Genomic DNA, 54,163 nt, shown 5'->3' with positions numbered 1-54,163 from the left:
CGTGCCCTGGCCGGTGAACTGCCTGGGGGAAAGGAGGAGGGCCAGGGCGAAGACGGCCAGGGTCAGGAGGAGGAGGAGCCTCCCCTGCCACAGGTCCATCCAATCCTCCTCGGGCAGGAGGCGGCGCAGGAGGCCAATCAGGGCCACCCCCACAAGGGCCAGCCCCGCCAGGAGGAGGAGGCCCACCTGGTAGGGGTAGAGGACCACCCCCTGGACCAAGGCGGCGTAGTTCTCCAGGGAGGGCCTGGGCAGGTAGGGGATGACCTTGGCGTCCAGGAGCAGGAACCCCGTTTCGGGGCGGCGGAAGCTGAAGAGGTTGTTGGTGGGGTCAAAGCTGGCGGCCACCACCTGGACCACGGGGTAGTAGACCAGAAGGATGAGCACCCAGAGGAAGAGGTGGGTGAGCCCCTGGAGGAAGAGGGGCCAGGGGCTCCGCCTCCGCCCCTGGAGGCGGTTGGCCACCGCGGTGTGTAGGAGGCTATAGAGTAGCAGGAGGAGCACAAGCCCCAGGAGGAAGCCCAGGGCGTAGGCCCAACCGTAGGGCACGAACACGCTGCCGAAGGCCACCTGCTTGCGGTAGGACCCCTCGTCAAAAAGCCGGTGGGCGGCGAACCAGTAGGCCCCGTAGAGGACCAGGCCGCCCAGGAGGAGGTAAAAAAGCCGCCGCATCTACCGCACCTCCCTCAGGGCCCCCGTGGCCCGGAAGTTCACCAGGCTGATGGCCACGGTGATGGCGAAGATGAGGAGGCTGATGGCCGCCCCCAGGCCGTAGGCCGACTGCCCCTCGGCGCTGAAGGCCGTCTTGTAGGCCCAGGAGATGAGGATGTCCGTGGCCTGGGCCGTGGCCAGCCGCCCCTCCTGGGCCGGGCCGCCCCCGGTGAGCAGGTAGATGATGTAGAAGTTGTTGAAGTTGAAGGCGAAGGAGGAGAGGAGGATGGGCACCATGGGCTTCTCCAAAAGGGGCAGGGTGATGCCCCAAAGGGCCTGCCAGGGGGTGGCCCCGTCCACCTTGGCCGCCTCGTAGAGCTCATCGGGGATGGTGGAAAGCGCCCCCAGGGTGGCGGTCATCATGTAGGGGAAGCCCAGCCACAGGTTCACCAGGAGGATGGCCACCTTGGCCCAGTCGGGGTCGTTGAGCCAGGGGATGGGGTAGACCCCCAGCACCCCCAAAAGGCGGTTGATGGCCCCGAAGTTGTAGTTGAGGAGGGCCACCCAGACCTGCACGGTGATGACCCCCGGCAGGGCCCAGGAGACGATGAGCACCGTGCGGTAGAAGTTCCTGAGCTTGAGGGCGCGGTTGTTCAGCACCAGGCCCAGCACCAGGCCCAAAAGGGCGTTGAGGAGCACGGTGCTACCGGCGAAGACCACGTTCCAGGCGAAGACGGGCAGAAGGGCCTGGCTGGCCTGGGAGAGGATGAAGGCGAAGTTCTTGAGCCCCACGAAGCGGAAGGCGTTCACCTTGGCCACAAACCCCGCGGCAAAGGGAGGGGTGCGGTCCAGGAGGAGGGTCTCCCCCTCCGCCTCCAGGATGCGGGCCCGCATCCGATGCCCCTCCGCGTAAACCTCCACCGGCTCCCCCACACAGGGGTCGCACCGCAGGGCCTCCTTGACCGGCTCTTCCAGGCGGAGCCTGGCCCCTTCCTGCCCCACCACCCGGGTTTCCGTGGAGCGGTCGGGGAAGCCGTTTCTGGCCCCCGAATAGTCGGTGAAGGCCAGGTAGACGGTGAGGCCGATGGGGTAGAGGGTGAAGACCAGGAGGAAGGCCAGGGCGGGGAGGAAGTAGTACCAGTCGGAAAGCCAGGGGAAAAGCCGCCCTACCGCCACCGCTCCCGGCACCAGGACCAAAAGGGCCAGGACCAGGATGGTCCACCCCGGAAGGGCCACGTAGGCCTCGAGGGTGAAAAACCCCAAGAGGCCCACCCCGGCGGCCAGGAGGACCAGGCCCAGGAGCAGGGCAAGGGCCAGGAGAAAGCCTTTGAGGCCAGGAGGGTGTCTCATGTCCTAAAGATAGACCCCCCACGGGGTAGGGAAGTCCCGTGGGGGGCAGGCATGGTCCCTAGCGGCCGATCCCCTTGCGGATCTCGGCCACCATGTCCTCCACGATCTTCTTGATGTTGGAGTCGGGCCGCTGGATGGCCAGGTTGATGGCGTTGGCCCAGGGGCCCCAGACCTTGCCCATCTCGGGGATGTTGGGCATGGGGGTGCCCAGGGCGAAGACCCGGGAGAAGCCGGCTACCACCGGGTCCTTCTCCAGGGTCTTGGCCGCGCTCTTGGACACGGGGATGCGGCCCCCCGCCTGGTTGAAGGAGACCAGGTTCTTGCCGGTGATGAGGGTCTTGGCGAAGTTCACCGCGGCGGTCTTGTTCTTGGAGTAGGCGTTCACCACCACCCCCTGCACCCCCAGGAAGGGACCCCAGGGCGCCCGGGCCCCCGGCGGGGTGGGGAAGGGGGCGATGCCGAAGTCAATCTTGGCCTTCTTGTAGTCCCCAAGGGCCCAGGGGCCGTTGATGATCATGGCCAGGGCCCCGTCCTTGAAGGCCCCGTCGGCCACCCCGTAGTCCACGCCCTCAGGCACCAAGTTGTAGCGGAAGCGCAGGTCGCGGATGAAGGTGAGGGCCCTTTCCGCCGCCTCGCCGCTCAGGAGGAGCCGGGAGGGGTCCAGGTTGCCCTTGGCGTCCTTGGGGAAGACGTTTTCCGCCCCGAAGGCCTTGAAGAAGCCGAAGTTGAAGTAGGGGTCGCCGATGTTGTAGAGGAAGCCGAAGGTGGAGCCGGTGGTGTGCTGCCGGGCCAGGGCCAGGAACTCCTCCCAGGTCTTGGGGGCCTCCTTCACGTACTTCTTGTTGTAGATGAGGGCCACGCTTTCCGCGAAGGCGGGGAGGCCGAAGAGCTTGCCCCCGAAGGTGAAGGCGTCAATGGCCACGTCCTGGAGGTCGGCCAGGTAGCCCTGGGTCACGTACTTGCCCATGGGCTCCAGCACCCCGGCTTGGGCCATCTCCCCCAGCCAGTCGTGGGGGATGCTCACCACCAGGTCCGCCGCCTGTCCCTGGGGAGCGCCCAGGATGAACTTCTGCTTGATGTCCCCGAAGGGGACCTCCACCACCTCCACCTTGGTGCCGGAGGTGCGCTCAAAGGCCTGGGCCTGCTTCTTGAGCCACTCCAGCTCCGGGCCGCCGAAGTGGGTCCAAACCGTGATCTTTCCCTGGGCCAAGGCCAGGGAAAGCCCGAGGGCCAGCACCGCCAACGCTTTTCTCATATCCCACCTCCGGGCGCATGGTAGCGTTTCCGCTATGGATTTTAACCCTGCGCCCTGCCCCTTGAGCATACCACGTTGGGCCGGGGCACAAGTCCCTGGGTCAGTGGAGGGCCCGCACCACCTCAAAGGCGATGAGGGCCAGGATGGCCACCTCCACCGCCTGGGTGCGCAGGTGGGCCACCTCCTCCGTGACCATCTCGTAGGTGGCCTCGAGGACCCTAAGCTTTTCCTCCACTCCCCGCTCCAGCTCGTGGGCCCCGTAAAGCTCCAGGGCCGCCCGGTAGATCTTGGCGTAGAAGAGGTCCTCGGTGATGCGCAAGGCCCCTTCCATGCGGGCCCGCACGTCGGCGATCTCCGCGTGGCGGGCCATGAGGCGGCGCCTTAAGCGCTGGAGCCGCCCATACCCCCAAAGCCCCCGGGGCTTCAGCACCTCGGGCACCGCCTCCAGTTCCTCCGTGAGGACCCGGTCGTAGTAGGAAAGCTCCAGGAGCTGGGCGTGGACGAACTCCACCAGGTCGGCCACGTCCCAGATGCCCTCGGAGTCCAGGATGAGCACCCGGTCAAAGCCCAGAAGGGCCAGGTCCTCGGTGGAATAGCTGTAGCGGTAGCGCTCCATCTCCCGCCGCACCTCGGGGGCGAAATCCTCCTTGGCCCCCATCCAGAGGGGGGTGAGGTCCACCGAGGGGGCGTGGGCCTTCTCCCCCTCCAGGCCCAGGGCGTGGTAGACGGTGAACTCCTCGGAGAGGCGCTTCTCCTCCGGGCGCAGGAGGGCGCCTTGCAAATAGGGTTCCAAGGCAGCCAGTTCCGCCAGGAAAAAGCCCTCCCAGAAGGGGAGCTCGGGAAGGCGGAGGGCCTTTTCCAGGAAGGCTTCCCAGGGGACCCGCTCCCCCAGGTGGATGCGCAAGGAGAGGGAGACCACGCCGAACTCGTAAAGGCGGGCGGTGAGGAGGCCGGATATCCCCTCCACGCTCCGCACCCCAAGCTCAATCTCCGCCGGGGGGTTTTGGAAGCGCACCGCCCCCAGCCGGGGGCGGGAGAGGCGCAGGCGGGGGGTGGCCAGGCGAGAGAGGTCAATCTCGTCCGCCAGGTCGTAGAGGCGGTAGAGGGCGATGTGGGGGGAGAGGAGGTTCATTCCAGCTTGGAGACCTCCCGGGGCGGGGGGCCTTCCCGGTAGGCCTCCAGGAGGGCCTTCAGGGCCCTGCCCCGGTGGGAGTACTGGGCCTTCTCCTCCAGGCTCATCTCGGCGAAGGTCTTGCCCGCCTCGGGGACGAAGAAGAGGGGGTCGTAGCCAAACCCCCCTTCCCCCCGGGGGGCCTCGAGGATGACCCCCTCCACGCTTCCCTCGTAGGCCTCGGCGTGCCCATCGGGATAGGCCAGGACCAGCACGGCCACGAAGCGCGCCTTCCGCTCCTCCCCTTTGAGGTGGCGCATCCTTTCCAGCAGGTAGACGTTCCGCTCCCGGTCGGTCTCCCGGCCCCCGTAGCGGGCGGAGTAGACCCCGGGCTCCCCCCCGAGGGCGGGCACCACCAGGCCCGAGTCGTCCGCCAGGGCGGGAAGCCCGGTGGCCCTGGCCACGTGGGCGGCCTTTAAGAGGGCGTTGTCCAGGAAGGTGGCCCCCTCCTCCTTGGGCATGCGCAAGGGGAAGTCCGCCAGGGAAAGGAGGGTCCAGCCCAAGGGGGCGAGGCCGGCTTGGAGCTCCCGCACCTTGCCGGGGTTAGAGGTGGCCAAGACCACGCGCATCTCCCTCATGATACCCTTTTTAGCCTTTCCACCACTTCCTCTGGCGCGTCCAGGGGGGTGAGGAGCTTAAGGTCCTCGGGGTCTATGGCCCCCCTCTCCACCAGGAACTCCAGCCAGGAGAGGAGCCCCCGCCAGTAGGCCCGGTCCAGGGCGAAGACGGGGAAGGGATGGACCTTGGCCGTCTGGATGAGGACCAGCACCTCCGAAAGCTCGTCCAGGGTGCCCAGACCCCCGGGGAGGAAGACGAAGCCCACGGCGTAGCGCACGAAGAGCACCTTGCGCACGAAGAAGTAGCGCAGGGAAAGGGCGTGGGTCTGGTAGGGGTTGGGCTTTTGCTCGTGGGGGAGCTCTATGTTGAGGCCCACGCTTACCCCTCCCGCCTCGTAGGCCCCGCGGTTCACCGCCTCCATCACCCCGCCCCCGCCCCCCGTTACCACCCCGAAGCCCGCTTCCGCCAGGGCCTTGCCTAGGCGGTAGCCCAGGGCGTAGGCCGGATGCTCCTCCCCAAAGCGGGCGGAGCCGAAGACGGAGACCAAGGGCACCCCTATTTCCCCTAAGGCCTCAAACCCCTCCACGAACTCCGCCAGGATGCGGAAAAGCCGCCAGGCGTCCTCGTGGTGGAGCTGGTCTATGAGGGGCTTTTTGACCATGCCCCGTTCTACCACGCCCGCTAGAGCTCTTCCAGGCTCACCCGCTTGAGGACCTCCACCCGCACCCCCAGGCGCTCGGCCAGGTTCTTGTAGCTTTCCGGGTCGCCGGTGACGTAGTGCACCACCTCCCCCCTGCCGTGGGGGTTCAGAAGCCCCTCCCGGGCCAGGGCCTCGGCCACCTCCTTGGCCGTGGCCTCGGCGGAGTCGATGAGCCGCACCCCGGGGAGCACCTTCCGCAGGGTGCCCTTCAGGAAGGGGTAGTGGGTGCATCCCAGGATGAGGGCCTCGAGGTCCTTGGGGGCTTCCTCCAGGTAGTGGCGGGCCACCAGGAGGGCCACGGGGTCGTCCCAAAGCCCCTCCTCCACCAGGGGGACGAAGAGGGGACAGGCCTTGGCCCAGGCCAGGGGCACGTAGCGCTCGTAGGCCCGGCTTTCCACCGTGGCCTGGGTGCCGATGAGCCCCACCTTGCCGTGGGCGCGGGCCACCCGGGCCGCGGGCTCCAGCACGCCAAACACGGGCACCGAGAGGTCCTCGGCCAGGTCGGGCAGGGCGGCGGAGCTGGCGGTGTTGCAGGCCACCACGATGGCCTTCACCCCCTGCCGCAGGAGAAAGCCCGAGATTTCCCAGGCGAAGCGCCGCACCATGGCCAGGGGCTTGCCCCCGTAGGGTACCCGGGCGGTGTCCCCGAAGTAGAGGAAGTCCTCCCGGGGCAGGGCCTCCTTGAGGGCTTGGAGCACGGTGAGCCCTCCCACCCCCGAGTCAAAGACGCCGATGGGCCTTCCAGGCTCCTTCACGGCCGGCCATCATACCTGGACGGCGGAGGGGGGGTGCTATACTATCAGGGTTGCCCCGGAGGGGGCGGGTCCTGAAGGAGGTGCGCAAGTTGCGGCTGGTCACGTCCGAATCGGTCACGGAAGGACACCCCGACAAGCTGGCGGACCGGATCTCCGACGCCATCCTGGACGCCCTCATCGCCCAGGACAAGAAGGCCCGGGTGGCGGCGGAGACCCTGGTCACCACCGGTCTGGTGTTTGTGGCGGGTGAGATCACCACCGAGGGGTATGTGGACATCCCGGGCCTGGTGCGCAAGACGGTGCGGGAGGTGGGCTACACCCGGGCCAAGTACGGCTTTGACGCCGACACCTGCGCCGTCCTCACCGCCATTGACGAGCAGTCCCCAGACATCGCCGGCGGGGTGAACCTGGCCTACGAGTGGCGGGTGCTGAAGTCCACCGACCCCCTGGACCGCACGGGCGCCGGGGACCAGGGCCTCATGTTCGGCTACGCCACCGACGAGACCCCCGAGCTCATGCCCCTCCCCATCACCCTGGCCCACCGCCTCACCATGCGCCTGGCGGAGGTGCGCAAGACCGGGCTCCTGCCCTACCTGCGCCCCGACGGCAAGGCCCAGGTCACCGTGGTCTACGAGGGGGATAAGCCCCTATACGTGAAGACCGTGGTGGTCTCCGCCCAGCACTCCCCCGAGGTGGAGCAGGAGCAGCTCCGGGAGGACCTGATCCGCGAGGTGGTGCGCCAGGCCATTCCCCCGGAGTACCTCAAGGAGGGGGAGACGGAGTACCTCATCAACCCCTCGGGCCGCTTCATCCTGGGCGGGCCCCATGCGGACACCGGGCTCACCGGCCGGAAGATCATCGTGGACACCTACGGGGGGGCGGTGCCCCACGGGGGTGGGGCCTTCAGCGGCAAGGACCCCACCAAGGTGGACCGCTCCGCCAGCTACTACGCCCGCTACATGGCCAAGAACCTGGTGGCGGCGGGCCTGGCCCGGCGGGCTATGGTGGAACTGGCCTACGCCATCGGCAAGGCCCGGCCGGTCTCCCTGCGGGTGGAGACCTTCGGCACCGGGATTCTGCCCGACGAGAAGCTCACCGAGATCGCCAAGCGGGTCTTTGACCCCAGGCCCCTGGCCATCATTGAGGAGCTGGACCTCCTGAGGCCCATCTACACCCCCACCAGCGCCTACGGCCACTTCGGCCGCCACGGCTTCCCCTGGGAGGAGACCGACCGGGTGGAGGCCCTGCGGCGGGAAGCAGGCCTCTGACCCCACCCCCTGCCCGGGCCTTGGCCCGGGCAGGGCCTTTTAGCCCACCTCCACCCGGTTTTTCCCCCGCCGCTTGGCCCGGTACATGGCCTCGTCCGCCCGTTTGAGGAGGGAAAGGGGGGAGTCGGTGGGGGTGGCCTGGACCAGGCCGAAGCTGGCGGAAAGGGCTTCCACGGGAGGGACCTTCAGGGCGGCCACTGCTTGGCGGAGCCTTTCCGCCAAGGCCAGGGCCTGGCCCAACTCGGTTTCCGGAAGCAGGATGGCGAACTCCTCTCCCCCGAGGCGCACCGCCCGGTCGCTTTGCCGGATGTGCCCCTCTAGGCAGGCGGCCAGGGCCTTCAGCACCCGGTCCCCCGCCTCGTGCCCGTGGGTGTCGTTGACGTGCTTGAACCCGTCCAGGTCCAGCACCATGAGGCAGAGGGGGCGGCCGTAGCGCCCCACGCGGAAGAGCTCCCGTTCCAGGACCAGCTCCAGGTAGCGCCGGTTTCTTAGGCCGGTGAGGAAGTCGGTGTAGGCGTCCAACTGGGCCTCGAGGTACCCCTCCTTGATCCGGACCAGCATGTAGAGGAGGCCCACGTAGGCCAGGTTGGCCCCGAAGAACTGGGCGAGGGCGTTCAGGTGAGCGGCCTGGAAGTGGCCGCGGAAGGCCCCCATGGCCGAGAGGAGGAAAAGGACAAGGAGGTAAAGGAGGGCCAGGCGCACCGCCTGCCGGGTCTGGAAGAAGAGGAAGCTGCTGAAGTAGACGAAGGGCACCCAGAAGGCCGCGGGGGAGAGGCCCTGAGGGTTGGGCCGGAGGAGGAGCTGGTAGGCCAGGGTGGCCAGGAGGTAGAGGCCGACCAGGCCGTGGGCGGCGGGGAGGACCCAGCGGGCGGATCGGGGAAGGCGCCAGAGGGCCAGGGCGAGCCCAAAGAACCCCAGGATGAGGAGGGGCAGGAAGACCCGGTCCACGGGGTCCAGCCCCACCTGGCGGGAGGTCCCGTAGGCCACCAGGGCCAGGAGGCCCCCTAGGGGCAGGAGCCAAAGGGCGGTCCGCCGCCTGAGGGGGTGGAGGGGGTCCAGGAGCTCCAGGGTGGGGCGCAACTCCCCCCCAGCGTACCCCACCTTGGGCCAGGCCATGGGGGTATTTTGTCCCCCGGTCCCTTAACGCCGGCTTAACGCCTCAGTCCTCCAAGTAGGTGTACCCCTGGAGCTCCCGGGCGTACCGCTCCAAAAAGGCCCCCTTCTCCGCGGGAGAGAGGCGGCTTTGCCGCACCAGGCGCTCCACCCCCAGGAAAAGCTCCCGGGCGGTGAAGCCCATCTTCTCAATGACCTTTTCCGCGGTCTCCCCGGGGACGAAGCGCTCAATGGCGAAGCCCTCCTCGTCCACCACCACGTGGGCCTCCCCCACCTGGCCGAAGAGGTTGTGGTTGCTCCCCAGCACGTCCTGGTAGGCCCCCACCAGGAAGACCCCCAGGTAGTAGGGCTCTCCCGGGCGGATGGGGTGGACGGGCAGGGTCTGGCGCACGTCGTGCAGGTCAATGAAGCGGTCTATCTTGCCGTCGGAGTCGCAGGAGATGTCCACTAGGGTGGCCTGGCGGGTGGGGGGCTCGTGGAGGCGGCTTAGGGGGACGATGGGGAAGAGCTGGTGGATGGCCCAGGCGTCGGGGAGGCTTTGGAAGATGGAAAAGTTGCACACCAGCTTGTCGGCCAGGAGCTTCTCCAGGTCCTCAAACTCGTCGGGGGCGTAGGGTAGCTCCCGGACGATGGCGTAGACCCGCCGGGCGATCTGGTAGAAGATCTCCTCCGCCAGGGCCCGGTCCTTTAGGGAGACCAGGCCCAGGTCGTAAAGGGTCTGCAGGGTCTCCTTGTCGGCGAAGGCGTCGTGGTAGACCTCGCGGAAGTTCTTGGGGGAAAGGCTCTTCCAGCTCTCCCAAAGTTCCTTCACCAGGGGGTGGGCCTCCTCAGGGGGGGGTTCCGGCCGGGCCTCCCCGGGGGGGGTGATGACGTCAATCACCTCCAGGACCAGCACCTGGTGGTAGGCGGTCACCGCCCGGCCCGACTCCGTGACCAGGATGGGGTGGGGCTCGTTCTGGGCCTCCACCACCTCCTTGGTCACGTAGACCAGGTCCTCGGCGTACTCGGAGAGGGTGTAGTTGGCGGAGGCGTAGAAGTTGGTCTTGGAGCCGTCGTAGTCCACCGCCAGTCCCCCGCCCAGGTTCAGGTAGGTGAGGGGCGCCCCCAGCTTCCTCAGCTGCACGTAGGTCTGGGCCGCTTCCCGCACCGCCGCCTTGATCTTGCGGATGTCCGTGACCTGGCTGCCGATGTGGGCGTGCACCATGACCAGGGTGTCCAGGAGGCCCTCCTCCTTGAGGATCTCCACCGCCCGCACGATCTCCGGGGTGGTGAGGCCAAACTTGGCGTTCTCCCCCCCCGAGGCCTCCCACTGCCCCGCTCCTTTGGCCTTCAGCTTGTAGCGGATGCCCAGCAGGGGCCGCACCCCAAGCTCCTTGGAAAGGCGCACCACCCGGGAGAGCTCGGCGAACTTTTCCAGGGTGATGATCACGTTGCGCCCCAGCTTCCTCCCCGTGAGGGCCAGGCGGATGAAGTCGTCATCCTTGAAGCCGTTGGTGGTGATGAGGGCTTCCGGGGAGAGGTTTTGCGCCAGGATGAGGGCCAGCTCCGCCTTGCTGCCGGCCTCGAGGCCATAGTGGTAGGGCCGGCCCGCCCGGGCCACCGTCTCCAGCACCAGGCGGCGCTGGTTCACCTTTGCCGGGTAGACCCCCCGGTACCCCCCCTGGTACCCGTACTTCTCCATGGCCCGGAGGAAGGCCTCGTTGAGCTCCCGCACCCGGGCCTCGAGGATCTGGGGAAAGCGCAACACCAGGGGCAAAGGCCGCCCCTCGTCCCGCAAGGCCTCCACGATCTCCAGGAGGGAAGCCGCCGGGCCCTCGGGGCCTAAGGGGGTGACCTCCAGCTCCCCGTCCCGCCCCACCCGGAAGAACCCTGCCCCCCAGTGGGGCACCAGGTAGATTTCCTCGGCTTCCTTGGGGGAAAAGCGCCTGGCCGTCTTCAATCTGGGTCAACCTCCGCCCTTGAGTGTAGGGCGGAAGGGGCGCCTTGTGAAGAGCTTGTGCCTGGGCTTGGGGCCAGGCCTTCCGGGGGCCTCCGGTAGAGGAAGCCCACCCCTTCCCCAGGGGGCGCCTCAGGGTCCACCAGGTAGAGGAAAGGCCCCCCGGGCTCGTTGACCAGGACGTGGCCCCGCTCCCGGAGGAGGGGGTGAAGGGGCTTGGGGGCCTGGAAGGCCAGGGGGACCGGGCCCACCTCGGCCAGCACCCCCTCCAGGAGGTCCAGCCAGGCCCTAAAGGCTTCGGGTTCCACTCCCTCGGGCACTAGGAGGCGCACCGCCCCCCGCTTGCTCCCAAAAAGGCGGAAGCGGCGGAGAAACCTCCTTAGGGTCCGCCTTTCCTCCCCGGAGGGGCGGAAGGTGAGGTGCTTGTGCCCGTAAACGCTAAAGCGGAAGCCCTCGGGGGCCAGGGCCCTCAGGCGGGCGATGGTCCTCGTGTCTGGCACCCGGTGCCACCAGGAGAGCTCCACCGTGGGAAAGGCCTTTCGGTAGGCCTTGAACCCCCCGGGGTAGCCCCGGTATCCCCTAAGCCCCTCGAGGACCAACCCCCTCCTCCAAAAAGCCCTCCAGGAAGGCCCGCCCCACCCGGGCCATCAGGGGGGTGATCAGGTGCCCGGCCCCCTCCTCCACGAAGCGGGCCAGCCGCCCTTCCCCGTAGTGGGGCCTCAAGGCCTCCACCGTCTTCTCCATGCGGGCCAGGGGCACGATCAGGTCCTTGGTGCCGTGGAGGTGCAAAAGGGGCACCTGGCCGTAGGCCTCCCCCTTGAGGGCCGGGGGGGTCTCGTAGAGGGCCAGGACCCGGGGGTCCTTCACCTCCTGCCCCTGGGGGAGCTTCATGGGAAAGCCGGCCCCGATGAAGGCCAGGGCCGCTTGGGGGCGAAAGCCCTGGGAGAGGAGGAGGTGGACCACGAAGGCCCCCAGGCTCCCCCCCGCCAGGAAGAGGGGAAGGCCAAAGCGCCTTTGGGCCGCCTCCGCCACCTCCAGGGCCTCCTCGGCAAAGCCCAGGGCCACCTGGTACACCCGTTCCACGTAGAAGGGGTCCTTGGAGGAGGGGGGAGGGCCTTCCCGTTCCCCGTGCCGGGGGGCGTCAAAGGCCACCAGGAGCCACCCTGCCTCCGCGTAGCCGGGGAGCAGGGAGAGGATGTGCTCCTTGGACCCCTGGAGGCCGTGGAGGACCAGGAGGAGGCCCTTGGGGTGGGGGGGTATCCGGACCCGGGCGGGCACTCCCGCCAGGACCAGCCGTTCCTCGCGCACCCCTTCCATGGCCTCAGGTGAAGAGGCTGGACACCGACTCCCCCCGGTGGATGCGCCAGATGGCCTCGGCGAAGAGGGGGGCCACGGTGAGGGTCTTGAGCTTGGGGCCGGCCTTGGGGAGGCAGGTGTCGGTGGCGGCCACCTCCTTGACCGGGCTCCTGGCGATGCGCTCCAGGGCCGGGCCCACGTAGACCCCGTGGGTAGCGGCGGCGTAGACCTCCTTGGCCCCCGCCTGGAGCAGGGCCTCCACCGCCTCCACCAGGCTCCCGGCGGTGGAGATCTCGTCGTCCACGATCAGGGCCGTCTTGCCCGCCACCTCCCCCACCAGCATGCGCACCCGCACCTCGGTGTCGGAGACCCGCTCTTTATCAATGAAGGCCAGGGGGAGGCGGAGCCTGCGGGCCAGGGCGCTGGCCCGCTTGATGTCCCCGGCGTCCGGGGCCACCACCACGGCGTTTTCCAGGTCCACCCGGGTGGCGAAGTGGTTGGCGATCACCGGTTCGGCGGAAAGGTGGTCCACGGGGATTTTGAAGAAGCCGTGCACCTGGGGGGAGTGGAGGGTCATGGTGAGGACCCGGTCGGCCCCCGCGGTCTGCAGGAGGTCAGCGATGAGCCGGGCGGCGATGGAGATGCGGGGGGCGTCCTTCTTGTCGCTCCGGGCGTAGGAGAAGTAGGGGATGACCGCGGTGACCCGGGCGGCGCTGGCCCCCTTGGCGGCGTCAATCATCATGAGGAGCTCCATCAGGTGGTCCTGCACCGGGGGGGTGAGGGACTGCACGATGAAGACATCGCCTTCCCGCAGGCTCTCCTCAAAGCGCACGAAGAGGTTGTCGTTGGCGAAGCGCACCGTGGAGCTTTTGCCCAGGGGGAGGCCCAGGGCCTCGGCGATGGCCTGGGCCAGGGGACGGTTGGACTGGCCGGAAAAGATCAAGAGGGGGCGGTCCATGCCGCTCCCCAGCATAGCACGCCCCCGGGGTATGGGCTTCTGGCCTAGAGGAGGGTGAGGCCCTCCTGGAGGGGAGTGGTCACCTCCGGGCCCTCCGGGTGCAGGTAGACGTCCACCTCGGTGCGCACGCCAAACTCCGGCAGGTAGACCCCGGGCTCCACGGTGAAGGCCAGCCCCGGTACCAGGGGGCGGAAGTCGTGGGTCTCCAGGTCGTCCAGATGGGGACCGGTCCCGTGCACCTCCTCCCCCAGGTTGTGCCCGGTGCGGTGGCGCACGTGGGCCCCGTAGCCCTGGGCCTCCAGCACGCCCCGGGCCACCCGGTCCACCTCGTACCCCTTGGGGTGGCGGCCTTCCCGATAGGCCTCGGCCACGAAGCGCAAGGCCTCGTCCCGGGCCTGGACCACCGCCAGGAAGGCCCGGTGGGCGGCCTCCGGGGGGTTTAGGCCGGCCATCCAGGTGAGGTCGGCGTAGACGCCCCCGGGCTCCTTGGCCCAGAGGTCCAGGAGGACCACCTCCCCCGCCTCCAGGGGCTTTTCCGTGGGCTGGTGGTGGGGGTTGGCGGCGTTTTTCCCAAAGGCCACCATGGGGGGGTGGTCAAAGACCAGCCCAAGCCCCTGGAGCACCCTGACCATCTCCCCCTGCACCTCCCCTTCCGTGGCCTTGGGGTTCTGGCGCAGGTAGGCGAGGGCCCGCTCCTTGGCAGCCACCAGGCCCTGGACGGCCCGCCGGTGGCTTGCCAGCCTCCCTTGGTCCCAGGTCTGGAAGAGGAGGAGGAGGGGCCAGGAGGAGACCAGTTCCAGGCCCAGGCCCCGCAGGAGGTCCACCGTGCCCCCGTCCACCCGGGAGAGGTAGGGGATCTGCCCCCCGGGCACGTACTCCAGGGCCAGGCGCCGCCTTCCTTCCAGGAGCGTGCCCAGCTCGGCCAAAAACCCCTGCCAGTGGTGGTAGGTGCGCCGCCTCCCGGGCAGGGGGGGGAAGAGGCTTTCCTCTATGGCGTGGCAGAGCAGGGTGGGCTCCCCCTCCTGGGGGATGAGGTAGGCGAAGCGGCGGGTGAGGTGGAGGTGGGCAAGCCCCAGGGCCTCGAGGGCCACGGGATTGCTCCGGCCAAAGGAGAGGAGGAGCCAGCCGTCCACCCTCTCCTCCCCCATAACCTTCTGCAGGCGCACCAGGTCCATGCCCCCATCCTAAGCCCCTGGAACCTGCTTCACCTTTTCCCGGCCTGCCCGTGCTAGGGTGGGGGGTAAGGAGGTCTGGGGCATGGTAGAAACCCAGGAAGCGGTCATCCGCATCACCCCGCTGGCGGCGGAAAAGGCCAAGGAGATCCTGGCCCGCTACGGCAAGGAACACGCAGCCATCCGCGTCTACATCAAGTCCGGGGGTTGCTCGGGCTTCCAGTACGGCATGGCGGTGGACGAAAGGGAACTGGAGGGGGACACCTTCGTGGAGATGCACGGGGTGCGCCTGGTGGTGGACCCCATGTCCTTGCCCTACCTGGTGGGTTCGGAGATTGACTGGGTGGAGAGCCTCATGGGGGGCGGCTTCACCGTGCACAACCCCAACGCCGCCAGCACCTGCGGGTGCGGCCACTCCTTCCGCACCAAGGACCAGGAGGGGGAGGCCCGCACCTGCGGCCACTGAGCTTTGCAGGGAGGAGGGGGCCTGGGTCAAGGCCCCCTTAACCTTCTTCCCATCCCCCTTAGCGTTTTCCCATTGACCTATGGGGAAGGGGCCTTATAATACCCTTGGCCACTAAGATAGTGCCGCAACCACGAAAGGAGGCCATATGAGAAAAGTAGGTAAGCTGGCTGTACTCGGTTTAACCGCCCTGGGCCTGGCCCTGGCGGGGCCTCAGGACAACAGCCTGGTGATCGGCTCTTCCCAGGAGCCCCGGGTGCTGGCGGGGGACTTCCTCAGCGTCATCTCCAACCAGTCCATCAAGAGCGAGATTGAGCAGTACCTCTTCGCCCCCCTGATCGGCTTCAACGCCGACAGCCAGAACTTCCCCGTTCTGGCCACCGAGGTGCCCACCCAGCAGAACGGGCGCCTGCGGGTCCGGGACATCGGCGGCGGCAAGAAGCGCCTGGAGATGGACCTCACCATCCGCCCAGACGCCCGCTGGTCCGACGGCCGCCCCATCACCACCGAGGACGTGGCCTTCTACTACGAGGTGGGCAAGGCCAAGGGCATGCCCGTCCTGAACCCCGACTACTGGGAGCGCGTGCAGCTCCAGGTGAAGGACGCCCGCAACTTCACCGTGATCTTTGAGCCCGCCTACTACTACGACACCTACGGCTCCCCCATCGGCTACGCTCCCAAGCACGTGATGGGCCCCGAGTGGGAGAAGGTGAAGGCCGCGGCCCGCAACCTGGACCCCGACAAGGACGCCCAGCGCCTCAACGAGCTCTACCGCAACTTCTTCCTCAAGTTCGCCACCCCGGCGGAGCTCAACAAGGGCACCATGGTCTACTCCGGGGCCTTCAAGCTCAAGCGCTGGGTGCCGGGGAACTCCATTGAGATGGAGCGGAACCCCAACTTCCCCATCAAGCCCGAGGGCGGGGAGAGCAAGTACGTGCAGAAGGTGGTCTACCGCTTCATCCAGAACACCAACTCCCTCCTGGTGGCGGTGATCGGCGGGGGGATTGACGCCACCTCCAGCGTTTCCCTCACCTTTGACCAGGCCCGCTCCAGGCAGCTCACTTCCCGCGCCCCCGGCCGCTTTGACATCTGGTTCGTGCCCGGGGCCATCTGGGAGCACATTGACATCAACAAGTTCTCTAACTGCCAGCAGGTGAAGGACCTAGGCCTGGACGATGTGCGCACCCGCCAGGCCATCCTGCACGCCCTGAACCGGGAAGGGCTGGTAAAGGCCTTCTTTGACGGCCTCCAGCCCGTGGCCCACACCTGGATCGCCCCCGTCAACCCCCTCTTCAACCCCAATGTGCGGAAGTACGAGTTTGACCTGAAGAAGGCGGAGGCGCTCTTGGCGGAGATGGGCTGGAGGAAGGGGCCGGACGGCATCCTTCAGCGCACCGTGGGTGGCCGCACCGTGCGCTTTGAGATTGAGTTCGTCACCACCGCGGGCAACGCCATCCGGGAGCGCACGCAGCAGTTCTTCGCCGAGGACCTGAAGAAGATCGGCATCGCGGTGAAGATCAACAACGCCCCCTCCGCCGTGGTCTTCGCCGACGAGTTCATCCAGAGGGCGAGCGAGTGCAAGTGGACGGGGCTGTTTGAGTTCGCCTGGGTGTCCAACCTGCGCGAGGACGGCTCCCTCTTCCAGTACAAGAACCTGAACACCGGCACCATCCAGGTCCCCACCAAGGAGAACAACTACCAGGGCCAGAACATCGGCGGCTGGCGCAACGACGAGTTTGACCGCCTGACGAGCCAGGGTGTCCTGGAGTTTGACGAGGCCAGGCGGAAGCAGCTCTTCTGGAGGGCCCAGGAGATCTGGGCCGAGGAGCTGCCCGCCCTGCCCCTCTACTTCCGGGCCAACCCCTACGTGGTGCGCAAGGGCCTGGTCAACTACGTGGCCAGCGCTTACGCGGGCGGCTACGGTCACCCCGGCTGGAACGCCTGGGAGATCGGCTGGGAAAGCCGCGGCGCCGTGAAGAAGTGGGACCAGGCGAAGTACGCGCTTTCCATCCGCTAGCCCGGGTGGTATAGTGGGGCCCGCTGGGGTTTCCCAGCGGGCTTTTTAATGGCATAAACGGGAGGTAAAAGGGTGTTTGCCTACACGGTGCGCAGGCTTTTGCAGATGGTCCCCCTGCTCCTGGCGGCCAGCGTGGTCATCTATGCGCTTCTGGCCCTGCAGCCGGGGGATCCCTTGGAGGAGCTCAAGCGGCAGAATCCCCGCATCACCGCCGAGCAGTTTGAGGCCTTGAAGCGGGCCTACGGCCTGGACCAGCCCATCCACATCCGCTACTTCAAGTGGCTTTCCCGGGCGGTGCGGGGGGACCTCGGTTATAGCCGTACCTACGGCATCCCTGCGGCGGAGTACATCTTCGTCCAGCGCCTGCCCAAGACCCTCCTCCTCTCGGGCTTGGCCCTGACCCTGGCCCTCCTGGTGGCCATCCCCGTGGGCATCTTCTCCGCCGTGCGCCAGTACTCCCTGGCGGATTACGTCATCACCTTTTTCTCCTTCGTGGGGTTTTCCATGCCTGTCTTCTTCCTGGGCATCCTGCTCCTTTACCTCTTCGCCATCTGGTTACCCGACCACATCCCGGGCTTCCCCCGTTTCCCCACCGGGGGGGTGCCCGGGGTGCTCTGGGAGGATGTGCGCTCGGGGGCGATAAGCTTTTGGTACTTCCTGGGGCAATGGGCCTGGCACCTCATCCTGCCGGTCATCGCCCTTTCCTCCTTGCAGATGGCGGAGTGGACCCGGTTCATGCGGGCTTCCTTGCTGGAGGTGCTTTCCCAGGACTACATCCGCACCGCCCGGGCCAAGGGCTTGGCCGAGCGGGTGGTGCTCTACAAGCACGCCCTCCGCAACGCCCTGATTCCCATCGTCACCCTGGTGGGCCTGGCCATCCCCGGGGTCCTGGGCGGGGCCACCATCACCGAGACCATCTTCAGCTACCCCGGCATGGGCCGGGCCATCTTTGACGCCCTGGTGGAGAAGGACTACAACGTGGCCATGGCCGCCCTGGCCTTTCTGGCCCTGATGACGGCGCTTTTCAACCTGCTGGCGGACCTGGCCTACGCGGTGGTGGACCCCCGCATCCGCTACAGCTAGAGGTGAACCATGGCGACCCTTGCTTCCGCTAAGTCCCGCACCCCCTTTGGCCTGTTCTGGCGCCGCCTCAAGCGGCACCGGCTGGCCATGGCCGGTCTGGTGATCATCGTCCTCCTCATCCTCATGGCCATCCTCGCCCCCTGGATCGCCCCCCACGACCCCACGGCCCAGCCCACGGGGGAGGACGTGGGCCAGTACTACTTCAACCCCCCTTCCCGGGAGCACCCCCTGGGCACGGACGACCTGGGGCGGGATGTGCTTTCCCGCATCATCTATGGCTCCCGCATCTCCTTGCTGGTGGGCTTTGCCGTGGCCTTCTCCAGCGTGATCCTGGGGACCATCATGGGGACGCTGGCGGGGTACTTCTCCGGGCGTCCCCTGCGCTTCTACCTGGGTCCCCTGCGCCGGGAGCGGGAGGGGTTTTACCCCTGGAGCTTTGCCCTTTGGCGGGTCTTCTCCTGGGTCCTCTACTACGGGGTGCTCTACCTGGCCCTTTCCATCGCCTGGGCCCTGGCTAAAGACGGGATCCAGGCGGGGAGCCTGGGGAGCTACCTGGGCTTTGGCCTGGCCCTGGCCCTGGGGCTCTGGGCCGCCTGGTACGGCCTCAAAGGCGAGATCCGCCTGGACCTGGACATCCTCATCAGCCGGCTCATTGACTTCATGCTCACCATCCCCACCCTGCCCCTCCTCTTGGTGCTTTCCGCCCTGCTCCGGGACCCCGGGGTTAAGGTGGGGCAGTGGGCCCAGGGGGTGTTTGGGGATGCCGCCAGCGTCTTCATCATCATCACCATCCTGGTCCTCTTCGGCTGGTTGGGCACCGCCCGGCTGGTGCGGGGGAGCATCCTCTCCCTGAGGGAGCAGGACTACGCCACCGCCGCCCGGGCCCTGGGGGCCACGGACGCCCGCATCATGTTCCGCCACCTGGTGCCCAACACCATGGCCCCCCTCATCGTGCAGGCCACCCTGCAGATCGGCGGGGCCATCCTCACCGAGGCTGCCCTTTCCTTCCTGGGCTTTGGCATCCAGCCCCCGGTGGCCACCTGGGGGAACATGCTCACCAACGCCCAGGAGTACATCTTCACCGCCCCATGGCTGGCCCTGCCGCCGGGCTTCATGATCTTCATCACGGTTCTGGCCTTCAACTACCTGGGGGACGGGCTTAGGGACGCCTTGGACCCAAGGAGCCGCCTTTAAGGCCACTCCTGTGCGGGCTTAAGCCCGCACAGGAGTTTTGGCTAGGGGCTTAGGGGCTGAGCTTCTCCTCCGGGTAGGCGGCCTCCACGAAGTAGAGGCCGTGGGCCGGGGCGGTGGGGCCCGCCAGGCGGCGGTCGGCGGTCTTCAGGATGGCCTCGAGGCTCTCCGGAGGGCGTTTTCCGAGCCCTACCTCCAGCAGGGTCCCCACCATGCCCCGGACCTGCCCCCGCAGAAAGCTCGTGCCCCGGAAGTAGAGGCGAACCTCGAGGCCCACCTCCCCCTCCACCGCCTCCACCTGGGCCTTGAGGAGGGTGCGCCGCCCCTGGCGCACCTCCTCCTTGGCAAACCCTAGGAAATTGTGCTCCCCCAGGAGGAGGGGCAGGGCCTCCCGCATGGCGGCCAGGTCCAGGGGCCCCCGCACCCAGTGGGCCCGGTGGCGCAGCAGGGGGGAGGGGTGGGGCCGCACCAGGACCCGGTAGAGGTAGGCCCGCCAGAGGGCATCCCGCCGGGCGTGGAAGTCGGGGGCCACCTCCTGGGCGGAAAGCACCTTGAGGTCCTCGGGAAGGAGGCGGTTTAGGGCCTGGGGGATCTTTTCCGCGGGGATCCTGCCGGGAAGGTCAAAGTGGAAGGGCATGGCCAGGGCGTGCACCCCGGCGTCGGTGCGGCCCGCGGCCACCGCCTTGGGGAGGGCCCCGATGCCGGCCAGGGCCCTTTCCAGCTCCCCCTGCACCGTGCGCAGGCCCTCCCCTTGCCGCTGGAGGCCGGCAAAGAGGGTCCCCTCGTACTCCGTGAGGATGAGGATGCGGCGCACGCCCTAAAGCTTAGTCCGTGCCCACGGGGGCCTTGGAGGGGTGGCCCTCGAGGGCCACCCCCACCCCGGCCACCGCCACCCGCACCCGGTCCCCCACGCGGAAGGGGCTTTCCGGCCCCTCCTGCACCAGGACCTCCCGCTCCGGGGCAAGAAGGCGCACCCGGTAGGTGAGGTCGTGCCCCTTGAACTCCCGGGCCACCACCACCCCCAAAGCGCCCGGGGGACCCTCTTCCGGGGGGAGGAGCCTCAGGGCCTCGGGGCGCAAGGAGAGGAGGAGGGGTCCCTGGGCGGCCTCCGCCAGGGGCACAGGGCCCAGGCAGGTCTCCGCCTGCCGCCCCCGCCCCTCCCCGGGGAGGAGGTTGGTGCGCCCCAGGAACTGGGCCACGAAGGGGGTCCTGGGCCGCAGGTAGACCTCCTCCGGCGTGCCCACCTGCTCCAGCCTCCCCCCGCGCATCACCCCCAGGCGGTCGGCGAAGGAGAGGGCCTCCTCCTGGTCGTGGGTGACCAGGAGGGCAGTGGTCCCCGTCTCCTTCAGGATGCGCCGCACCTCCTCCCGGGTGGCCGCCCGCAGGCTGGCGTCCAGGCTGGAGAAGGGCTCGTCCAGGAGGACCAGCCTGGGCCCCGGGGCCAGGGCCCGGGCCAGGGCGATGCGCTGTTGCTGGCCCCCCGAGAGCTCCCCCGGCTTGCGGTGCTGGAAGAGGGTCATGCCCACCCGCTCCAGGGCCTTCCTGGCCCGCTCCAGCCGGTCCTTTCCCTTCAGGCCAAAGGCCACGTTGCCCAAGGCGGTGAGGTGGGGGAAGAGGGCGTAGTCCTGGAAGACGAAGCCGATGCCCCGCCGCTCCGGGGGCAGGGCGGTGATTTCCTGCCCCTCCAGCAAGACCTGGCCGCGGTCCGGGTTTTCCAGCCCCGCCACCACCCGCAGGAGGGTGGTCTTACCGCAGCCCGAGGGGCCCAGGAGGGCCAGGATCTCCCCGGGGAAGACCTGGAGGTCAATCCCCTTGAGCACCTCGTGCTCCCCGAAGCGCTTGGCGATGCCCTTGAGTTCTAGAAGCGGCGCTCGCTCCAAAGCAACACCCCCACGAAGGCCGCCGAGAGGAGGGCGATGAGGAGGGCGAAGGGAGCGGCCTCGGCGAACATGGCCTCCTGAGTGTAGCCGAAAACCCGGGTGGCCAGGGTGGCGTAGCCCATGGGCGCCAGGAGCAGGGTGAGGGGTAGCTCCTTCACCGCGCCGATGAAGGCCAGGGCTCCCCCCGCTGCCGCCCCCCGCCAGAGGAGGGGAAAGGTGATGCGGAAAAAGGCCCGGGTGGGGGTTTCCCCCAGGGTTCTCGCCGCCTCCTCCAGCCGCTTGGGCACCTGGTAAAGCGCCCCCCGCACCGGCCCCAGGCTCTCCGCCAGGAAGTGGAAGGCCAGCACCAGGACCAAAAGGGGCAGGGTGCCGTAGAGGAAGGGGAAGGTGCGGAGGCTGAGGAAGATCCAGGCCAGGGCGAAGGCCAGGGGGGGGACGGCGTAGCCCAGGTAGGCCACCCGTTCCAGGAGCCGGGAGGCGGGGGAAGGGTAGCGCACCCCCAGGTAGGCCAGGGGCAGGGCCATGCCCACGGCCAGGAAGGCCGCGGGCACCGCCGCCAGGGCGGAGTGGCCCAGGGCCTCGAGGAGCCCCGAAAGGCTTTCCCGAGGAAAGCGGCTTGCCAGGTGGAAGAGGGCGTAGAAGGGGAGGGCGAGGGCCAGGAGGATGGGCACCAGGAGGAGGAGGTAGGCCAGGGGGGTCCAGGCCCCTAGGCGTATGGGCTTTGCCCGGCGGCCCGAGCCTTTACCGGTACGGGCCAGGGAGAGGGGGCGGAGCAGAAGCCCTTCCAGGAGGAGAAGCCCCCCGGTGAAGAGGAGGAGGAAGAGGGCCAGCCAGGCGGCGTACACCCGGTCAAAGGCGGCGTTGTACTGCAGGTAGATGGCGTAGGAGAAGGTCTCGTAGCGCAGGAGGCTTACCGTGCCGAAATCCCCCAGCACGTGGAGCCCCACCACCAGGTAGCCGGAAAGGAGGGCGGGCAGGAGCTGGGGGAAGGCCGCCTGGAAGAAGGCCCGCCAGGGGCCTGCCCCCAGGGTTCTTGCCGCTTCCTCCAGGGAGGGGTCCAGGCCCAAAAAGGCGGCGCGCAGGGAGAGGAAGAGGTAGGGGTAGGTGATGAGGGAGAGCACCAGAAGGGCTCCCCAGTACCCCTCGGGCCGGGGCAGGGGGAGAAGCCCCCCGGGGCCGGTGGCCGCCAGGAGCACGTAGGCTCCCACGTACCCGGGTATGGCCAGGGGCAGGGTGAGGAGGACGGCCAGGAAGCGCTTGCCCCTTAGGTCCGTGCGGGTGGTGAGGAAGGCCAGGGGCAGGGCGAGGAGGGTGGTGAGGGCCAGTACCCCCAGGAGGAAGGCCAGGGTGTTCCCCAGAAGCTCCAGGTTTTTGGGGCGGAGGAGGATCTCCTTGAGGGTCTCGGGGTCGGCCTCGAGGGCCCGCAGGACCAGGTAGAGGAGGGGCAGGGCCACCCCGCCCCCCGTGAGGAGGGCGGGCACCAGGAAGGGGAGGAGCCCCGTGAGGTGGTGTAGGCTTCGCGCCTTGGTCATGGGAAGTTTCCGCCCCGGCCAGGACAGCCCCTAGAGAATGCCCAGCTCCCTCAGAAGCCTGAGGGCCTGGTCCAGGGGGAGCTTTTCAAAGTCCAGCCTGGGGCTCTTCCTCAAGGCCTCCTCCAGGGGCAGGAGGTTGGGGTCGGCCACCACCCCCCTGACCAGGGGGTACTCCCCCACGTTGCCCACGAAGTACTGCTGGCCCTTGGCGGAGAGGAGGTAGGTGAGGAAGCGGTTGGCGGCCACCAGGTTCTTGGAGGTCTTCAGGATGCCCGCCCCGGTCACCAGGGCCAGGTTGCCCACATCCCCCTCCTTGAAGTGGTGCATGCCCAGGTTGTACCCCGCCCGGCGGAAGCGCACCACGTAGTAGTGGTTGGTGGAGCCTAGGTCTACCTCCCCGGCGCGGATGGCGTCCAGCATGGCCGGGTTGGAGGCGTAGGCCTTGGGGGAGAGGGCCTTCATGCTCATAAGCCACTCCCGGGCCTTGGCCTCCCCGTGGAGGGCGATGATCCCCGCCACCATGTCCTGGAAGCTGGAGTAGGTGGGGGTCCAGCCGATCCGCCCCGCCAGGCCCTTTTCCTGGACGAAGCGGGGAAGGTCCAGGAGGCTTTGGGGAAGCTCTTCCGGCTTGATCCTTTGGGGGTTGTAGGCCAGCACCCTAAGCCGCACCGTCACCGGCACCCAGGCCTTGGAGGCGGGGGCAAAGGCCACGGGCTGCTTGAGGAGGGTCTCCCCCAGGGGACGGAGAAGCCCCTTGGCCGCCGCCTGGCCTAAGGCGCCGGCGGTGTTGGCCCAGAAGATGTCCGCCGGGGAGCGGGCCCCTTCCTCCTGCAGGGCGGCCAGGATCTGGGCGTCGGTGCCGTAGCGCACCTGGACCCGGATCCCGGTCTCCTCCTGGAACTGTTTGACCAGGGGTTCCACCAGGCTCTGCCCCCGGCCGGAGTAGAGGGTCAGGGTTTGGGATTGGGCCAGGGCCAGGCTGAGGGCCGTTAGACCGATTAGGGCAAGGATGCTTCTTCGCATATGGCCTCCTGTGGGCGAGGGCGCCCTCTGCCTGGGCACTGTACCCCAGGGGGGAGGAAAAGTCAAGTATTCCGGTCGGATTTTATAAGATTAGAAGTGATAATCACTTGCAACCAGGGAAACACCCCCGTCAGGTCCTGGGGCCAGAAGGGGGCTGGACCGGTGTACACCAGGGGGACGGGGTTTCGGGTGTGCTGCCCATGCCAGGGCTCTTCCGCGTTGCCATGGTCGGAGGTGAGGAGGAGGGTGCCCCCTTCCTGCAAAAAGCCCTGGAGGAATAGGGCAAGTTCCCGAAAGCGCGCCCCTAGGGTCTCCGGGGCCCGGTGGGCCGCCAGGTCCAGGGCCCAGTACTCCAGGACCACCAGGTCAAAGGCCCGGGCCAGGGCCGCGGCCCCAGCCCCCACGGCGTAGGGGTCCTCCCAGAAGGCGGGAGGGAGGGCCAGGGGGTGGCCCAAAGGGTGGAGGGGAAGGCCGGCAAGAAGCGCCGCTTGGGCAAAGGCCGAGAGGAGGAGGCGCCTGCCCCCCGTGGCCTTTTGCAGGTACTCCGGCCGGTAGCCGTTGGCGTGGAGGACCCTGAGGCCCTGCGCCCGGGCCCAGGCGTAGAGGCTTTGCTGCAAGAGGGGGCGGAGCCTGGGGCTGGGGAAGGGGCCTTGGTGGTGGCCCAGCAGCCTGGCCGCGTTCACCCCGGTGAGGAGGGTGGTCTGGCCGGTGCCCGACTGGGGCAGGCCCTCCACCCCTAAGGTGGCGTCCAGGGGGTGGGGGGAGAGCTCCAGGAGCAGGGGGAAAAGCTCCTCCAGGGCCTCCCCCAGGCCCAGGCCGTCCACGAAGAGGAAGAGCACCCCCTTAGTCTGGACCAGGAGGCGGTAAGGCGCCAGGGCCATCCCTGGGATTGGGGCTTTGGCCGCAAATGGCCTTTGGGAGAAAAGGGTATCCTGGAACCGGAGGGAAAGTATGCCGGTACGCCAAGCCAGCGCGGTATGGGAGGGCGGGTTGCGGAGCGGTAAGGGCGTTATGCGCCTGGGGAGCCAGGCCTTTGAGGGGCCTTATTCCTTCCCCTCCCGCTTTGAGGAGGGGCCGGGCACCAACCCCGAGGAGCTCATCGCCGCGGCCCATGCGGGTTGCTTCTCCATGGCCCTTTCGGCCGCCTTGGAACGGGAAGGTTTCCCCCCCAAGCGGGTGGCCACCCAGGCCCGGGTGCACCTGGAGATGGTGGAGGGCAAGGCCACGATTACCCGGATTGAGCTTTTGACGGAAGCGGAAGTACCGGGGATCTCCCCCGAGAAGTTCCAGGAGATTGCCCAGGCGGCCAAGGAGGGCTGCCCCGTTTCCCGGGCCCTGGCGGGGGTGGGGGAGGTCCGCCTCGAGGCCCGCCTGGTCTAGGGCTCACTCCCCCTTCCACAGGAGCCGGCCACAGGAGGGGCAGCGCACCAGCTGCCCCTGCACCACCTTCTGGGCCACGTGGGTGGGTAGGACCACGTTGCACCCCTCGCAACGGAACACCTGGCCCTGGCGGTGCATGCGCACCACCCCCGTGCCCTTGCGGGCGCGGCGGATGGCCTCGTACTCCTTGAGGACCGTGGTGGGGATGCCCTGGGCCATGGCCGCCCGCTCCTCCAGGCGCTTGGCCATCTCCTGCTTCAGGGCTTCCACCCGCTCCCGGTTGGCCTCCAAAAGCGCCTCCAGCCTGGGCCGGAGGCCGGCCAGCTCGGCCTCCACCTGGGCAATCTCCTCCTCCAGGTTCTCCATGGCCTCCATCAGGGGGGTGGAGAGCTCCAGGAGTTCCTTGATGCGGTCCTTGATCTGCTGGATGCGGTTTTCGTACTGGGTCTGTTCCCGGGCGCTTTGCGCCTGGCGTTGCTCGGCCTCCGCCTGCTTTTCCTTGGCGGTGAGGTCCTCGATGTCCAGGCTGTGGCGGTTGTACTCCTTGCGCAGCTCCGCTTGGCGCTCCAGAAGGTCCTGCAGCTTGCCCTCCAGGGCCTCCACCTGGGCCCGGACGGAGAGGAGCTCCTCGGGGAGGCTCTCCACCTCCTTTTGCAGCCGGTCTATCTCCAGATCCTTCTCCTGGAGGCTGAAAAGCGCCCTGAGCGCGTCAAGCTGTCCCTTGTGGGGAGGGTCCGCCCCGTTCACGTTTCCCATTCTAACCCCGTGAGGAAGGGGTTCGTGCGGGCCTCGAGGCCCAGGGTGGTGGGCGGGCCGTGGCCGGGGTAGACCCGGGTTTCCGGGGGCAGGCGGAGGAGGCGCTTTAGGGAACGGAAAAGGGCCTCGGGATCGGCCCCGGGCAGGTCGTAGCGGCCGATGCTTCCCCGGAAGAGGAGGTCGCCGGAAAAGAGCTGGGGAGGATCCTCCTCCAGGGCCAAAAAGGCCACGTGGCCCGGGCTGTGGCCGGGGAGGTGCCAGACGCTGAGGCCGTAAAGGCGCATGCCCTCCTCCAGGGGCGCCACGGGAAGGGGCGGGGAGGGCAGGGAGAGGCCGAAGGCCGCGGCCACCTCCGCCGCCCGCTGGTAAAGGGGGAGGTCCAGGGGGTGGAGGTACACGGGAAGCCCCCAGGCGGCCACCAGGGGGGCCACGGCCCCCACGTGGTCAAAGTGGGCGTGGGTGAGGAGGATGGCCTGGGGCCTTAGGCCGGTCTCCTCCACCAGGGCCAGGATGCGCTCGGGCTCGTCCCCGGGGTCAATGAGCACCACCTCCTCATCGCCTGCCACCAGGTAGGCGTTTTCCCCCAGGGGGCCCAGGGTAAGGGAAAAGACCCTCATGGCTCCGTGGGCAGGCCCTCCTGGAGCCACTCGTGCATGGAGCCCAGGTAGTTCCTGGCCCTCACCCCCAGGCTCCGGAGCACGAAGAAGGCCACGGCGCTCCGGGCCCCGGAGTGGCAGTAAAGGCCCACCTCCTGCCCCGGGCTCAGCCCCAGGCGTTCCAGCACCTTCCCCGGCTCCAGGAAGAGCTCCAGGGGGGCGTTTTGGCTTCCGGGAATGCGCCCTCCCCGGGGGCAGCAGGGGGGATGGACCTTACCCTGGAACTCCTCCGGGCTGCGCACGTCCAGCAGGAGGGGATGGCGGGCAGCCTCGTCCGCGGTGAGAAGCCACTCCCGCCGCAGGCGGGCCTGGACTTCCGTGGGCTCGGGCTTGGGCTCCTCCCGCTCGGTGGCGTAGGCCTCCCACCCCTCGGTCCAAAGCTCCACCTCCAGCCCGCCTAAGCCCAGGAAAAAGGCCGTGCGGCAGAGGCGGCTGGTGAGCCCCTCGTCGTAGAGGACCACGGGGCTTTTGAGCCCCAGGGACCGGAAGAGCTCGGTAAGCCCCGCCTCCAGGGCCTTGAGCTCCCCCTCCTCCCGCAGGCGGAGCCTGGGGGCGGAAAGGTCCAGGTGGCGGGCCCCGGGCAGGTGGCCCGCCTCATAGGCCGGCCGGGGACGGGTGTCCACCAGGACGGCGCCTTCGGGTAGCTCCATGGGCTTGATTATAAGGGGCGCAAGGGTAGGTGGGTCCTCCTAAACATACTTGACAAAGGTGCGCGCATTTGATATAAGCGGAGGTGGAGGTGGTAGATATGGCCCTGGTGCGTAGGGAGATGCGGCCCACCGAGCTCACCCCCTTCCGGACCTGGGGGCCTCTTTCCCTCCTGGAGGAGGCCAACCGGCTCTTTGAGGAGGTTCTGGGCGACTTTGGCCGGCCCGCGGTGGCCTACGTGGCCCCTGCGGACCTCTACGAGACGGACGAGGCCCTGATCCTGGAGATGGCCGTGCCCGGCCTGGCCCCGGAGGACCTGGAGGTGAGCCTCGAGGGCACCAAGCTCACGGTGCGCGGCCAGGTGAAGCCGGTGGAGGAGCCCAAGGTGCGCCGCTACTACCTGCAGGAGATCCCCCACGGCTCCTTCCTCCGCACCTTCACCCTGCCGGTGGAGGTGGACACCGCCCAGGCCAAGGCCGAGTTCCGCCACGGCATCCTGAGGCTCACCCTGCCCAAGGTGGCCGAGGCCCGGGCCAAGCGCATCCCCATTGAGGTGGTCCAGTAGGGCCCAGGCGCTTAACCCCCGGGGTCTTCCCGGGGGTTAGGCCTTTTTTAGGGCCTCAGAAAGCCGCCTCAGGGCTTCTTCCAGCACCTCGGGGTAGGTGGCGAAGTTGAGGCGCACGTAGCGGTCGTACCCTTCGCCAAAGTTCTCCCCGGGGTTCAGGGCCACCCGGGCCTCCTTGAGGAAGAAGGCCGCCGCCTTGGGGATGGGGGTCTTGAGCCAGGCCAGGTAGGTGCCCTCCGGGGGAAAGTGGCCCAGGCCCGCCGCCTTGGCCCAGGCGGCCACCCGCTCCCGGTTGGCCTTAAGGCGCTCCAGGGTTTCCCTCAGCCAGCCCTCCCCTTCCTCCAGGGCGGCTTTCCAGGCGGCCATGGCCAGGACGTTGGGGAAGGTGTGGGGCAGGTGGCGCCTCAGGGCCTCCACCAGGGGCTTGGGGCCCACCGCCGCTCCCAGGGGTAGCCCGGCCAGGTTGTAGGCCTTGCCCGGCCCCAGGAGGGTGAGCGTGCGCTCGGGGAGGAGGCGGGCCAGGGGGGTGTGGGCCCGGTGGTAGGTGAGGGGGGCGTGGAGCTCATCGGAGACCACGATCAGGTCGTGCTTGCGGGCGATGGCCGCCAGGGCGGCCAATTCCTCCTCGGTGAAGACCCGGCCCGTGGGGTTGTGGGGGTGGCAGAAGAGGAGGAGCCGGGTGGCGTAGGCCAGGCGCTCCAGGCCCTCGAGGTCCAGCCGGTAGCCCCCCTCGGTCTCCCTCAGGGGGTTGGCCAGGACCGTGCGCTTCTGCTCCCGGATGGCGGCCAGGAAGGGGGGGTAGATGGGCACCTGGGTAAGGACCCCCTGCCCCGGGGCGGTGAAGGCGGCCACCGCCGCATAAAGCCCCACCACCACCCCGGGCATGAAGGCCACCTCCCCCTCCAGGCCGGCCTTCTCCCGCAGGAGGTCCTTGAGCTCCGGGTCCCCCTCACGGGGGGGGTAGCCCAAAAACCCCTCGGCCCGCTCGCGGATGGCCTTCCGTATGGGCTCGGCCACGGGGAAGTCCATGTCCGCCACCCAGAGGGGCAGCACGTCCTCGGGGTAGGCGCTCCACTTGAGGGAGTCCTTGCGGGGAGGCAACACCATGGGGCTATCTTACCGTGAGGGCCTCACCCCTTTTGCCCCTGCCCCAGACGCCTCAGCATGTAAAGGGAGAGCAGGATGAGGGGCAGGCTCACCACCTGGGTGGCGGTGAAGAGGCCGATGCCCAGCTCCTCGTTGCGGTAGACGGGAAGCCAGAGGGGGTTTAGGCGGAAGGGCTCCTCCAGCACCGAGCGGAAAACGCTGTACCAGAGCAGGAACTGCCAGAAGGCGTAGCCGTAGAAGGGCTTTTTCCGCAACCAGTAGTAGGAAAGGGGCAGGAGGAGGAGGCCCACCACGGCCCCGTAGACCTGGGTGAGGTGGACGGGGCCCCTCAGGAGTTCGGCGCAACGGTAGACCTGGGAGATGTCCTCAATCCCGGGGCAGACCCCGGGGAAGCCCTTGGCCCACTCCGGCCAGGTGAAGCCGATGGGCAAGGTGGTGAGGCGGCCCACGGTATCCGAGCCGTTCATCAGGTTGCCGATGCGGCCGGCGATGATGCCTAGGGCCACCCCCGGGGTGGCCGCGTCCAGGTAGGGCCAGAGGGGGTAGCCCTTCCTGCGGTGGTAGTAGAGGAAGACCAAAGCCCCCCCCAGGATGGCCCCGTGGAAGGAGAGGCCCCCACGCCAGATGTAGAGCACCTCCGCGGGGTTTTCCAGGAAGTACCCCGGGGAGGTGAGGACATAGCCCAACCGGGCCCCCACCACCCCAAAGACCACCGCCCAGAAGGCCACGGTCTCAAACTTTTCCGCGTCCAGGCCCCAGGCCCTAAGGCGGCGCTTGGCCAGCTCAAATCCCACGAAGATGGCCAGGGTGAGGAGGAAGCCGTACCACTGGATGCGCAGGGGGCCGATCTGGATCATGGTGGGGTTCATGCGTTACCTCCCAGTAAGCCCTCCATGAGGGCAAGAAGCTCCGCTTCGGCAAAGGCTCCTTCCAGGAGGACCTCCTCCCCCAGGAGGAGGACGGGTACCCGCCAGGCATAGGGGGCGAGCTCCGCTTCCCGGTCCACCTCCCGGCGCACGTAGGGCACTGCCAGGCTCCAAAGGGCCCTTTCCGCCCGCTCGCAGAGGCCGCACCCCTCACGGGTGACGAGGACGAGCTCCATGGGGATGAGCATACTTTAGAAGATGGCCTGCAGGACCAAAAGGCCCATGGCCACGTGGAGGATTACCTTGGCCACCACTCCCCCCATGAGGCCCACCAGGGTGCCCCAGGCCGCTCGCAGGGCCTCCTCGGGCCTGCGGCCGGAGAGGTACTCCAGGAGCCAGGCCAGGAGGAAGGGCAGGACCAGGACCCCCACCACCCCCAGGAAGAGGCCCAAAAGACCCCCTAGGAAGGCCCCCCAGAGGCCAGCCCGGCTGGCCCCGTAGCGCCGGGCCCCCAGGAGGGCGGCCACGTTGTCCAGGGTCATGGCTAGGAGGGCCAGGACCCCCAGGGCCAGCCAAAGCCCCACGGAGAGCTCCCGGAAGCCCAACAGGAGCTCGTGCAGGAAGGCCGCCAGGAGCACCACGAGGGTGGCGGGGACGAAGGGCACCAGGGTGAGGACCACCCCGGCCAGCCACAGGGCCACGAAGAGCCAGTCCGCCAAGGCTTCCATGCCCTCCAGCCTAGGGGAGGCGCGGGTGAGAAGGGAAAGGGACATCCGGCCCCTTAGGGGGCCTTAAGCTCAGAGGCGAGGAGGTGGGTATGGATTTCGGCCTACCCAAGGAGCAGGCCACGCTGAAAACCTCCCCTCCCTTTGGGGAGGAGGTGCGCGAGGGGCGGGTGGCCCTGACCCCTCAGGGGGTGCGGGAGCTGGTGGCCCGGGGCCACCGGGTCTACGTGGAGCGGGGGGCAGGGGAGCGTGCGGGCTTCCCCGATGCCGCCTACGAGGAGGCCGGGGCCCGGCTGGTGAGCCGGGAGGAGGCCTTTGGCCGGGGCGAGGTGGTGCTCAAGGTGGGGAGGCCCACCCTGGAGGAGGTGGCCCTGCTCCGCCCCGGGGCCACGGTGATGGCCTTCATGCACCTGGCCGTGGCCGAGTCCGGCCTGGTGGAGGCCATGGCGGCAAAGGGCCTTTCCGCCATCGGCTACGAGCTGGTGGGGGCGGAGGGGAAGCGGCCGGTGCTCAAGGCCATGAGCGAGATCGCGGGCCGCCTGGCCCCCCAGGTGGCCGGCCGTCTCCTCGAGGCCCCCATGGGACCCGGGGTGCTCCTCCCCGGCCTTCCCGGCATCCCCCCGGCGGACGTGGTCATCCTGGGGGCCGGGGTCCTGGGCCGGGCGGCGGCCCGGGCCTTTTTGGGGGCGGGGGCCTCGGTTTACCTGTTGGACAAGGAGCTTTCTGCCCTGGAGGAGGCCGCCCACGAGGCCAGGGGGGCGGTGACCGCCCTCATCACCGGGTCCCGGCTGGAGCGGTACGTGGCCTTCGCCGATGTGCTGGTGGGGGCGGTGGCGGTGCCCGGGGAGCGCACCCCCGTGCTCCTAAGCCGCGCCCTCCTGGCCCGCATGCGCCCGGGCTCGGTGCTCCTGGACTTCGCCATTGACCAGGGGGGGATTGCGGAGACCAGCCGCCCGGGGGTCTACCAGGAGCTGGGCATCACCCACTTCTGCCTGCCCAACGTGCCCGCCCTGGTGCCCCGCACCGCCAGCCACGCCCTCACCGCCACCCTTCTGCCCTTCCTGCTCCGGATGGAGGAAGACCCCTTGGAGGTGCCGGAGCTCCGCCAGGGGGCCTACCTCCTCCTGGGCCAGAAAGGAGGCCACCTAGAATGAGCTACCGCAAGAAGCTGACCTCCCCTGAGGACGCCGTCACCCTGATCCGTTCTGGGATGCGGGTCTTTGTTTCCGGCAACGCCGCCACCCCCACCCCCATCCTCAAGGCCCTGGCTGCCCGCAAGGACGAGCTCCAGGGTGTGGAGCTCATCCACCTTCTCCAGATGGGGGAGGACCCCTTTGCCGCCCCCGAGATGGAGGGGCACTTCAGGCGGCGCTCCCTCTTCGTGGGCCCTGCCGACCGGGAGTCGGTGAACCAGGGCCGGGCGGACTACGTGCCCATCATGCTCCACCAGGTGCCCTGGCTCTTCAAGCGCCGGGTCCTTCCCCTGGACGCGGCCATCGTGCAGGTCTCTCCCCCGGACGAGCACGGCTTCTGCTCCTTGGGGGTGGAGGTGATCGCCACCAAGGCGGCCCTCGAGGCCGCCCCCATGGTGATCGCCATGGTGAACCCCCGGATGCCCCGCACCCTGGGGGACACCTTCGTCCACGTCTCCCGCTTCACCGCCATTGTGGAGATGGACTGGCCCCTGCCCGAACTGAGGCGGGAGGGGTTTGGCGAGGTGGAGCGGCGCATTGGCCAGCACGTGGCCGGCCTCATTGAGGACGGGGCCACCCTGCAGATGGGCATCGGGGCCATTCCCGATGCGGTCTTGGCCAGCCTCGAGGGCCGCCGGGACCTGGGGGTGCACACGGAGATGATCTCCGATGGGGTCCTGGAGGCCTTTGAGAAGGGGCTCATCACCGGGGCCAAAAAGACCCTGCACCCCGGCAAGGTTATTGGCACCTTCGTCCTGGGCTCGGAGCGCCTCTACCGTTTTGTCCACGACAACCCCCTCTTTGAACTCCACCCCGCGGACTACGTGAACGACCCCTTCGTGGTGGCCCAGAACCGCAAGATGGTGGCCATCAACTCCGCCATAGAGGTGGACCTCACCGGCCAGGTGGTGGCGGACTCCATCGGCACCCGCATCTACTCGGGCTTTGGCGGCCAGCTGGACTTCATCCGCGGGGCGGCCAGGAGCGAGGGGGGTAAGCCCATCATCGCCCTGCCCTCCACGGCCAAGGGCCATAGCCGCATCGTCCCCTACCTGAAGCCGGGGGCGGGGGTGGTCACCACCCGGGCCGATGTGCACTACGTGGTCACGGAGTGGGGCGTGGCCGAGCTCTTTGGCCGCTCCTTGCGGGAGAGGGCCCTGGCCCTCATCCAGATCGCCCACCCGGACTTCCGCGAGGAACTCCTCAAGGCGGCCTGGGAGCGCAGGCTCCTGCCCCGGAGCTACCCGGGGGCGGACGTGAAGGGCTGAACTGGGTTTTTCTTCTGGGCCTCCTAATCCTTGCTCTTGACAACCGGCCCTTAACCCCCCTAAATAGGGGGCGATGCCGGCGAAAAAGGGCAAACGCCAAGGGCCTGGCGCCAAAGCCTCGGCTGGGCGCTCCCGTGCCCCGGAAGCCCGAGGTGGGGCCACCACCTTGGTGGTGGTGGAGTCCCCGGCCAAGGCCAAAAGCATCCAGAAGATGCTGGGCCCGGGCTACGAGGTGCGGGCGAGCCTGGGCCACGTGGCCGACCTCCCGGAGCGGGAGCTGGGGGTGGATGTGGCCAAGGACTTTGCTCCCACCTACGAGGTGAAAAAGGAGAAGAAGCCGGTGGTGGAGGAACTGCGCCGCGCCGCAGAAGGTAAGCGCCTTCTCGTCGCCACCGACCCCGACCGGGAGGGAGAGGCCATCGGCTGGCACGTGGCCCGGCTTCTGGGGCGGGACCCCCGGGAGCCCATCCGCGTGGAGTTCCACGAGATCACCCCCAAGGTGGTGCAGAAGGCGGTGGAGGCTCCCAGGCCCATTGACCAGAACCTGGTGGACGCCCAGCAGGCCCGCCGGGTGCTGGACCGGCTTCTGGGCTACAACCTTTCCCCGCTTCTCTCCCTGGAGTTCCGCAAGCGGGCCCTTTCCGCCGGAAGGGTGCAGAGCGTGGCCCTGAGGCTTCTGGTGGAGCGGGAGGAGGAGATTGAGGCCTTCCAGCAGGAGGCCTACTGGACCCTCGAGGCCCGCTTCCAGGTGGCCGGCCAGCCCCTTTCCGCCCAGCTTTACCAGGCGGAGGGAAGAAGGCTCTGGACCGGCCAGGGGGAGAAGGAGGGGAGGCTTCACCTGGCCACGGAGGAGGAGGCCCGCGCCCTGGCCCAGGAGGCCCTGGCCCTGGCCTACCGGGTGGCCCAGGTGGAAACCAAGGAGCGGCGCAAATCCCCCCCGCCTCCCTTCACCACCTCCACCCTGCAGCAGGCGGCCTCCAGCCGGCTGGGCTACACGGCAAGCCGCACCATGCGCATCGCCCAGCGCCTCTACGAGGGCGTGGACCTGCCCGAGGGCACCGTGGGCCTCATCACCTACATGCGCACGGACTCGGTGCGGGTCTCCCCCGAGGCTTTGGCCTCGGCCCGGGAGGTGATTCGCGAGGTGTTTGGGGAGGCCTACCTTCCCGAGGCCCCCAGGGTCTACCGCAACCGCAGGGAGGGGGTGCAGGACGCCCACGAGGCCATCCGCCCCACCGACCCCAGGCGCACCCCGGAGCGGGTGCGTCCCCACCTCTCGGAGGAGGAGTACCGCCTTTACGACCTCATCTGGCGCCGCTTCTTGGCCAGCCAGATGCGCGACGCCCTCTACGAGCAGACCACGGTGCTGTTGGAAGACCTGGGGGGAAGGCCCCGCTTCGCCTTCCGCGCCGCGGGCTCGGTCCTCAAGTTTGAGGGCTACCTTCGGGCCTGGGGGCGGGAGGAAGAGGAGGAGCCCCCCGTGCCCGCTGTGCCCCAGGGGGCCGACGCCCGGCTTTTGGAGTTAAGGCCCGAGGAGCACTTCACTGAGCCCCCGCCCCGCTACACCGACGCCACCCTGGTGAAGACCATGGAGGAGCTGGGCATCGGCCGCCCTTCCACCTACGCCCCCACCCTGGAGACCCTGGAGAAGCGGGGCTACATGGAGCGCAAGGGGCGCACCCTCCTCCCCACCCCCTTGGGCCGCCAGGTGACCGGGTACCTGCGGGAGCGCTTCCCCCAGGTGGTGGCCTACGAGTTCACCGCCCGCATGGAGGACCGCCTGGACGAGGTGGAGGAGGGCAAGGTTCCCTGGCCCAGGGTGGTGTGGGAGTTCTATGAGCCCTTTTTGGGGGAGCTGGCCCAGGTGCCCAAGAAGACCTGCCCCCGGTGCGGCCGGCCCCTGGAGCTCAAGGTAAGCCGCTTCGGGCAGTTCCTGGGGTGCACGGGCTATCCGGAGTGCACCTACACCGAGCCCCTGGAGCGCAAGAAGGAGGCCGAGCCCATCGGGGAAAGCTGCCCCCAGTGCGGCCGGCCCCTGGTGCGCAAGGAGGGGCGCTATGGGAGCTTCATCGCCTGCTCGGGCTACCCGGAGTGCGGCTATACCCGGGACGACGGCCAGGCCACGGGCCACCCCTGCCCCAAATGTGGGGGTCGGGTGCTGGAGAAGCGGAGCCGAAGGGGCAAGCCCTACTACAAGTGCGAGAACAACGCCTGCGATTTCCTCTCCTTCTATCCCCTGTTGGAGAGGGCCTGCTCCGCGTGCGGCTGGCCCCTGGTGGGGAAGGGGGAGGGGGCCTGCCTCAACCCCGCCTGCCCCGCCCACGACCCCAGGCTTCTGCCCGCCCCTCGGGAGGAGAAGGGGAGGAGGGCCGCCCGGGGACGGGCCCCCAAGGCTTCCCCGAAACTTCCCAAGGACTGGCCCGAGCTTCTGCCCTTCCTGGGCGAGCTCACCCCGGAGGAGCGCCAGGCGGCCGAGGCCCTGGCCCGGGGCGAGGCTCTCGGGGAAGGGGCCGCCCGCCTGGCCCAGCGGGCCATTTTCAAGCTGCGCATGCGCAAGGGGCGGGCCAAGAAGGAGGTGGTGAAGTCCTGATGGAGAGCTTCAAGCTCCACCTCCTGCGCCTGGCCCGGGAGGGGCGGGTGGAGGTGCCGGGGCTGCCCGTTCAGGCCTACGCCCTGGAAGGGGAGTCCGAGCGTGCGGGGGAGGCGGTGTTCTACCTGCTCCTCGAGGGCGAGCTGGTCATAGACCTCCCCCAGGGCCGCTACCTGCACCTCAGGCGGGGAGAGGCCGCCCGCATCAGCGAACCCCACCGCCTCCTTCCCGTGGAGCGGGCGGTGCTTTTGCAGGTGGGGTAGGCCCCACCAGGTACACCGCTCCCCAGGGGCGGTAGACGCTCACCACCTTGTCCTGCCGCACCCGGCCGTCCCCGTAGCGCACCGTGCGGCGCACCTCCACCCTGGCTCCCTCGGCGGCGAAGTCTATCTGCTTGCGGGTCCCAGGGGGCAGGGAGGGGTCCAGGATCTCCCGGGTGGGCAGGGGGGGCTTGCGCTGGGAGATGAAGGGGCCTTCCCACCGCACCTCCCGGTCCTTGGTGCCGAAGAGGTGGAAGCGGAGCTTGGTGCCCACCACGGAGCGCTGCACCAGGATGTGCCCGGGGGTGTCGTTCAGGACCCGGAGGTCCCGGTAGGGGGCGATGACCGTGGCGTCCAGGCCCGTGGGCTTGTAGTAGGCCACCTGGTAGCTGTGGGGGTGGCGCTCCAGGAGGGGAAGCCCAGCGAAGAAGAAGGCGCGGAACAGGGTGGTGGACACCTGGCACACCCCGCCGCCAATCCCCTGCTCGGTCCGGTCCCCCACGATCACAAAGGCCTCCCGGTACCCTTCCTCCTCGGTGACGGGGCCCAGGGCCCGGTTGAAGGAGAAGGGGCCCGGGGGGATGAGGAGGCCATCCAGCTTGCTCGAGGCCAGGAGGAGGTTGTGGGTGCGGGCGGGGCTGGAACCCCGGAAGTCCGTCTCCCCCGTGGCCAGGTGCTCCCGCACCCCCAGGGCGTGGAGCTCCCGCAGGCTTGGCCTGGGAGGGGTGTAGCGCACGGGCAGGCGGAAGCTTCGCCGGCCCGCGGCCAGGGCTTCCCGGTAGGCGGCCAGGGCCTCCCCCTCGTCAAAGCTCAGGCCCTTCTTCTCCACGCCCCGCCACCTTCCCTCCTGCAGGATGAACCGGGGGGGCCTGGGTGGGCGGGCCAGCTTCCTTAGGAGGGCTTTGAGTTCGGCTTCCGAGCCCACGGGGTAGCGCTGGACCCCGGTGTAGGCCACCAGGCGCCCCTCCTCAATGGCGTCCTCCTGCAGGACCAGAAGGGCCTCCACGGGCTCCCCCCCCTGGCCTAGGCCCACCAGGCCGGCGAGGAGGAGGGCGAGGGGCAGAGCCCGTATTCGCATGCCCCAAGGCTAGCACGGGGGGTATGAAAGGGCAGTGAACGGGGGACAAAACCCCTATTGCCTCCTTCTCCGCCCCGGGGTATCCTTGGCCCTAGGCTCTGGCTTTCACACCGTTTTCACACCTCACCCCCATGCTGGGGCCTGTGAAAGGAGGGCAGTGATGAAGGCAAAAGGTTTTACCCTGATCGAGCTGGCCATCGTAATCGTGATCATCGGCATCTTGGTGGCCATCGCGGTGCCGCGGTTTGTGGACCTCTCCGGAGACGCCAAGGATGCGGCGGTTCAGGCCACGGCCAGCTCGGTGCGCTCGGCCTATGCCATCTATGTGGCTCAGAACAAGGACTACCCCAACTACTGCGCCGACGTGCTCAACGGGCTTGAGGGCGTGAACATCGGGAGCGGCTCTAGCTCGGTAACCCTGGCGGGTAATGTGACGGTTTCCTGCGCTAGCGCAGACCCTGCGGCTGGTAACGCGGACATCTCCATTTACGCCACCGGGGCCAAGACCTATAACAGCAGCGCCAACGCCCTCAAGGTGAACCTACGCTTCAAGTAGGTATGGGCCAATCCCTAGCCCCCTCGAGGCCTTCCCCCCTCGAGGGGGTTTTGTTTTTGGCCCTGGTGCTCGCCCTCGCCGGCCTGAATCCCTGGGGCCGGGGACACGAGGAGGTCTGGAATGCCCCCCGGGAGTGGGGCATGGCCCTATTCGCCTTGGGGGCCCTGGTGGGCATTCTTTTACGGGGGCAGAGGCGGGCTTTTCCCCTAAATAGGGGCGTCCTTTGGCCTCTTTTGGCCTCGGCGGGGTTTATCCTTGCCGGTGCGGCCGCCACCTTCCTTTCCCCCCAGCCCATCTGGAGCTGGACGGGCTACCCCAGCGTGGGCGATGGGCTACGTTTCTGGGCCCTGGGCGTGGCCTTCTCCTGGGCCGTGTTTCTGGCCCTGGAAGCGGGTGTCCTTTCCCCCCAGGGTATTGCCAGGGCCCTCCTTCTGGCCTTGGGCCTGCATGCTCTAGCCATCTTCCCCCAAGTCTGGGACTGGAGGCTGGACTACACCGCGACCCAGGGCCAGACCTATGTCCGTTGCTTTGACGCGGCCCAAACCGACTGCTACGAGAACCCGGATGCCACGGCTTCCGGGGTCCACCGGGCACAGATGCCCATCGGCCTCACCTCTCATCGGGGCCATGCGGCCGGCGTTTTGGCCCTCCTCGGGCTTTTCGCCGCCGGGCTCTACCTGCAAAGGCCCCGCGGGAGCCTTCTCCTTCTCTTTACCCTGGCTGCCCTCGCCCTCTGGTTCACCCAGACCCGGGGAGGGTGGTTGGCCCTTTGGGGTCCCCTGGTGGCCCTGGCCTTTTTCCTTGCCTGGCGGCGATCCCCGGCGTTTCTCCCTGCCCTGGGCCTTCTGGCCGTAGGGGGCTTCACCTACGGGTTGTACTGGGGGGCCGGACAGGTTGGCCTGTATGAGACCCGGCGCTTTCCGGAACTAGGGCTTTCCCTTTCCCAAACGGATGCGTACTCCTCAGGCCGCCTGGAACTTTGGCGTACGGCTGTTCAGGCTCTTCCCGTGCGGCCCCTTCTCGGCTGGGGATTTGACGGGTATGCCCGGGCCTATCCCTATGCGGTGGATTGGAATGGGGCGGACCACCACCGCCTGCCCGTGGCTCTTCGGCCTCCGGTGCGGGTGGTTTTGGGAGAGGACCGCCTGATTTACCTGGAAGACTCCCAGGGCCAGCGCCTCCTCGCCCCTTCCCCCTTCGCCAAGGCCCATAACCTCCTCCTAGACCTCCTGCTTTCCGTGGGCCTCCTGGGAGGGGTGGCCTACCTGTTCTGGCTTGGGCTGGGGTTGGCCGCCTCTTCCTGGCCGAAGCTCCCCTGGGCCCTGATGTTGGCGGGGTACCTGGCCTACGGGCTTACCTGGTACGATAGCGTGCACGTGACGCCCCTGGCCCTCTTGGCCTTGGGAGCCCTGTTCACCGGGGAGGAGGTATGGCTAAGGGGTTCACCTTGGCTGAGCTAGCCCTGGTGTTGCTCCTGGTGGGGGTCCTCACCGCAGCCCTTGTGCCCCGGTATGTGGCGCTTCAAGAGGAGGCGCAGAGGGCCCAGAGGCAGGAGACCCTGCGCAACCTGCGTTCGGCCTACGCCATGCATCTGGTCCAGAATCGCACGGTCCCCACCTGGAACGAGCTCAAAAACTTGATGGGCAACCCCACGCCCCTCAGGCTTTCTTCCAGCTGTCCTTCCGGCACCACCGTGGCCTACTGGGACCACAACGGCAACGCCCTCTGCAACGCTGGGGAGCGCCTGGCCTACCTCTACGCCGACGAGGCCTGCCAGACCTTTATCATCGCGGTGAGCGCCACCACCGTCACCGTGCCCATTCGTTGCCTGCGGGGGCACCCGGATACCCTAGACTGAGGAGGAGGGCATGCGAAGGGGCTTTACCTTGGTGGAGTTGGCGGTGGTCCTGGTGGTCCTCGGCCTGTTGGCCGCAGTGGCCGTGCCCCGGTTTGTGGACCTGACCCTGGAAGCCGAACGGGCGGCGGCCCGCCAGACCCTGGCCGCCCTCAACTCCACGGTGCGCATCCTCACGGTGAAGCTTGGCCGTCCCCCCACCCTGGACGAGGTGTGGGACGGTTTGGACTCCCCCTACAAAAAGGACGTCTGGGAGGAACCCTTCCTCAAGCGCAATCCCTACGATGATTACAACTATCAGGTGGTGCTCCGCTACCGTCCCGGCCGGGAGTACTGCATGGACGGCTACAACCCTTTGGGGGAGTTGGCCAAGGCCGGAAGCCCCTTGGACCCTCAGGCCCAAATCGTGGTCTTCCGGCCCTATACCTCAGGCATAGCCGACTACTGCCAGGGGGAGTTTTGAAGATGCGCTCTTCGGGGTATGTCCTGCTGATCACGGCCCTGGTCCTGCTCTTCCTGGGAGTGCTGGTCCTGCCCTACTCCCTCCTGGCTCGGCTCAACGCCGAGCGGGGGCTCACCTCAAGCTCATCTTTGCAGGCCCTGTACCTGGCCGAGGCCGGGGCCCAAGAGGCCATCGCCCGTCTGGACGTGAACCCCAACAATCCCAGCGCAGGCTCGGTGGTCTATGTGTGCCAGGGGACGGGTACCACCTGCGGGCCTGCTTCCCCGGACTACGTGGGGTGTTACACCTACGCCACGGCCCAGCCTGCGGACTGCACGGCGCCTTCCCTGTCGGGAGGCACTTCTGTGAACCTTTGGGCCCTGGGTAAGACCAAGGATGGCACCATCCGCTGGGTGCGGTTTACCTACCGCACCACCGACCAGACCATCCTTTCCTGGGAGGTGCTCCCGTGAGGCAGGGGTTTACCCTGGTGGAGGTGGCCTTGGCCCTGGTCCTGGTGGGGGCGGCGGCGTATGTGGTCTTGTCCCTTTCCCAGACCCTGCAGGCCGGGAGCAACATTGAGCCAAGGGAGGAGGTGCTCCAGGCCGCCGAGACCCTTTTGGAAGCCGGGTTTTCCCCTCCTGCCTGCCCCAGCACCGCCTCCGTGCAGCTGGGGGACAGGACCTATCGGGTCTGCCAGCAACCGGCCCGGCTTTCCCTGACCCCTCCCTCCAACATGACGGCTTCCGCGGTCACCTACCGCTTTGAGGACGCCACCGCTTCCCCGGGGGAGGTATTTTTCCTTACCCGGGTGGCCTGGGAGGGCTCCCCGCCTCCACCCCCGCCCAGCCCCAACTTTTCCGCTACCTGCCAGAAGGTTTCGGCTACCCGCCTGCGCATGGCGGTGAACAACACAGGTACCTCGGTGACCACCAACCGCATCGCCCTCCTCTGGAACGGCGAGGGGAACAAGAAGGTGACGGCGGTCTACTCGGGGACCACCCAGCTTTGGAGTAACAACAGAGGGGTGAAGAAGGGGACCCAGATCTCCCTGAGCCAGAGCCTGGTTTTCGGCAGCCAGACCCTGGAGTTTGTCTTTAACCGAGCTCTGCGGTCCGGCAACTACACCTTTACCCTGCAGCTTTTCGTGGGCCAAGGCAATAACCCGACCACGTATACGGTTTCGTGTTCGGTGGGGTGGTAGATGGGGCCTCGAGGCGTTTCCCTGGTGGAGCTGGCCATGGTCTTGGTCCTTTTGGGGGTTTTGGGGCTTGCCCTCTCCACCCTGTTCCTCTCGGGGGTGCGCACGCAGGGGGAGGCTTCCTCCCTCCAGGCCCAGGCCCTGGCCCAGGACCTGCGGGACCGCCTGGGGCAGGAGCTGAGGGGGGTTACCCCCACGGGGATTGTGGCGGTCTCGGGGCAGAGCCCCACCGCAGGGGGGTTTATCGCCGAGGTTCAGTATGCGGGAAGCCCGGTCTGCGTCCAGTACCGCCTGGGGCCCACCCAGGCCCTAGAGAGGCGGCAGTGGACGGGAAGTTGCACCAGCCCTACGGGGGTTTTCCAGAACCTCCTGGCCCCTGCCCTCCTGCCCTTTGCCGCCTTCTGCTACGACGACCCGAGCGATCCCAGGACGGTAGGGTTCATGGACGCCCCTTGTGACCTGGCCAGCCTGGCGGGGAAGGGCCTCACCCTGCGGGTGGGAGGGAAGGACCACCGCTTCCCACCCTTGGTGGTGGCCTTGCGTAGCGGTTAGACTGTACCTAGCCCGGCCATGACCCTTCTTTTGGCCACCCGAGAACGCATCCTGCGCCTTCGTGAAGGCGAGGTGGAAAGCTTTCCCGCTTCCGATCTGGTAGGGGAGGAGGGGCAGCCCCGGTACGAGCGCCTTCTCCATCATCTGCGGGGGCTTGGGGGAAAGGGGGCCTACCTGGGCCTGGGGCCGGAGTTCGCCTTGCTCAGGCTCCAACCCTTCCCTAGCCTTCCGGGGTTTCCCCTGGAAGAGGCGGTGCTGGCGGAAGCGGAGCGCAGTCCCCGCTTCGCTGGGGAGGAGCTCCTGGCGGATTACCTGCTGGTGGCCCCCGAGGACGAGCGCCGGGTACGGGTGCTCTTCGCCGCCCTGCCCCTGAAGGCGGCGCGCCTCCTTGCCCGGTTGCGGCCCGCGCGCATAGAACCCCTTCCCCTGGTCCTCTGGCGTTACGCCCTGGGGCAAAGCCGGGCGGGGCGCCTCTTGGTCCTGGAGAACCTGAGCCACACCGTGGCCCTCTTCGAGGGGGGGGTGCTCCAGGGCTTCCGCTACCTCACCCTGCCCGCCGATGCGGGGAATGAGGCCTTGGCGGAGGAGGTGGCCCGTTCCCTGAGTCTTTTCGGCGGAGGCGGGAGGGTGGAGGAGGCCTGGCTTTTGGGCCTGCCCACCCCCCCGCCCGTGCCCCCGGGCCTTCCCGCCGAACGGGTGGAGCAGCGGGTACCCCTGGAGCTGGGGGCTAGCCCCCGCCTCCTGGCCAAGGAGCTGGCCCTGGACCTGCGCCCCCGCCGAAGGGCCTTGGGGGAGCGGCTTCCCCGGGAGGCTCAGCTGGCGGTCTTCCTGGCGGCCCTCTTCTTCGCCGGGGGGTTGGTGGGCAAGGGGCTTTTGGAAAGCCGCCTGGCAGGGGAAAAGCGGCGGGCCGAGGCCCTGCGGCAGGAAGTGGCCCTGCTTCGGGCCCAGGCCTTCCAGCCGGCCCGGCCTCGAGGGGTAGGGCTGGAACAGGTCCTGAAGGTGGCCTCGGAAAAGCCGGAGACCCTTTGGCTCACCGGGCTTCGGGCCGAGGAGGGACGGCTTTCCCTCCAGGGAAAGGCCCTGGACCCCTACGCCCCCCTCCTCCTGGCCCGCCGGCTCGGGGGCCAGGTGAGGGGGGTGCGGGAGGAGGCGGGTTCGCCCCCGGTCTATGCGTGGGAGGTGGAGGTTGTCAAGGCCCAAGCTCGGTGAGCTTCTCCTGCGGCTTGGCTACCTGACGGAGGACCAGCTCCAGGCGGCTTTGGAGGAGCAGGCCCGCACCGGGGACCTCCTGGGGCAGGTCCTCCTCCGCCGGGGGTATGTGCGGGAGGAGGACCTGATGCGGGCCCTGGCGGACCAGCAGAAAGCCCCCCTGGTGCGCGTGGGGGAGCTTGCCCCAGACCCGGCAGCCTTGGCCCTGCTGGACGCCCGTTTTGCCCGGGAGAGGCGGGTGTTGCCCTTCCGGCTGGAGGGGGGCCGCCTCCACGTGGCCATGGCCCATCCCTCTGATCTCGCCCTGCTGGACGAGCTCCGGTTCCTTACCGGCAAGGAGATCGTGCCCTACCTGGCCCCCGACCGGGAGATTCTGGAGGCCTTGGACCGCCTCCTGGCCGAGCAGGCCAGGCCGCAACGGGAGGAGGGGCCGGAGGACCTGGCGGCGGAGCTGGACCTCACCCTCGAGGCCATGCCGGCGGTGCGTTTGGCCCAGGCCCTCCTGGAGCGGGCCATCGCCCTTTCGGCCAGCGACCTCCACCTGGACCCGGAGGAGACCCACCTGGCGGTGCGGGCCCGGGTGGACGGGGTGATGCAGGAGCTGGAGCGGCTTCCCAAAGACCTCGAGGCCCCCCTCACCGCCCGCTACAAGGTCCTGGCCGGCATGGACATCGCCGAGCGGCGCCGTCCCCAGGACGGGCACTTCACCTTCACCTTTGAGGGCCGGCGCTACGAGGTGCGGGCGGCCTCCGTGGGCACACTTCACGGGGAAAAGCTCACCCTGCGCATCATCTACCCCACCGGGGTGCGGCTGGGGCTTGCCCAGCTGGGCATGCTCCCTGAGGAGCTGGACCGCTTCCGTAGGCTCCTTCTGCGGCCTTACGGCATCCTGTTCGTCACCGGCCCCACGGGCAGCGGCAAGACCACCACCCTCTACGCGGCCTTAGAACAGCTCTACACCAGGGAAAAGACCTTCGTGACCATTGAGGACCCGGTGGAGTTTCCCCTGGAGGGGGTGGTGCAGATTCCCGTCCAGCCCAAGATCGGCCTCACCTTCGCCGAGGCCCTGAAAAGCGTGCTGCGGCTGGACCCCGACGTGATCCTGGTGGGGGAGGTGCGGGACACCGAGACCCTGGACACCGCCCTCAGGGCGGCCCTCACCGGGCACCTGGTGCTGGCCACCCTGCACGCCAACGACGCCATCGCCGCCGTCACCCGGCTTCTGGAGATGGGGGCGGAGCGGCACCTGCTGGCCTCCACCCTGATCGGCACCGTGGCCCAGCGCCTGGTGCGGCGGGTCTGCCCCCAGTGCGCCAGGCCCGCACCCCTTTCCCAGGAGGCCCGCCTCTTCTTCGCCGAGGAGGCCCCGGCAGAGGAGATGCGGGGGGAGGGATGCCCCTACTGCCGGGGGACGGGCTACCGGGGGCGGCTTGGCCTTTACGAGGTGTACGCCCCGGACGGGGAATCCTTGTACCGCCTCGGCCAAGGGGGTACCGAAGAGGAGCTCCGGCGCCTGGCGGCGCTCAAGGGCCACCGGGACCTGCGGCGGGTGGGGCTTTTGCAGGTGCGGGCGGGGGTCACCACCGGGGCGGAGCTCCTTCGGGTGCTGGGGCTTTGGGAGTAGGGCATGCGCTTTTTCTACGAGGCCACCGACACCAAGGGGGAGCGGGTGTATAGGGGGGTGTTGGAGGCAGAAAGCCCCCAGGGGGCGAGGCGGCGCCTGCGGGAGATGGGCCTCTACCCCTTGCGCCTAGAGCGGCTACGGCGTCCCCTGCGGGGGCGGGTGCCCTTGCCCGAGCTGGTCCTCTTCATGGAGGAGTTCGCCACCCTGGTGGAAGCGGGGGTACCCGTGACCCAGGCCCTGCACACCCTCAGCCTGGAAAGCCGCCATCCCCTCCTCAAGGAGGCGGCCCGGGGGGTGCGGGAACGGGTGGAGGGTGGGGAAGGGCTTGCCCAGGCCATGGGGCATTACCCCGAGGTCTTTCCCCCCCTGGTCCGGGCCCTGGTGGCGGCAGCGGAGGTGGGCGGAGCCCTGGAGGTGGTCCTGCGGCGCGTGGCCGAGTATCTGGACAGGAGCCACGACCTGCGGGAGAAGGTACGCACCGCCCTCCTTTACCCCTCCTTCGTGCTGGCGGTCTTGGTCCTGGTGGTGGCCGTGCTCCTCCTCTTCGTCATCCCGGTGTTCGCCCGGTTGTACGGGGCGGCGGGGGTGGAGCTTCCCTGGCCCACCCGCCTGATCCTGGGGGCCTCCTCCCTGGTGCGCGAGTACGGGGTTTGGCTCCTCCTGGTCCTCCTTGCCCTGGGCTTTTTTCTCCGCCGTTTCCACCAGACCCCGGCGGGCGCCCGCCTCCTGGATGCCCTCCTCCTACGGCTTCCCCTGGTGGGGCCGGTGTTGCACAAGGCGGCCATGGCCCGCTTTGCCCGCACCCTGGCCACCCTTTACGAGGGTGGGGTGCTGATCACCCAGGCCCTCGAGGCCACCCGCAACGTGTTGGGCAACGCCGCCTTGGCCGAGGCCCTGGACCGGGTGCTGGAGCGGGTGGTCCGCGGGGAGTCCCTGAGCGCCGCCATGAGCCGGGAGCCCCTCTTCCTCCCCATCGTGGTGCGCCTGGCCCTGGTGGGGGAGGAAGCGGGGAGCCTGGACCGCATGCTGTACCAGGTGGCCTTCCACCTGGAGCGGGAGGTGGACTACGGGGTGAAGCGCCTTTCCTCCAGCCTGGAGCCCGCGCTCACCGTTCTCCTCGGGGGTATAATGCTGGTGGTCGCCTTGGCCTTGTATCTACCCCTCTTTGACCTTTCCCGGATCCTGCGCCGATGAAGCCTCCTATCTGGCTCTGGTTCGTCCTTCCCCTGGCGGTGCTCCTTTGGGGAGCCCGGGAGGTGGCCTCGGCCTACGCCCGCTACCAGGGGGCCAGGGCCGAGGTGCGGGCCCTGGAGCGGGAGGCCGAGGCCCTCACCCGTAGCCTCCCCCAGGCCCTGGCCCAGGCCCCGGTGGCGGCCGAGGAGCTTCCCCCCGTGTACGAGGCCCTCCTGCGCCTGGCGGCGGCCCGGGAGCTGGACCTCAAGCGGCTGGAGCCGGGGGAGGCGGAGAGCCTGGGGGAGGTGCGGGCCTGGCGGGTAGAGCTTGCCCTGGAGGGGTCCTATCCCGGGGTTCTGGCCTACCTCGAGGCCCTGCCCAAAGTCCCCCACCCCCTCTGGGTGGAGGGGTATACCCTGGCCCCCGCCGGGGGGGGCCGGGGGGAACGCCTGGCCCTAGACCTCACCCTGCGGGTTCTGGCCCCCTAGGCCCACCGCCTGGTACAGGGCCGCCTCCTCAGCCTCCGTCAGGAGCCGGGCCTCTCCCTTGGGAAGGTCCCCCAGGAGGAGGGGGCCCAGGGCCAGCCGCTTCAGGTAGACCACCCGGTTTCCCCGGGCGGCGAACATGCGCTTGACCTGGTGGAAGCGCCCCTCCCGCAGGGTGAGCTCCACGCAGGTGGGGTCCTCCCCCCAGCAGAGCTCCGCGGGCAAGAGCCTCTTTCCATCCAGCAGGAGCCCCTCGCGAAAGGCCTTTTGGTCCTCCGCCGTGGCGGGGTTGAGGAGGTGGACCAGGTAGCGCTTGGCCACCTTGTGCCGGGGGTGGGTGAGGCGGTGGAGGAGCTCGCCGTCGGTGGTGAAGAGGAGGAGGCCCTCGGTGTCCTTGTCCAGCCGGCCCACGGGGGAGAGGTCCCGGGTGGGGAAGCCCTGGAGGAGGGCGTAGACCGAGGGGCCTTCCGTGCGGCTGGTCACGTACCCCGCCGGCTTGTGCAGGAGGACGTGGTGGTGCCGGCGTACCCTGAGGGGCCTCCCCTCCACCTCCAAAGGAGCCCCTTCCGGCAAGAGGTACCCGGGGTCTTGCACCACCTCCCCGGCCACCCGCACCCGGCCCGAGCGCACCAGGCGGGCCACCTCCTTGCGGCTACCCAGGCCCATGCGGGCCAGGAGCTTGTCCAGCCTCTCCCCCCGCATCCTCCTTATCCTAAGGGGCATGAGGCTTTACCAGCTGGACAGCTACGCCACCCGCTTCCAGGCCCGGGTGGTGCGGGCCTGGAGCGATGCCAGGGGGCACTACGCGGTGCTCTCCGAGACCCTCTTCTACCCGGAGTCCGGGGGGCAGCCGGCGGACACCGGGGTGCTGCGGGGAGCGTTTGGCGAGGTGCAGGTGCTTCACGCCCTCGAGGAGGAAAAGGCCTTTGGCGATGTGGTCCACGTCCTTTCCGCCCCCCTCCCTGAGGGGGCGGAGGTGGAGGGGGAGATTGACTGGCCCAGGCGCTTCCGCCACATGCAACGGCACACCGCCCAGCACCTCCTCTCCCAGGCCCTCCTCCGGGCCGGGGACTACCACACGGTGGCCGTGAGCCTGGACGGCCCGGTGTGCACCGTGGACCTGGCCGAGGAGGTGGAGGAGGCCAAGGTGCGGGAGGCGGAGGCCCTGGCGGCCTTCGCCGTCTACGCCGACTACCCGGTGGAGGCCTTCTTCGTGGACGAGGCGGAGCTTGCCCGCTACCCCTTAAGGCGCCCCCCCAAGGTGCAGGGCCGGGTGCGCCTGGTGCGCATCGGGGACTTTGACCTGGCCGCCTGCGGCGGTACCCACCTGAAGACCAGCGCCCAGGCCGGGCCCATCAAGGTGCTCAAGTGGGAGCGGTACAAGGGCGGTACCCGGGTCTACTTCACCGCGGGCTGGGAGGCCCTGGAGGACTACCACGCCAAGCATGCCCTCCTCTCCCGGCTGGCCCTGGCCTTTTCCACCAGTCCCTTGGAGCTGGAAAAGCCCCTAAAGAAGCTCCAGGAGGAGGTCTACGCCCTTAAGGGGGAGAACCTGGCCCTCAAGGAGGCCCTGGTGCGGGCCCTCCTGCCCCAGGCCCTGGCCGAGGGGGTGCTCCTGGTGCCCCAGCCGGTCCTGGGGGAGCTTGCCAAGGAGCTTCTCTCCTGGGAACGCACCTTCCTCCTCCTTTCCCCCGAGGGGCGCTTTGCCCTGGTGGGCCCCAACCGCCAGAGGGTGCTGGAGCGGCTCAGGGCCCTGGGGGCCAAGGGTGGGGGGAAGGAGGTGATTCAGGGGGCCTTGCCCAAGGAACGGGTGGCCGAGGCCCTGGACCGGGACCTCGTAAGCTAGGGGCATGGGGCTTTTTGAGGGGAAGGGCGTCCTGGTCACGGGGGCGGCCCGGGGCCTGGGGCGGGCCATCGCCCAGGCCTTCGCCCGCGAGGGGGCCCTGGTGGCCCTGGCAGACCTGCGCCCCGAGGGGCGGGAGGTGGCGGAGGCCATCGGGGGGTTTTTCGTGCAGGCGGACCTGGGGCAGGAGCGGGACCGGGTGCGCTTCGTGGAGGAGTCGGCCCGGGCCTTGGGCCGGGTGGACGTGCTGGTGAATAACGCGGCCATCGCCGTCCCCGGCTCGGCCCTCACCGTGCCCCTCTCCCAGTGGCGCAAGGTGCTGGAGGTGAACCTCACCGCCCCCATGCACCTCTCAGCCTTGGCCGCCCGGGAGATGCGCAAGGTGGGGGGTGGGGCCATCGTCAACGTGGCCAGCGTGCAGGGGCTTTTCGCCGAGCAGGAGAACGCCGCCTACAACGCCTCCAAGGGAGGGCTGGTCAACCTCACCCGTTCCCTGGCCCTGGACCTGGCCCCCCTGGGCATCCGGGTAAATGCCGTGGCCCCGGGGGCCATCGCCACCGAGGCGGTCCTCGAGGCCATCGCCCTCTCCGAGGACCCCGAAAGGACCCGGCGGGACTGGGAGGACCTCCACGCCTTAAGGCGGCTTGGCCGCCCGGAGGAGGTGGCCGAGGCGGTGCTCTTTTTGGCCTCGGAGAAGGCCAGCTTCATCACCGGGGCCATCCTCCCCGTGGACGGGGGGATGACCGCCAGCTTCATGATGGCGGGGAGGCCCGTTTAGGCCTTACTTGGCGTGGTCCTTGTAGGGCTCGCCCCGCAGGTCGGAGACCAGCTGCACCGCCACGTAGGCCCCGTCCCCGGCGCTCACGATGGCGTGGCCCGGCACCTTGCCCCGGGCCACCCCGGCGGCGTAGACCCGGGGGTAGCTGGTCCTTCCCCCCTCGTCCGTCTCAATGAAGGTGCCCTTGCGGTTCAGACCCAGGAGGCTTGGCAGGGTGGGGTCCTTGTGGGTGCAGAGGAGGAGCCTCTCCGCCTCCACCACGCCCTCCTCGGTCTCCACCTCAAAGACCCCGCCCAGGTCCCGCACCCCCCGCACCACCCCGGGTTGCACCTCGGCCCCATAGCGGCGGGCGTGTTCCCGCATCCGCGCCAGGAGCTCTTCCCCTGAGGGCTCGTCCAGAAGCCCCGGGTAGTTGGGCACCTGGCTCACCTGGAGCACCTGGGAACGCCCCCCGTCCAGGACCAGCACCTTGAGGCCGGCCCGGGCCAGGAAGAGGGCCGCAGAAAGACCGGAGGGGCCACCGCCCACCACGAGCACGTCCCACATACCACCTAGAGTATAGGGGGAAGGTGGGGGAGGGGCCGGGGGTATAATCGCCCTGGCATGCTCTTGGACGACCGCTACCCGGTGCTGGAGACCCTCGAGGCCAAAGAGGGCATCACCCTCTACCGGGTAGAGGGGGGGCTGGCCTTCGTCTTCCAGGTGCGCACCCCTGAGGAGAAGGAGCGGTTCTACCGCTACCGGGCGGCCCTGAAGCGCCTGCAGGACCTGGGCCTCCTGGAGGTCCAGGTCTCCGCCAAGCCCGGGCGCTACTACGCCCTCTTTCCCGAAAGGCCCCTTTCCCACAGGCCCCCGCCCCGGGAAGCCCTGGAGGCCTTAGCCCCCCTGGGCTTTGGCCGGGAGCACCTGGCCATGGCCGAGGACCAGGTAGCCTACCTGGCCCCCTGGCCCCTCAAGGGGCGGGTGCCCGGGGGAGAGCGGGCCCGCCCGAGGCCGGGCTTCCTCCTGGGGGTGGCCCCCGGCCTCCTCTTCCTCCTCCTGGGCCTCTGGCTCCTGGCCCAGGGGCTTTACCGCTACTTCAATCCCCCGGAGTACGCCGTGCCCGACCTGGTGGGCAAGAGCGCCCGGGAGGCCTTTTTGCTCCTCAAGGACACCGGGCTAAAGCTGGAGGTGGTGGAGGGCAACGACCCCGCCAGGCCCAAGGAGGTGGTCCTGGCCCAGGAGCCTCCCCCGGGGACCCGGCTCCGGGCGGGGCGCACCGTGCGCCTCACCCTGAACCAGGCCCGGCTCAACCCCCTGCCCGACCTGCGGGGCCTGCGGCGGGAGGAGGCCGAGGCCCGGCTCAGGGAGCTCGGCCTGGTCCTGGAGGGGGTGGCCCAGGTGGAAAGCCCCGAGCCCCTGGGCAGGGTGCTGGCCACCGACCCACCCCCCGGCACCCCCCTGGCCCCCGGGGGTGGGGTGCGCCTCCTCCTTTCCCGGGGGGCCGAGCCGGGCCCCCTCCTGCCCCTCCCCAAGCTCACGGGGCTCTCCCGCCAGGAGGCCCTCTTCCTCCTCAATGCCGCGGGGCTCCAGGTGGAGGTGGAGGAGGTGCCCGCCGGGGCCCCGCCGGACACCGTCTTGGCCCAGGAGCCGGCCCCCGGCACCCCCATGCCGCCGGGGGGCGGGGTGCGGTTGCGGGTGGCCGTGCGGGGGGAGGTCCTCCTGCCCCCGGCGCCCCCGGAACCCGGGCTCCGCACCGTGGCCCTGGCCCTGGACCTTCCCCCCGAGGCGGCGGGCCGCCAGGTGCGGCTTGTCCTCCTGGACGCCCGGGGGGAGCATGTGGTCTACGAGGGGCCTGGGCAGGAGGGGCTTCGCCTCGAGGGCACCTACCAGGCCCAGGGGGAGGCCCGCTTCCGCCTCTACCTGGATGGCGAACCCTTCCAGGAGTGGACCCCCTAGGGCCATGCGGGGCGCCTGGGCTGAGGCGGTTGCCCTGGACTACCTCCTAGGGCGGGGCTACCGCCTCCTGGGCAAAAACCGCCGCACCCCCTTTGGCGAGGTGGACCTCCTCATGGAGAAGGAGGGGGTCTATGTGGTGGTGGAGGTGAAGCAACGGGCCTCCGCGGCTTTCGGGACCCCTTTAGAGGCCCTCACCCCAAAGAAGGTGGCCCGGCTTCTCCAAAGCGCCCGCTTCCTCCTGGGGCGGGACGACCTGCCGGTGCGCCTGGAGGCGGTGTTGGTCTGGGGAACCCCGGGGGCCTTCCGCCTGGAACACCTGGTGCTGGAAGTGTAGGCCGTCCCTTTCCCCAGGGTGGGCCGGCCGGGGTAAGCTTGGCCCTGTGTTTAGGAACCTTCGGGCATACCTGGAGGCCCTGGAGGCGCGGGGCGAGCTGAAGCGGGTGCGGGTGCCCGTGCAAAGCGAGCTGGAGATCACGGAGATCGCCGACCGCATGGTCAAAAGGGGCGGCCCCGCCCTCCTCTTTGAACGGGTGGTGGGCAAGGACTTCCCCGTGGCCATCGGCCTCTTCGGCACCCGGGAGCGCACGGCCTTTGCCCTTGGGGTGCGGGACCTGGACGAGCTGGCCAAGAAGGTGGAGCTCCTGCTGGAACTGAGGCCCGGCAGGGGGGGGTTGTCGGCCCTCATGGGCCTCCTGCCCAAGCTGCCCATGCTTAGGGGCTTCTTCCCCCGCCGGGTGGCCCGGGCCCCGGTGCAGGAGGTGGTGTACAGGGGGGAGGCGGTGGACCTAAGCCGCCTGCCCGTCCTCAAGTGCTGGCCCCTGGACGCCGGCCCCTTCCTCACCCTCCCCCTGGTGATCACCAAGGACCCGGAGACGGGGGAGCTCAACCTGGGCATGTACCGCATGCAGGTTCTGGACCGAAGGAGCACCGCCATGCACTGGCAGCTCCACAAGGTGGGCCGCCGCCACCTGGAGAAGGCCAAGAGGCTGGGGAAGAGGCTGGAGGTGGCCGTGGCCCTGGGGGGGGACCCGGTGCTCACCTACGCGGCCACCGCCCCCCTGCCCCCCCTGCCCGGGGTGAGCGAGTTCCACCTGGCGGGGTTTTTGCGGGGGGCGCCCATGGAGCTCGCCCGGGGGGTCAGCGTGGACCTGCCGGTACCCGCGGAGGCGGAGATCGTCCTCGAGGGCTACATTGACCCCGAGGAGCCCCTGGTGGTGGAGGGCCCCTTCGGGGACCACACGGGCTTCTACACCCCCCCTGACCTCTACCCCCGCTTCCACGTGACCGCCCTCACCCACCGCCGGGGGGCCATCTACCCCGCCACCATCGTGGGCGTGCCCCCCATGGAGGACGCCTACCTGATTGAGGCCTCCGAGCGCCTCTTCCTGCCCCCCCTCCGCCTGGTCCTCCCCGAGGTGGCCGACTACCACATGCCCCCCGAGGGGGTGGCCCACAACTGGGTGAACGTGGCCCTCCGGAAGGAGTATCCCGGCCAGGCCTACAAGGTGGCCTACGGGATGCTGGGCCTGGGGCAGATGATGTTCGCCAAGGTGATGGTGGTCGTGGACGAGGGGGTGCCGGTGAAGCCGGGCTTCCAGACCCTCCTCAAGGCCCTGGAACGGGCCCTACCCGGCCGGGACACCCTCCTCCTGCGGGGGCCCATAGACGTCCTGGACCACAGCGCCCGCGCCATGGCCTTCGGGGGCAAGCTGGTCATCGACGGCACCCGCAAGCTTCCCGAGGAGGGGGGGGAGGTGCCCTTCACCCCCCGGGCCCACCCCCACCTGCCCCAGGACCTCGAGGTCCAGGCCCAGCGGCAGTGGCCCGGGGTCTGGGGGGTTACCCTGCACAAGGTGCGCCCGGGGCAGGCCTGGGCCCTGGCGGAGCGCCTTCTGGCCGCCCCCGAGAGCGCGGGCATCCGCCTCCTCCTCCTGGCCGATGCCGACACCGCCCTCACCCCCGAGGAGCTCCTTTGGGCCGTGCTCAACAACATTGACCCCGAGCGGGACGCCCGGGTGATGCCGGGGGTGGAGGGGCCGGTGCTGGTCCTGGACGGCACCCGCAAGCTCCCCGAGGAGGGCTTCTCCCGGGTGTGGCCCGAGCGCATCCGCATGGACGAGAGGGTCCAGGCCCTGGTGGAGGCCCGCTGGCCGGAGTACGGCCTCTAGGGGGCCCGGAGGACGCGGTTGCGCAGGAGAACGCTGCGGAAGGCCCGCGCCACCTCCCGTTCCAGCCGGCCCGCCTGGACCTCGGCCTCGAGGGTCCTTAGCGCCTCCTCGGGGGGCACCGGCCTGCGGTAGGTGCGCCCGCTGGTGAGGGCATCGTAGAGGTCGGCGGCGGCCAGCACCTGGACCAGGGGGGGGACCTCCGTGAGGCCATCGGGGTAGCCGGAGCCGTCCAGCCGCTCGTGGTGCCAGCGCACGTAGGGGCGGAGCTGGGGGTGGATGCGGAGGGGCTTGAGGATCTCGTCCCCCTTCACCGGGTGCTGGCGGATGAGGCGCCACTCGTGCTCCGTGAGGGGGTAGTCCCCCCGGAGGATGTGATCGGGGATGGCGATCTTGCCCACATCGTGGAGGAGGGCCCCCAGGCGGAGTTCCTCTAGCTCCCTTTCTGCGGCCCCCAGCTCCTCCGCGGCCCAAAGGGCGTACTGGGCCACGCGCTCCCCGTGGCCCGCGGTGTAGGCGTCCTTGGCCTCCACCGCCCGCATGAGGGCCAGGAGGGTGTGCTCCAGGTCCTCGAGGCGCTCCTGGAGCTTGCGCCTTTCCAGGTGCCCCTTGACCCGCAGGCGGAGCTCGGCCAGGTCCACGGGACGGTTCAGGAAGTCGTCCGCCCCGGCGGCGATGCCCTTTAGGCGTAGTTCCCGCTCCCCATCCGCGGTGAGGAGGAGGACGGGGAGGAGGGGGTCCTGGGCCTTCAGGTGGCGGGTGAGCTCCAGGCCGTCCATGAAGGGCATGTGGAGGTCGGTGAGGACCACGTGGGGCAGGCCGTCCCTCAGGAGGTCCAAGGCCTCCTGGCCGTTGCGGGCCTCCACGGCCTCCACCCCCAGGGGTTCCAAGGCCTTGAGGAGGAGGCGGCGCTGCAGGGGATCGTCGTCCACCACCAGCACCCGCGGGGGGCGTTGGAAGGCCTTCACCGGCCACCTCCAAGCCACCGCAGCCAGCCCTGGGCCGGCCTCCTCCACCCCGCGGCCCGTACCCATCCCTTGGCCTCCAGGCGGAAGAGGTAGAAGCGCACGGTGTCCAGGGGAAGCCCCAGGGCCTGGGCCAGCTCCTCGGCGCTGGCCCCCCGCTCCAGGTGGGGCCGGGCCCGCTCCAGGAAGTCCCGGCCTGGGGCCTCGAGGGCCTCCCCGGGACAGGCCGGGGGGCGGTAGAGGAAGACCATCTGGGGGTGGGGTAGCTGGGCCTGGTACTGCGCCATCTCGTCCTGCAGGGTGATGAGGCCCAGCAGGACCCGCTCCACCGGCCAGCCCAGCCGCACCCCGTGGGGGGGCTTGGCCCCCGGGATGAACTCAAAGCTTCCCTCCCGTGCCTGGAGGAGGGCCTGCAACACCGCCTTGGCCGCCAGGGGGTCCAGGGGCTTCCCCTTCTGGTCCACGGAGCGGATCCGGCCCGGCTTCAGGTACAAGGTGGTGGGGGGGATGTCCTTAAGGTTCCAAAGCTCCAGGGCCCCTTCCCTTTGGGCGAGGATCTGGAGAATCTCCTCCAGGCGAATGGAATTCAGATTTCCCAATAGGGCCATCTTCACCCCCCTTCATCCCCACCCTAGACCCTCCCTGTGAAAATCCCTTGAAAAGCCCCCTTTTCGGATATTCACCTGCGTACTCACCTCACGCCACCGCCCGCAACACCCGGGTGATGGGCAGACCCGCCTGCCCAAGAAGCTGGGCCACCACGCTCCAGGCCATCACCCAAGCTTCCACTTGCAGGGCCACCGCCTTCAGCCCCCGTACCCTCCCCACCGCCCCCACCAGCCCCATCGGCCCCTTCAGCAGACCAAAGACCGTCTCCAGCTCCCACCGCCGCCCCAAAAGCCTCCGGTACGCACCT

General features: G+C 69.0%; 57 protein-coding genes and 1 pseudogene (1 of these 58 cut by a window edge). 27 read left to right on the top strand and 31 right to left on the bottom strand.

Annotation, left to right across the window (positions count from 1 at the left end; translation table 11 throughout):
* The 7 genes from B128_RS0106940 to murI all read right to left on the bottom strand — a co-directional run.
* On the bottom strand, positions 1-669 hold the 5' portion of the coding sequence (locus B128_RS0106940; protein ID WP_018111560.1) for a sugar ABC transporter permease. Its footprint begins 651 nt before the window's first position; only the first 669 of its 1,320 coding nucleotides appear in the window; the start codon lies at positions 667-669; its stop codon lies beyond the left edge, outside the window.
* Positions 670-1,998 (bottom strand): ABC transporter permease subunit, encoded by a 1,329-nt coding sequence (locus B128_RS0106935; RefSeq protein ID WP_018111559.1) that lies wholly within the window; start codon positions 1,996-1,998, stop codon positions 670-672. It abuts the gene before it with no gap.
* A gap of 58 nt (positions 1,999-2,056) precedes the next feature.
* Positions 2,057-3,253: a sugar ABC transporter substrate-binding protein gene (locus B128_RS0106930; RefSeq protein ID WP_026175096.1), complete on the bottom strand. Its 1,197-nt coding sequence runs from the start codon at positions 3,251-3,253 to the stop codon at positions 2,057-2,059.
* Positions 3,254-3,353: 100 nt separating this feature from the next.
* On the bottom strand, positions 3,354-4,385 hold the full coding sequence (locus B128_RS0106925) for an RMD1 family protein (RefSeq protein ID WP_018111557.1): 1,032 nt from the start codon (positions 4,383-4,385) through the stop codon (positions 3,354-3,356).
* The gene (gene rdgB / locus B128_RS0106920; protein WP_026175095.1) at positions 4,382-4,993 is read right to left on the bottom strand and encodes an RdgB/HAM1 family non-canonical purine NTP pyrophosphatase; all 612 of its coding nucleotides are present in this window, start codon (positions 4,991-4,993) and stop codon (positions 4,382-4,384) included. The genes B128_RS0106925 and rdgB overlap by 4 nt, the downstream gene beginning before the upstream one ends.
* Before the next feature lie 5 nt (positions 4,994-4,998).
* Positions 4,999-5,643, bottom strand: coding sequence for an LOG family protein (locus tag B128_RS0106915; protein WP_018111555.1), 645 nt, complete (start codon positions 5,641-5,643; stop codon positions 4,999-5,001).
* A 20-nt stretch (positions 5,644-5,663) separates the two neighbouring features.
* Complete coding sequence (murI, locus tag B128_RS0106910; RefSeq protein ID WP_018111554.1) at positions 5,664-6,437, bottom strand: glutamate racemase; 774 nt, start codon at positions 6,435-6,437, stop codon at positions 5,664-5,666.
* An 89-nt stretch (positions 6,438-6,526) separates the two neighbouring features.
* On the opposite strand from murI, the gene metK reads away from it, so the two are divergent.
* Positions 6,527-7,705 (top strand): methionine adenosyltransferase, encoded by a 1,179-nt coding sequence (metK, locus tag B128_RS0106905; RefSeq protein WP_040683590.1) that lies wholly within the window; start codon positions 6,527-6,529, stop codon positions 7,703-7,705.
* A 39-nt stretch (positions 7,706-7,744) separates the two neighbouring features.
* On the opposite strand, the gene B128_RS0106900 is transcribed toward metK, so the two are convergent.
* From B128_RS0106900 to B128_RS0106875, 6 genes are read right to left on the bottom strand one after another with little or no spacing between them, the layout of a single operon-like run.
* Complete coding sequence (locus B128_RS0106900; RefSeq protein WP_018111552.1) at positions 7,745-8,821, bottom strand: GGDEF domain-containing protein; 1,077 nt, start codon at positions 8,819-8,821, stop codon at positions 7,745-7,747.
* 43 nt (positions 8,822-8,864) lie between these two features.
* The gene (speA, locus tag B128_RS0106895) at positions 8,865-10,757 is read right to left on the bottom strand and encodes a biosynthetic arginine decarboxylase (protein ID WP_018111551.1); all 1,893 of its coding nucleotides are present in this window, start codon (positions 10,755-10,757) and stop codon (positions 8,865-8,867) included.
* Positions 10,754-11,353, bottom strand: coding sequence for a DUF72 domain-containing protein (locus B128_RS0106890; protein WP_018111550.1), 600 nt, complete (start codon positions 11,351-11,353; stop codon positions 10,754-10,756). The genes speA and B128_RS0106890 overlap by 4 nt, the downstream gene beginning before the upstream one ends.
* Positions 11,334-12,071, bottom strand: coding sequence for an alpha/beta hydrolase (locus tag B128_RS0106885; protein WP_018111549.1), 738 nt, complete (start codon positions 12,069-12,071; stop codon positions 11,334-11,336). The genes B128_RS0106890 and B128_RS0106885 overlap by 20 nt, the downstream gene beginning before the upstream one ends.
* 4 nt (positions 12,072-12,075) lie before the next feature.
* Positions 12,076-13,008 (bottom strand): ribose-phosphate diphosphokinase, encoded by a 933-nt coding sequence (locus B128_RS0106880; RefSeq protein WP_026175092.1) that lies wholly within the window; start codon positions 13,006-13,008, stop codon positions 12,076-12,078.
* Between the two features lie 44 nt (positions 13,009-13,052).
* The gene (locus B128_RS0106875; protein ID WP_018111547.1) at positions 13,053-14,183 is read right to left on the bottom strand and encodes a M24 family metallopeptidase; all 1,131 of its coding nucleotides are present in this window, start codon (positions 14,181-14,183) and stop codon (positions 13,053-13,055) included.
* Between the two features lie 82 nt (positions 14,184-14,265).
* Between B128_RS0106875 and erpA the strand changes: the two genes are divergently transcribed.
* The 4 genes from erpA (at position 14,266) to B128_RS0106855 (ending at position 18,937) form a co-directional block, all read left to right on the top strand.
* A complete protein-coding gene (gene erpA, locus B128_RS0106870) occupies positions 14,266-14,646 on the top strand; it encodes an iron-sulfur cluster insertion protein ErpA (protein ID WP_018111546.1) in 381 nt (126 codons plus the stop codon).
* A gap of 145 nt (positions 14,647-14,791) precedes the next feature.
* Entirely contained in the window at positions 14,792-16,660 is a 1,869-nt protein-coding gene (locus tag B128_RS0106865; RefSeq protein WP_018111545.1) for a peptide ABC transporter substrate-binding protein, read from the top strand.
* Between the two features lie 72 nt (positions 16,661-16,732).
* Entirely contained in the window at positions 16,733-17,743 is a 1,011-nt protein-coding gene (locus tag B128_RS0106860) for an ABC transporter permease (protein WP_018111544.1), read from the top strand.
* 9 nt (positions 17,744-17,752) lie between these two features.
* Positions 17,753-18,937, top strand: a complete 1,185-nt coding sequence (locus B128_RS0106855; RefSeq protein WP_018111543.1) for an ABC transporter permease — start codon at positions 17,753-17,755, stop codon at positions 18,935-18,937.
* 49 nt (positions 18,938-18,986) lie between these two features.
* Here B128_RS0106855 and truA read toward each other — a convergent pair whose 3' ends face one another.
* The 5 genes from truA to B128_RS0106830 form a co-directional block, all read right to left on the bottom strand.
* Complete coding sequence (gene truA, locus B128_RS0106850; RefSeq protein ID WP_018111542.1) at positions 18,987-19,748, bottom strand: tRNA pseudouridine(38-40) synthase TruA; 762 nt, start codon at positions 19,746-19,748, stop codon at positions 18,987-18,989.
* Between the two features lie 10 nt (positions 19,749-19,758).
* Positions 19,759-20,814 carry an ABC transporter ATP-binding protein gene (locus B128_RS0106845; RefSeq protein ID WP_018111541.1) on the bottom strand — a complete coding sequence of 352 codons (1,056 nt, stop codon included), beginning with the start codon at positions 20,812-20,814 and terminating at the stop codon, positions 19,759-19,761.
* Positions 20,793-22,346, bottom strand: a complete 1,554-nt coding sequence (locus B128_RS0106840) for an ABC transporter permease (protein WP_018111540.1) — start codon at positions 22,344-22,346, stop codon at positions 20,793-20,795. Before B128_RS0106840 ends, B128_RS0106845 begins: the two co-directional genes overlap by 22 nt.
* A gap of 30 nt (positions 22,347-22,376) precedes the next feature.
* Positions 22,377-23,369 (bottom strand): iron ABC transporter substrate-binding protein, encoded by a 993-nt coding sequence (locus B128_RS0106835; protein WP_018111539.1) that lies wholly within the window; start codon positions 23,367-23,369, stop codon positions 22,377-22,379.
* A 62-nt stretch (positions 23,370-23,431) separates the two neighbouring features.
* The gene (locus B128_RS0106830; protein ID WP_026175090.1) at positions 23,432-24,208 is read right to left on the bottom strand and encodes a metalloenzyme; all 777 of its coding nucleotides are present in this window, start codon (positions 24,206-24,208) and stop codon (positions 23,432-23,434) included.
* Positions 24,209-24,320: 112 nt separating this feature from the next.
* Between B128_RS0106830 and B128_RS0106825 the strand changes: the two genes are divergently transcribed.
* Positions 24,321-24,749: an OsmC family protein gene (locus B128_RS0106825; protein ID WP_026175089.1), complete on the top strand. Its 429-nt coding sequence runs from the start codon at positions 24,321-24,323 to the stop codon at positions 24,747-24,749.
* A gap of 3 nt (positions 24,750-24,752) precedes the next feature.
* On the opposite strand, the gene B128_RS0106820 is transcribed toward B128_RS0106825, so the two are convergent.
* The 3 genes from B128_RS0106820 to B128_RS0106810 are packed head-to-tail and all read right to left on the bottom strand — an operon-like array spanning position 24,753 to position 26,811.
* Positions 24,753-25,505, bottom strand: a complete 753-nt coding sequence (locus tag B128_RS0106820) for a zinc ribbon domain-containing protein (protein WP_026175088.1) — start codon at positions 25,503-25,505, stop codon at positions 24,753-24,755.
* Positions 25,493-26,122, bottom strand: a complete 630-nt coding sequence (locus tag B128_RS0106815) for an MBL fold metallo-hydrolase (protein WP_018111535.1) — start codon at positions 26,120-26,122, stop codon at positions 25,493-25,495. The genes B128_RS0106820 and B128_RS0106815 overlap by 13 nt, the downstream gene beginning before the upstream one ends.
* On the bottom strand, positions 26,119-26,811 hold the full coding sequence (locus B128_RS0106810) for a sulfurtransferase (protein ID WP_018111534.1): 693 nt from the start codon (positions 26,809-26,811) through the stop codon (positions 26,119-26,121). Before B128_RS0106810 ends, B128_RS0106815 begins: the two co-directional genes overlap by 4 nt.
* Positions 26,812-26,909: 98 nt before the next feature.
* On the opposite strand from B128_RS0106810, the gene B128_RS0106805 reads away from it, so the two are divergent.
* Positions 26,910-27,374 (top strand): Hsp20/alpha crystallin family protein, encoded by a 465-nt coding sequence (locus B128_RS0106805; RefSeq protein WP_018111533.1) that lies wholly within the window; start codon positions 26,910-26,912, stop codon positions 27,372-27,374.
* A 36-nt stretch (positions 27,375-27,410) separates the two neighbouring features.
* Here the strand turns inward: B128_RS0106805 and B128_RS0106800 are convergent, their stop codons facing one another.
* From B128_RS0106800 to B128_RS0106785, 4 genes are read right to left on the bottom strand one after another with little or no spacing between them, the layout of a single operon-like run.
* On the bottom strand, positions 27,411-28,481 hold the full coding sequence (locus B128_RS0106800) for a cystathionine beta-lyase (protein ID WP_018111532.1): 1,071 nt from the start codon (positions 28,479-28,481) through the stop codon (positions 27,411-27,413).
* 23 nt (positions 28,482-28,504) lie between these two features.
* Positions 28,505-29,338, bottom strand: a complete 834-nt coding sequence (gene lgt / locus B128_RS0106795; protein WP_156822401.1) for a prolipoprotein diacylglyceryl transferase — start codon at positions 29,336-29,338, stop codon at positions 28,505-28,507.
* Positions 29,339-29,346: 8 nt separating this feature from the next.
* Positions 29,347-29,595 (bottom strand): glutaredoxin family protein, encoded by a 249-nt coding sequence (locus tag B128_RS0106790; protein WP_018111530.1) that lies wholly within the window; start codon positions 29,593-29,595, stop codon positions 29,347-29,349.
* A 3-nt stretch (positions 29,596-29,598) separates the two neighbouring features.
* Positions 29,599-30,075: a DUF456 domain-containing protein gene (locus B128_RS0106785; protein WP_026175087.1), complete on the bottom strand. Its 477-nt coding sequence runs from the start codon at positions 30,073-30,075 to the stop codon at positions 29,599-29,601.
* An 89-nt stretch (positions 30,076-30,164) separates the two neighbouring features.
* On the opposite strand from B128_RS0106785, the gene B128_RS0106780 reads away from it, so the two are divergent.
* The 4 genes from B128_RS0106780 (at position 30,165) to B128_RS0106765 (ending at position 35,386) form a co-directional block, all read left to right on the top strand.
* A complete protein-coding gene (locus B128_RS0106780) occupies positions 30,165-31,226 on the top strand; it encodes an alanine dehydrogenase (RefSeq protein WP_018111528.1) in 1,062 nt (353 codons plus the stop codon).
* Positions 31,223-32,533: an acetyl-CoA hydrolase/transferase family protein gene (locus B128_RS0106775; RefSeq protein WP_018111527.1), complete on the top strand. Its 1,311-nt coding sequence runs from the start codon at positions 31,223-31,225 to the stop codon at positions 32,531-32,533. Before B128_RS0106780 ends, B128_RS0106775 begins: the two co-directional genes overlap by 4 nt.
* A gap of 166 nt (positions 32,534-32,699) precedes the next feature.
* Positions 32,700-35,123: a type I DNA topoisomerase gene (gene topA, locus B128_RS0106770; protein WP_018111526.1), complete on the top strand. Its 2,424-nt coding sequence runs from the start codon at positions 32,700-32,702 to the stop codon at positions 35,121-35,123.
* Positions 35,123-35,386: a hypothetical protein gene (locus tag B128_RS0106765; protein ID WP_018111525.1), complete on the top strand. Its 264-nt coding sequence runs from the start codon at positions 35,123-35,125 to the stop codon at positions 35,384-35,386. The genes topA and B128_RS0106765 overlap by 1 nt, the downstream gene beginning before the upstream one ends.
* Here B128_RS0106765 and B128_RS0106760 read toward each other — a convergent pair.
* Complete coding sequence (locus tag B128_RS0106760; protein ID WP_018111524.1) at positions 35,328-36,461, bottom strand: VanW family protein; 1,134 nt, start codon at positions 36,459-36,461, stop codon at positions 35,328-35,330. The genes B128_RS0106765 and B128_RS0106760 overlap by 59 nt on opposite strands.
* A gap of 160 nt (positions 36,462-36,621) precedes the next feature.
* Between B128_RS0106760 and B128_RS0106755 the strand changes: the two genes are divergently transcribed.
* The 11 genes from B128_RS0106755 to B128_RS12950 are packed head-to-tail and all read left to right on the top strand — an operon-like array spanning position 36,622 to position 45,561.
* Positions 36,622-37,017: a type II secretion system protein gene (locus tag B128_RS0106755; RefSeq protein WP_018111523.1), complete on the top strand. Its 396-nt coding sequence runs from the start codon at positions 36,622-36,624 to the stop codon at positions 37,015-37,017.
* 2 nt (positions 37,018-37,019) lie between these two features.
* A complete protein-coding gene (locus tag B128_RS0106750; protein WP_026175086.1) occupies positions 37,020-38,477 on the top strand; it encodes an O-antigen ligase family protein in 1,458 nt (485 codons plus the stop codon).
* A complete protein-coding gene (locus tag B128_RS0106745) occupies positions 38,447-38,875 on the top strand; it encodes a prepilin-type N-terminal cleavage/methylation domain-containing protein (RefSeq protein ID WP_018111521.1) in 429 nt (142 codons plus the stop codon). The genes B128_RS0106750 and B128_RS0106745 overlap by 31 nt, the downstream gene beginning before the upstream one ends.
* Before the next feature lie 10 nt (positions 38,876-38,885).
* Positions 38,886-39,335: a prepilin-type N-terminal cleavage/methylation domain-containing protein gene (locus B128_RS0106740; protein WP_018111520.1), complete on the top strand. Its 450-nt coding sequence runs from the start codon at positions 38,886-38,888 to the stop codon at positions 39,333-39,335.
* Positions 39,336-39,337: 2 nt separating this feature from the next.
* Complete coding sequence (locus B128_RS0106735) at positions 39,338-39,787, top strand: hypothetical protein (protein ID WP_040683585.1); 450 nt, start codon at positions 39,338-39,340, stop codon at positions 39,785-39,787.
* Entirely contained in the window at positions 39,784-40,518 is a 735-nt protein-coding gene (locus tag B128_RS0106730) for a type II secretion system protein (RefSeq protein ID WP_018111518.1), read from the top strand. Before B128_RS0106735 ends, B128_RS0106730 begins: the two co-directional genes overlap by 4 nt.
* Entirely contained in the window at positions 40,519-41,067 is a 549-nt protein-coding gene (locus B128_RS0106725) for a prepilin-type N-terminal cleavage/methylation domain-containing protein (protein WP_018111517.1), read from the top strand. It begins immediately after the preceding gene.
* A gap of 18 nt (positions 41,068-41,085) precedes the next feature.
* Entirely contained in the window at positions 41,086-42,276 is a 1,191-nt protein-coding gene (locus B128_RS0106720; protein ID WP_018111516.1) for a hypothetical protein, read from the top strand.
* Positions 42,254-43,900, top strand: a complete 1,647-nt coding sequence (locus B128_RS0106715) for a GspE/PulE family protein (RefSeq protein WP_018111515.1) — start codon at positions 42,254-42,256, stop codon at positions 43,898-43,900. Before B128_RS0106720 ends, B128_RS0106715 begins: the two co-directional genes overlap by 23 nt.
* A gap of 3 nt (positions 43,901-43,903) precedes the next feature.
* On the top strand, positions 43,904-45,094 hold the full coding sequence (locus tag B128_RS0106710) for a type II secretion system F family protein (protein WP_018111514.1): 1,191 nt from the start codon (positions 43,904-43,906) through the stop codon (positions 45,092-45,094).
* Entirely contained in the window at positions 45,091-45,561 is a 471-nt protein-coding gene (locus tag B128_RS12950) for a hypothetical protein (protein ID WP_018111513.1), read from the top strand. Before B128_RS0106710 ends, B128_RS12950 begins: the two co-directional genes overlap by 4 nt.
* Here the strand turns inward: B128_RS12950 and B128_RS0106700 are convergent.
* Positions 45,529-46,260, bottom strand: coding sequence for a pseudouridine synthase (locus B128_RS0106700; protein WP_018111512.1), 732 nt, complete (start codon positions 46,258-46,260; stop codon positions 45,529-45,531). The two genes, B128_RS12950 and B128_RS0106700, sit on opposite strands and share 33 nt — an antisense overlap.
* A 19-nt stretch (positions 46,261-46,279) precedes the next feature.
* Between B128_RS0106700 and B128_RS0106695 the strand changes: the two genes are divergently transcribed.
* Positions 46,280-47,404, top strand: a complete 1,125-nt coding sequence (locus B128_RS0106695) for an alanyl-tRNA editing protein (RefSeq protein ID WP_026175084.1) — start codon at positions 46,280-46,282, stop codon at positions 47,402-47,404.
* Between the two features lie 4 nt (positions 47,405-47,408).
* Complete coding sequence (locus B128_RS0106690; protein ID WP_018111510.1) at positions 47,409-48,179, top strand: SDR family NAD(P)-dependent oxidoreductase; 771 nt, start codon at positions 47,409-47,411, stop codon at positions 48,177-48,179.
* Between the two features lie 3 nt (positions 48,180-48,182).
* Here B128_RS0106690 and B128_RS0106685 read toward each other — a convergent pair whose 3' ends face one another.
* The gene (locus tag B128_RS0106685; protein ID WP_018111509.1) at positions 48,183-48,725 is read right to left on the bottom strand and encodes an NAD(P)/FAD-dependent oxidoreductase; all 543 of its coding nucleotides are present in this window, start codon (positions 48,723-48,725) and stop codon (positions 48,183-48,185) included.
* 57 nt (positions 48,726-48,782) lie between these two features.
* Here B128_RS0106685 and B128_RS0106680 point away from each other — a divergent pair, with 57 nt between their 5' ends.
* From B128_RS0106680 to B128_RS0106670, 3 genes are read left to right on the top strand one after another with little or no spacing between them, the layout of a single operon-like run.
* Positions 48,783-50,117, top strand: a complete 1,335-nt coding sequence (locus B128_RS0106680; RefSeq protein WP_018111508.1) for a PASTA domain-containing protein — start codon at positions 48,783-48,785, stop codon at positions 50,115-50,117.
* A 4-nt stretch (positions 50,118-50,121) separates the two neighbouring features.
* Positions 50,122-50,451: a YraN family protein gene (locus tag B128_RS0106675; RefSeq protein WP_018111507.1), complete on the top strand. Its 330-nt coding sequence runs from the start codon at positions 50,122-50,124 to the stop codon at positions 50,449-50,451.
* 46 nt (positions 50,452-50,497) lie between these two features.
* The gene (locus B128_RS0106670; protein WP_018111506.1) at positions 50,498-52,285 is read left to right on the top strand and encodes a menaquinone biosynthesis decarboxylase; all 1,788 of its coding nucleotides are present in this window, start codon (positions 50,498-50,500) and stop codon (positions 52,283-52,285) included.
* Here the strand turns inward: B128_RS0106670 and B128_RS0106665 are convergent.
* The 3 genes and pseudogenes from B128_RS0106665 to B128_RS12280 all read right to left on the bottom strand — a co-directional run.
* Positions 52,282-53,316, bottom strand: coding sequence for an HD-GYP domain-containing protein (locus B128_RS0106665; protein WP_018111505.1), 1,035 nt, complete (start codon positions 53,314-53,316; stop codon positions 52,282-52,284). The two genes, B128_RS0106670 and B128_RS0106665, sit on opposite strands and share 4 nt — an antisense overlap.
* On the bottom strand, positions 53,247-53,855 hold the full coding sequence (locus B128_RS0106660; RefSeq protein WP_040683587.1) for a DUF4388 domain-containing protein: 609 nt from the start codon (positions 53,853-53,855) through the stop codon (positions 53,247-53,249). Before B128_RS0106660 ends, B128_RS0106665 begins: the two co-directional genes overlap by 70 nt.
* Before the next feature lie 88 nt (positions 53,856-53,943).
* Positions 53,944-54,163, bottom strand: a pseudogene (locus tag B128_RS12280) (transposase); the annotation flags it as partial.

This window comes from Thermus igniterrae ATCC 700962 (assembly GCF_000376265.1).
Classification (GTDB): domain Bacteria; phylum Deinococcota; class Deinococci; order Deinococcales; family Thermaceae; genus Thermus; species Thermus igniterrae.
The sequence above is the reverse complement of the archived record's forward strand: the minus strand, read 5'-3'. Positions and strand labels throughout refer to the sequence as shown.

Coding starts and splice junctions, on each gene's coding strand:
- B128_RS0106800 (WP_018111532.1), bottom strand. CDS start 28,481: ATGGTGTTGCCTCCCCGCAAGGACTCCCTCAAGTGGAGCGCCTACCCC.
- B128_RS0106780 (WP_018111528.1), top strand. CDS start 30,165: ATGGATTTCGGCCTACCCAAGGAGCAGGCCACGCTGAAAACCTCCCCT.
- B128_RS0106840 (WP_018111540.1), bottom strand. CDS start 22,346: ATGACCAAGGCGCGAAGCCTACACCACCTCACGGGGCTCCTCCCCTTC.
- B128_RS0106900 (WP_018111552.1), bottom strand. CDS start 8,821: ATGGCCTGGCCCAAGGTGGGGTACGCTGGGGGGGAGTTGCGCCCCACC.
- B128_RS12950 (WP_018111513.1), top strand. CDS start 45,091: ATGAAGCCTCCTATCTGGCTCTGGTTCGTCCTTCCCCTGGCGGTGCTC.
- B128_RS0106855 (WP_018111543.1), top strand. CDS start 17,753: ATGGCGACCCTTGCTTCCGCTAAGTCCCGCACCCCCTTTGGCCTGTTC.
- B128_RS0106775 (WP_018111527.1), top strand. CDS start 31,223: ATGAGCTACCGCAAGAAGCTGACCTCCCCTGAGGACGCCGTCACCCTG.
- B128_RS0106725 (WP_018111517.1), top strand. CDS start 40,519: ATGGGGCCTCGAGGCGTTTCCCTGGTGGAGCTGGCCATGGTCTTGGTC.
- B128_RS0106720 (WP_018111516.1), top strand. CDS start 41,086: ATGACCCTTCTTTTGGCCACCCGAGAACGCATCCTGCGCCTTCGTGAA.
- B128_RS0106695 (WP_026175084.1), top strand. CDS start 46,280: ATGAGGCTTTACCAGCTGGACAGCTACGCCACCCGCTTCCAGGCCCGG.
- B128_RS0106690 (WP_018111510.1), top strand. CDS start 47,409: ATGGGGCTTTTTGAGGGGAAGGGCGTCCTGGTCACGGGGGCGGCCCGG.
- B128_RS0106880 (WP_026175092.1), bottom strand. CDS start 13,008: ATGGACCGCCCCCTCTTGATCTTTTCCGGCCAGTCCAACCGTCCCCTG.
- B128_RS0106665 (WP_018111505.1), bottom strand. CDS start 53,316: ATGGGTACGGGCCGCGGGGTGGAGGAGGCCGGCCCAGGGCTGGCTGCG.
- B128_RS0106710 (WP_018111514.1), top strand. CDS start 43,904: ATGCGCTTTTTCTACGAGGCCACCGACACCAAGGGGGAGCGGGTGTAT.
- B128_RS0106745 (WP_018111521.1), top strand. CDS start 38,447: ATGGCTAAGGGGTTCACCTTGGCTGAGCTAGCCCTGGTGTTGCTCCTG.
- B128_RS0106810 (WP_018111534.1), bottom strand. CDS start 26,811: ATGGAGCTACCCGAAGGCGCCGTCCTGGTGGACACCCGTCCCCGGCCG.
- B128_RS0106820 (WP_026175088.1), bottom strand. CDS start 25,505: ATGGGAAACGTGAACGGGGCGGACCCTCCCCACAAGGGACAGCTTGAC.
- B128_RS0106915 (WP_018111555.1), bottom strand. CDS start 5,643: ATGGTCAAAAAGCCCCTCATAGACCAGCTCCACCACGAGGACGCCTGG.
- B128_RS0106740 (WP_018111520.1), top strand. CDS start 38,886: ATGCGAAGGGGCTTTACCTTGGTGGAGTTGGCGGTGGTCCTGGTGGTC.
- B128_RS0106735 (WP_040683585.1), top strand. CDS start 39,338: ATGCGCTCTTCGGGGTATGTCCTGCTGATCACGGCCCTGGTCCTGCTC.
- B128_RS0106750 (WP_026175086.1), top strand. CDS start 37,020: ATGGGCCAATCCCTAGCCCCCTCGAGGCCTTCCCCCCTCGAGGGGGTT.
- rdgB (WP_026175095.1), bottom strand. CDS start 4,993: ATGCGCGTGGTCTTGGCCACCTCTAACCCCGGCAAGGTGCGGGAGCTC.
- B128_RS0106685 (WP_018111509.1), bottom strand. CDS start 48,725: ATGTGGGACGTGCTCGTGGTGGGCGGTGGCCCCTCCGGTCTTTCTGCG.
- B128_RS0106680 (WP_018111508.1), top strand. CDS start 48,783: ATGCTCTTGGACGACCGCTACCCGGTGCTGGAGACCCTCGAGGCCAAA.
- B128_RS0106765 (WP_018111525.1), top strand. CDS start 35,123: ATGGAGAGCTTCAAGCTCCACCTCCTGCGCCTGGCCCGGGAGGGGCGG.
- B128_RS0106935 (WP_018111559.1), bottom strand. CDS start 1,998: ATGAGACACCCTCCTGGCCTCAAAGGCTTTCTCCTGGCCCTTGCCCTG.
- B128_RS0106700 (WP_018111512.1), bottom strand. CDS start 46,260: ATGCGGGGGGAGAGGCTGGACAAGCTCCTGGCCCGCATGGGCCTGGGT.
- erpA (WP_018111546.1), top strand. CDS start 14,266: ATGGTAGAAACCCAGGAAGCGGTCATCCGCATCACCCCGCTGGCGGCG.
- B128_RS0106930 (WP_026175096.1), bottom strand. CDS start 3,253: ATGAGAAAAGCGTTGGCGGTGCTGGCCCTCGGGCTTTCCCTGGCCTTG.
- B128_RS0106790 (WP_018111530.1), bottom strand. CDS start 29,595: ATGCTCATCCCCATGGAGCTCGTCCTCGTCACCCGTGAGGGGTGCGGC.
- B128_RS0106885 (WP_018111549.1), bottom strand. CDS start 12,071: ATGGAAGGGGTGCGCGAGGAACGGCTGGTCCTGGCGGGAGTGCCCGCC.
- lgt (WP_156822401.1), bottom strand. CDS start 29,338: ATGATCCAGATCGGCCCCCTGCGCATCCAGTGGTACGGCTTCCTCCTC.
- B128_RS0106755 (WP_018111523.1), top strand. CDS start 36,622: ATGAAGGCAAAAGGTTTTACCCTGATCGAGCTGGCCATCGTAATCGTG.
- B128_RS0106675 (WP_018111507.1), top strand. CDS start 50,122: ATGCGGGGCGCCTGGGCTGAGGCGGTTGCCCTGGACTACCTCCTAGGG.
- B128_RS0106835 (WP_018111539.1), bottom strand. CDS start 23,369: ATGCGAAGAAGCATCCTTGCCCTAATCGGTCTAACGGCCCTCAGCCTG.
- B128_RS0106825 (WP_026175089.1), top strand. CDS start 24,321: ATGCCGGTACGCCAAGCCAGCGCGGTATGGGAGGGCGGGTTGCGGAGC.
- B128_RS0106865 (WP_018111545.1), top strand. CDS start 14,792: ATGAGAAAAGTAGGTAAGCTGGCTGTACTCGGTTTAACCGCCCTGGGC.
- B128_RS0106875 (WP_018111547.1), bottom strand. CDS start 14,183: ATGGACCTGGTGCGCCTGCAGAAGGTTATGGGGGAGGAGAGGGTGGAC.
- B128_RS0106805 (WP_018111533.1), top strand. CDS start 26,910: ATGGCCCTGGTGCGTAGGGAGATGCGGCCCACCGAGCTCACCCCCTTC.
- B128_RS0106760 (WP_018111524.1), bottom strand. CDS start 36,461: ATGCGAATACGGGCTCTGCCCCTCGCCCTCCTCCTCGCCGGCCTGGTG.
- B128_RS0106925 (WP_018111557.1), bottom strand. CDS start 4,385: ATGAACCTCCTCTCCCCCCACATCGCCCTCTACCGCCTCTACGACCTG.
- B128_RS0106785 (WP_026175087.1), bottom strand. CDS start 30,075: ATGGAAGCCTTGGCGGACTGGCTCTTCGTGGCCCTGTGGCTGGCCGGG.
- B128_RS0106660 (WP_040683587.1), bottom strand. CDS start 53,855: ATGGCCCTATTGGGAAATCTGAATTCCATTCGCCTGGAGGAGATTCTC.
- B128_RS0106815 (WP_018111535.1), bottom strand. CDS start 26,122: ATGAGGGTCTTTTCCCTTACCCTGGGCCCCCTGGGGGAAAACGCCTAC.